The organism is Sphingomonas nostoxanthinifaciens (genome assembly GCF_019930585.1).
GTDB lineage: Bacteria > Pseudomonadota > Alphaproteobacteria > Sphingomonadales > Sphingomonadaceae > Sphingomonas_I > Sphingomonas_I nostoxanthinifaciens.
This window is the reverse complement of sequence record NZ_CP082839.1, coordinates 2,093,025-2,149,000: the sequence shown is the minus strand read 5'-3', so window position 1 is coordinate 2,149,000 and position 55,976 is coordinate 2,093,025. Positions and strand designations below refer to the sequence as shown.

Below are 55,976 nucleotides of genomic sequence, written 5' to 3'. Positions count from 1 at the left end.
TGAACTGGCCGAGCATATGCAGGCCGAGCCCGGCTTCACCGTGCCCGCGATCGACTGGAGCCGCACCACGCGCCGCGTGCTGACGCTCGAATGGGTCGACGGCATCAAGCTCAACAACCGCGCGGCGCTGATCGCGGCGGGACACGACATGCACGCTTTGGCGTCGACGCTCGTCCGCGCTTTCCTGCGCCAGGCGATCGCCGACGGCTTCTTCCATGCCGACCTCCACCAGGGCAATCTGTTCGCGCTGGCCGACGGGCGCATCGCCGCGATCGACTTCGGCATCATGGGCCGGATCGATCGGCAGGCACGGCTGTGGCTGGCGGAGATCCTCCACGGCCTCATCACCGGGAATTATGAGCGCGTCGCGCAGATCCATTTCGACGCGCAATATGTTCCCGCACACCACAATGTCGCCGAGTTCGCGACCGCGTTGCGCGCCGTCGGCGAGCCGATCCGTGGCCTGCCGGTGAAGGATATCTCGATCGGCCAGATGCTCGACGGCCTGTTCGCGATCACGCGCGACTTCGACATGGCGACCCAGCCGCACCTTTTGCTGCTCCAGAAGACGATGGTGATGGTCGAGGGCGTCGCGACCGGGCTCGATCCCGACATCAACATGTGGGAGGTTTCGGGCCCGTTCGTGCGCGAATGGCTGCGCGCCGAGCTCGGCCCCGAGGCGTGGCTGGCGGATCGGTTCCGCGCCGACCTGCGCACGCTCGCGCGCCTGCCCGACCTGATCCGTCGGGTGGAGCGCCATTATCCCGAGCCGGGCGCCGCCCCGCCCGCCCCGCCGCTGCGGACGGTGGAAGTCGTGCGGATCGGCGGCGGCTGGCGCTATCTTGCGGTGGCTTTGGTGGCGGCGCTCGCCGGCTTCGTGGTGGCCTGGCTGCTGCGTTAGAGGCCTGCCGGCGGCGTCAGCTGCTGCGCTTGTTCAGTAGGAACCCCGCCCAGATACCGAAGCCGATGCCCGCCAGTGCGAGCGCAAGCGTCGCGGCCAAGGCGATCTTCAGCAATTCGAGATCGTGCGTCGTGCCGGCCCACAGGTTCATGGCGAAGACCAGCGCGGACCCGATCCAGAGGAAGATCGAGCGACGGGTAACGATCCTGGCGGCGTCCTTCATGGGTCCGACTCCGATATCGCGGGATGATTGTCTCATGCCCGCACGAACCCGGCAATGCGGTCGCTATCGTGCCGGATCGGTCAGGCGCTGGCCGCCCGCTTCGAGGTCACGGCGCGCGCCGGGCGTGTCGGGCAGGTCGGCCAGCAGCGCATCGCCGCCGAGCGTCTGGTAGAGCGCGACGAGGTTCTGCGCCCGCGTCAGCCGCGCGCTCGCCAGCGTGCGGCGCGCATCGTAGAGCGTCCGCTGCGCCACCAGCGCGTTCAGATAGGGATCGATGCCGTTGCGGTAGCGCGCCGTATCGAGCGTGTAAGTGTCCTGCGCCGCCGTCAGGTTGAGCTGGTCGGCCTGGATCTGCGCATCGATCGTGCCGCGCCGCGCCAGCGCATCGGCCACCTCGCGGAACGCGGTCTGGATCGCCTTCTGATAGGTCGCGAGATACAGATCGCGCTGCGCCTTGGCGTAAGCGAGGTTGCCGCTGTTCACGCCGCCGTCGAAGATCGGCAGCGTCGCCGACGGCGCCACCGTCCACGTGAACGCGCCGCCGGTGAAGAGGCTCGACAGGGCGGTACTCGACAGGCCGGCCAGCCCGGTCAGCGAGATGCGCGGCAGGAAAGCGGCGCGCGCCGCGCCGATGCGAGCATTGGCGGCGCGCAGCTCATATTCGGTCTGAACGACATCGGGGCGGCGCAACAGGATGGTCGAATCCAGCCCGGCGGGCAGTTCGCCGAGCATTCCGTCGACCGCCTCGATCGACGGCGGCAGCAGCGCGTCGGCCACGCGCGCGCCGACCAGCAGTTCAAGCGCGTTGCGATCCTGCGCGACCAAGGTGGTGACGTTGGCGGTATCGGCCTGCGCCGTGGCGAGTACCGTCTGGGCCTGACGCAGGTCGGTGCGCGGCGCCACGCCCCCGTCGAGCCGAGCCTGCGTCAACCGGACGCTGTCGAGCGCGCTTTTCTGCGTGTCGAGCGCGATGGCGAGCAGGCTGCGATCGGACGCGAGCTGCAGATAGGCGTTGGCGATCTCCGCCACCAACGTCAGCCGCGCACCACGCGCCGTCGCCTCCTGGCTGAGGTACAGATCGAGCGCCGAGCGCGTCAGGCTGCGCACCCGGCCGAACAGGTCGAGCTCCCACGAGGTCGCCCCGGCTTGCAGCTGATAGGTGGTGTAGGTGCGCGAACCGCTGCTGCTGACCGACGTGCCCGTTCCCGTGCTGCCGGTGCCGGTCGTGCCCGTGCCCGTAGATCCGGTGCCCGTCGAGCCCGTCCCCGAGCCGGCGCCGCTCAGCGTGTCGCCCGATTGCGGCGTGTGGCGGTCGGTGGCGCCGGCGGTGCCGTTGACCTGCGGGAACAGGTCCGCGCGCTGCACGCGATAGGTCGCGCGTGCCGCCGCGACGTTGGCCAGCGCCTCGCGCAGATCCTGATTGTTGGCGAGCGCCTGGTCGATGATCGCCTGGAGGTTCGGATCCTTGAAGATGTCGCGATAGCTGACGCTCGGCAGGCTCGCCTCGTTCTGGCGCAGATAGGCGTCGCCCGCCGGCCAGCTCGGTGGCACCAACGGCTGCGGCCGATCGAGATGCGGTTCGAGGTTGCACGCCGACAGCGCCAGCAGCGCGAGCAAGGCTGCGCGCCGTTTCATGCCGGTTCCGTTCCGCTGCCGTCGCCACCCTGCTCGCGTTCGAGTTCGATACGCGCATGACGCTCGCGATCGGCACGGGCGCGCTCCTGCGGGGTCGGCGTGTGGCTGTGAAAGACGCGGCGTACCAGCACGAAGAAGAGCGGAATGTAGAAGATGGCAAGCAACGTCGCCGTCAGCATGCCGCCGATCACCGCCGTCCCGATCTCGATCCGGCTTTGCGCGCCCGCGCCGGTGGCGATCACCAGCGGCAGCACGCCGAAGATGAAGGCGAGGCTCGTCATGATGATCGGCCGCAGCCGGATCCGCGCTGCTTCCAGCGCGGCGTCGAGCGGTTTCATGCCCCGTTGCTCGGCGAGCTCGGCGAATTCGACGATCAGGATCGCATTCTTCGCCGACAGGCCCATCGTCGTGAGCAGGCCGACCTGGAAGTAGACGTCGTTGGTGAGGCCGCGTAGCGTCACCGCCAGCGTCGCGCCGAGCAGGCCGAGCGGGATCACCAGCATCACCGCGAACGGGATCGACCAGCTTTCGTACAAGGCCGCGAGGCACAGGAACACGACCAGCAGCGACAGGCCGTAGAGGATCGGTGCCTGGCCGCCCGACAGCCGCTCCTGATAGGAGATGCCCGACCATGCGACCGAGGTGCCGGGCAGCTTTGCCGCCAGCGCCGCGATCTTGGTCATCGCGTCGCCCGAGCTCTTGCCGGCAGCCGCCTGCCCCTGGAATTCGAACGAGGAGTTGCCGTTGAAGCGGGTGAGCGTGTTCGGCGCGATGCTCCAATGCTGCGCCGAGAAGGCCGAGAAGGGCGTCATCGTCCCGCTGGAATTGCGGACGTTCCAGTCGGCAAGGCTTTCCGGCCGAGCGCGGAACGGCGCGTCGCCCTGCATGTAGACGCGCTTCACGCGACCGCGATCGACCCAGTCGTTGACGTAGCTGCCGCCCCAGGCGGTGGAGAGCGTGGCGTCGATGTCGCTCTGGCTCAGGCCCAGAGCGCCGGCTTTCTCGGCGTCGATGTCGACGCCGAGCGTGGGCGTGTTCGGCACGTTGTTGATGCGCACCGCCGCCAGATCGCTGTCGGCACGCGCGGCATCGAGCAACTGGTTCTTGCGCTGTTCGAATTCCTGCTGGCTCAGGCCGCCAGTGTTCATCAGCTCCAGCGTGAAGCCGCTCGACTGGCCGAGACCGCGCACCGGCGGCGGATTGAGCGCGTAGAATTCGACGTCGCGCAGCTCGTGGCCGAGCTGTCGCGTGACGCGCTGGGCGATCACCGGGGCGCTATGCTCGGTCCCGGAACGCTGGTCCCACGGTTTGAAGGCGAGGAAGCCGCGTGCCGTGTTCTGGCCGCTGCCGGCCTGGCTGGTGCCGACGATCGTCAGGACGACGTCGGTATCGTCCTTCTCCTTCGTCATGAAATAATTGGCGATGGTGTTCGCCGCCGCCATCGACCGCCCCTGCGTCGCCCCGGCGGGCAGCGTGAACTGGAGCGAGGCATAGCCTTGGTCCTCGACCGGCAGAAAGCTGGTCGGCATCCGCACGAACAGGAAGGCGAACGCCGCGACGACGAGCGCGAAGGCGAGCATCGCCCACCACATGCGCTCGATCATCCATGCGACACCGTTGCGATAGCGCTCGGCGGTGCGCGCGAACCAGGCGTTGAAGCGCTCGCCGAGGTCGTGGGCCTTACGGACGATGATATTGCCCTGCGCACGCGCCTCTTCGTCGTGACGCTTGAGCAGGGTCGCAGCCAGCGCCGGCGAGAGGATCAGCGCCACCATCACCGACAGCGCCATCGACGACACGATCGTGATCGAGAACTGGCGGTAGATCACGCCGGTCGAGCCACCGAAGAACGCCATCGGCAGGAACACCGCCGAAAGCACCAGCGCGATCGCGATCAGCGCGACGTTGATCTCGCTCATCGACTTGATCGTCGCCTCGCGTGGGCTGAGGTCGGGCTCCTCCTGCATCACGCGCTCGACATTCTCGACCACCACGATCGCGTCGTCGACGAGCAGGCCGATCGCCAGCACCATGCCGAACAGCGTCAGCACGTTGATCGAGAAGCCGAAGGCGGCGAGGATCCCGAATGTGCCGAGCAACACCACCGGCACCGCGATCGCCGGGATCAACGTCGCCCGCCAGCTCTGCAGGAAGACGAACATGACGATGACGACGAGGATGATCGCCTCGATCAGCGTCTTGACCACGTCCTCGACCGACAGCTTGATGAAGGCGGTCGAATCCTGCGCGAAAGCATATTGGAAGCCGGCCGGGAATGCCGCCGCCCGCTCTTTCACGAAGTTGCGCACCAGCTCCGACGTGCGCAGGGCATCCGCGCCCGGCGCGAGCTGGATCGCGATGCCGCTGCCGGGATGGCCGTTCAGCGCGGCGACGGTCGAGTAATTCTCGCTGCCCAGCTCGACGCGCGCCACGTCCTGCAGCAGCACCTTCGATCCGTCGGGCTGCGACTTGACGACGACGTGGCGGAACTGATCGACCGACGTGAGGCGGGTGCGCGAGGTGACGATCGCGTTCAGCATCTGCGTGTCGGGCATCGGCTGCTGACCGATCTGGCCGGCCGAAATCTGCGTGTTCTGCGCCTGCAGCGCGGTCGAGATGTCGCCGGGCTGGAGCGCGTAGGTGCGCAGCTTGTACGGATCGAGCCAGATCCGCATCGCATATTGCGTGCCGAAGACGTTGAAGTCGCCGACGCCTTCCAGCCGGCCGAGGCCGTCCTGCAGGTTCGAGACGAGATAATCGGCGACGTCGATGCTGCTATGCTTGTTGGACGCGTCGTAGACCGCGACCACCATCAGGAAGTCGGGATTGGACTTGGTGACGGTCAGCCCCTGCTGCTGCACCTGGCTCGGCAGGCGGGGCAGCGCCTGCTGCACCTTGTTCTGCACCTGCACCTGGGCGATGTCGGGATTGGTGCCCTTCTGGAAGGTCACCGTGACGACGACCTGGCCCGACGAGTTCGAGGTGGCGTTGAAGTAGATCAGCCCGTCGATGCCGGTCAGCTGCTGCTCGATCACCTGCGTGACCGACGATTCGAGGATCTCGGCCGACGCGCCGGGATAGGTCGCGCGGATGTTGACCTGCGGCGGCGCGATGTCGGGATATTGCTCGACCGGCAGCGACGCGATGCCGCCGATGCCGAGCAACATGATGATGATCGCGATCACCCAGGCGAAGATCGGGCGATCGATGAAGATGCGGCTGAGCATTTCCGGTTCTGCCCTAGCCGCCGCGGGCGCTGTGCTTGTCGGCCTTTTCGGCGCGCTTCTCGGCGTCCTTGGACGGCGCTGCCGGTGGCGAGCCGGCGGGAACGGCGTGGATCGGCTGGCCGGGCTTCACCTTGCCGAGCCCCTCGGAGATCACCTTGTCGCCCGGCTTGAGCCCGCTCGTCACGAGCCAGTTGCCCCCGACCGTCTGCGCGGTGACGACGTTGCGCGACACCGCCTTGTTGTCCGGCCCGACCAGCATGACCGAAGCCTGGCCCTGCGGGTCACGCGTGACCGCCGCCTGCGGGACGAGGATGCCGTCGTTGGTGGTCGCCTGGCTGAGCTTGGCCCGCACATACATGCCCGGCAGCAACAGCCCCTGCGGATTGGGGAAACGCGCGCGCAGCGTCACCGCACCGGTCGCGGGATCGACCACCGCCTCGGCGAATTGCAGCGTGCCGCTGAGCGGAAAGATGGTGCCATCCTCCAGCGCCAGCCGCACCGTCGCCGCCGACGGCACCACCCCGCCCTTGCCAAGCTCCTGCCGCAGCGCGAGCAGATCGGCGCTTGACTGCTGGATATCGACGTAGATCGGATCGAGCCGCTGGATCTGCGCCAGCGGCTCGGTCTGGTTGCTGGTAACCAGCGCGCCGGTGGTGAACAGCGAGCGACCGATGCGCCCGGTGATCGGCGCCGGGACGGTGGTATAGCCGAGGTTGATCTTGGCCGTATCCAGCGCGGCGCGGTTCTGCGCGACCGATGCTACCGCCTGCTTGGCCAGCGCGGCAGCGTCGACATAATCCTGCTGCGCCACCGCCTGCATCGCTGCCAGCGGCTTGTAGCGCTGCGCCTTGGCGACCGCACTCTCGCTGTTCGCCTGCGCCGACTGGAGATTCGCCTGCGCCTGATTGACCGCCGCACGGTAAAGGCTGGGGTCGATCTGGTAGAGCGTCTGCCCCCTCCGAACGATCGTCCCTTCGGTGAATTGCCGCGCCTTGATGAGGCCGGACACCTGCGGGCGAACGTCGGACGTCTCGAATGCCGAGGTACGGCCGGGCAGGCTGACCATCAGCGCCACCGTCTCCGCCTTGACGACGACATAGCCCGCCTCCGGCGGAGGCGGCGCGGGCGGCGTTTTCTTGGTGCAAGCGGCAAGTGCGATCGCAGCCGGCACGAGCACGGCAGCGACCCGACAAATGCGGCCGGATCGGGCGAGAGGCGTCATCTATGCGCTTCAAGCCGTAAAACGCCGGGAAATACCAGCGCTAATATATTACTGAACGGCAAAAATCGGGGAGACCAAAGTCTTAGCCTGCCCACGTCAAGCGCCGCGCGTCATCGCAAAGATACCGGTCGCGTTGCCGCTGTCGAAGCCCAGGTCGAGCCGTCCGGTCGCCGGATCGACCGCGCGGGTGATGAACTCGTAGAACGAGCCGGGCACCGCGCATTCGGTCGGACCGACGCCGCCGCCCAGCGTGCGGACCACGGTGTCGGCGCGAAACGCCGTCTGGCGGACGCGGCCGCTCGCCGACACCTCGACCCGCTCCTTCATCGGCTGGCCGAGTGCGCGCAGCTCGGCCGCCACCGCGTCCACGTCCGCCACGCGATCGGTGGCATGATTGAAGGCATTGCCCTCGGTCGCGATCCACGCCGCCTCGGCCGACTGCGCGCGCAGTGCCTCGTAATCGGCCACCGTCGGCAGCGGATGCTGGCGACCGAAGGCGGCGACGAGCGCGGGGAGCGCCGCGGCGGCCATGTCGAACGGAGCCGGCCCCTGCTCGATCGCACGCAGGAAGGCGTGCGCCGCCTCGTCCAGCGGATCGCGCGAGGCGCCGAAAATGCGCTGGGCGACGTCGGCGAAGTCGTCGTCGAATTGATCGACGTGCAACTCGCTCACGAAGAATTGCGGGATCGTCTCGGGATGATCGCGGTGGCGCCAGGCGCGGCCGGTCATGCGCAGCGCCGGCAGCGGATAGACCGCGGCCATCTCATAGCCGAGCGGCGCCAGCAGCCGCGTGAACGCCGCCTCCCCCGCCGGCAATGCCCCGGTCGGCCCCGCGGCAAAGCGGATCGTGCGGATCGCGCCATGATCGAAGCAGATGCGCTCGCCCGCCGCCTGCCGGCCGGCGACATAGGTGGCGGCGGTCGGCACCCGCGCCAGCAGATCGTCGAACAGGCAGAGCGTGAGCGCCATCGCCACGGCGCTGCGCGTGGCCATCGCTTCGCCGGGCGTGTCCGCGGCCGGATCGACCGAGACCTGCGCCAGAACGCCGTCCGCGCGATCGCCGAGATGCGCGCGCACGAGCCGTGCGACCATATTCTCCATGCCCTGCTCCCGATCCTTGTTCCGCAATCCCTACGCCGATCATGCGCGGGCGTCATCCGATGGTGCCGATATGACGGCCGCGCGTTGGGGCTCAATTCCCGCTTGGAGGCGCTCATGGATATCTGCCAGCTCATTCTCGATGACCATGCCGAGCAGCGACGCCTGTTCGCGATGATCGAGGAGATCGGCGCCGGCGATCCCGACGCGCTGCGCCCGATCTGGCAACGGCTGCAGGCTTTGCTCGACGCCCATGCCGAGGCCGAGGAGCGCTTCTTCTACCCCGACGTGCTGATGGTCGGCCATGGCGCGAACGACGCCGACAGCGCCGAGGACGAGACCAAGGACGCGATCGAGGATCATAACGATATCCGCGATACCGGCGCCGCGGTCGATCGGCACGAGGTCGGCAGCGACGCCTGGTTCGAGGCGGTCGGCAAGTGCAACCTCGCCAACAGCAAGCATATGGCGGAGGAGGAACGGCAGGGGATGACCGACATGCGCCAGCATGCCAGTCGCGAGCGACGGCATCAGCTGGCCGTCAAGTTCGCGGCGTTCGGCGCGGCACATCTCACCGGCGTCAAGCCGGTCGACAAGGATCCCAAGGCCTATGTCGAGGCGCACAGCCCCGATTGAGCAGGCGATGTGGCGGCCCTTCCGTCGGGAAGGGCCGCCGATCGATCAGGCGAAGCGCACCCCGGCGACGCGGCGCCGGCGCATCGCAGCACCCACCAGCCCGAAGCCGCCGACCATCAACGACCATGAGATCGGCTCGGGAACCGCGGTCGATGCTGTGATCGCCGTGCCGGGGGCGGTTTCGAACGCATAGGCATTCAGCACGCTATCGGTGGTGAAGGCATAGCCGTAATAATCGGCCCCGTTCTGCGTCGCCCGCAGCCCGATGAAATTGTTGCCGTTCGAATAGGGGACGGCCGCGCCGCTGCCGAACGAGGCGAAGGGGTCGCCGGGTCCGAAGCTGACCGTTCCGCGATCCACGAAATAGCTGGTCGGCTCGACCGGAATACCGAGGAAGCCGCCGAACGAATTCACCGCCGCGCCGCCGCTCGTCTGAATGGCGGTCGGCCCGAAGATGTCGCCGGTGCCGCTGAAGGTGAAGGTGCTGCCGTCGACCGTGAAGCTGAACGGCGAGGACGCGAAGTCGGTCGCAACACCGACCAGTACGGGCGCTGCCGTGGCCGGTGCGGTGGCGGCTGCCACGCCGAGCAGGACAAAGGTCGCAGACACGCAAAGCCGATAACGAAGCAGCATCAATCATCTCCCGTCGGCCCACCCCGCAGAAAGCAGGTGGCCGACGGGTTAACGATCATTAATCTTAAAAAGACCGAGCTACTTCAAATATTTAGCATGACAGTCGCGTGACATTCGTGCCGGCGGGGCGGCTCCGCCCCGCACGAACGAAGGCCTCAATCGTTCCGCCACCCGAGCACCGGCTTGCGCGCGGCGGCGGTTTCGTCCAGCCGGCGGCGCGGTGCGAAGACCGGGGCCGCCTTGAGGCTCGCATCGCCGGCCTTCGCCCGCTCGGCCAGCCCGCGCAGCGCGGCGATGAACTGGTCGAGCGTCGCCTTGCTCTCGGTTTCGGTCGGCTCGATCAGCATCGCGCCGTGCACCACCAGCGGGAAGTACATCGTCATCGGGTGGAAGCCCTCGTCGATCAGCCCCTTGGCGATATCCAACGTCGAGAGCCCCCCGCCAAAGCCGGCATCCGAGAACAATGCCTCATGCATGCACGGCCCGCTCGCCTCGAACGGCGCCTCCAGCACGTCGCTCAGCGAGCGCAGGATGTAGTTGGCGTTGAGCACGGCGTCGCCCGACACCTGGCGCAGGCCGTCGGCGCCATGGCTCAGCATGTAGGCGGCGGCACGCGTGAACATGCCCATCTGCCCCTGGAAGGCACACATGCGGCCGAATGCCTGGCCGTGATGCTCCTCGACGGTCTCTTCCTCGACAAGGCGATAGGTGTCGCCGTCCTTCTCGACGAACGGCAACGGCGCGAACGGCGCCAGCGCCTCGGAAAAGACCACCGGGCCCGAGCCCGGTCCGCCGCCGCCATGCGGGGTCGAGAAGGTCTTGTGCAGGTTGATGTGCATCGCATCGACGCCGAGATCGCCGGGACGCACGCGGCCGACGATCGCGTTGAAGTTCGCGCCGTCACAATAGAGGAAGGCGCCTACCGCATGCACCGCCTCGCCGATCGCGATCATGTCGCGCTCGAACAGGCCGCAGGTGTTGGGGTTGGTGATCATCACCGCCGCCACGTCCGGCCCCAACCGGCCCTGCAGCGCGGCGAGATCGACGCGCCCCTCGGCAGTCGCGGGGATATTCTCGACCGCATAGCCGCAGAAGGCGGCGGTGGCGGGGTTGGTACCGTGCGCGCTCTCCGGCACCAGCACGACCGAACGCGCGTCGCCGCGCGCCTCCAGCGCCGCGCGGATCGCGAGCAGGCCGCACAATTCGCCATGCGCGCCGGCTTTGGGGGTCATCGCGATGCCGGGCATGCCGGTCAGCGTCTTGAGCCATTCGCCGACGAGATGGATCACCGCGAGCGCGCCCTGCACACTGTCGACCGGCGCGAGCGGATGGATGTCGGCGAAGCCGGGCAGCCGCGCCACCTTCTCGTTCAGGCGCGGATTGTGCTTCATCGTGCACGATCCGAGCGGGAACAGGCCAAGATCGATCGCATAATTCTGGCGGCTGAGACGCGTGTAATGCCGCACCGCCTCGGGCTCGGACAGGCCGGGCAGGCCGATCGACGTGCGCGCGAGACCGCCGAGGCGGTTCGGCGCCGCCACCGGCTCGTCGAAGTCGACGCCGGTGCGGTCGAGCCCGCCAATCTCGAACAGTAACGGCTCCTCGAGCATCAGCGCGCGATTGCCGGTGACGGTGGCCGCTTCGTTCGCGCCGCCCGCCTCTCCCTGATCGGGACGCCAGCCGCTGGGATTGATCGTCATGCCAGCACCTCTTCCAGCGCCGTCGCCAGCGCCTCAACATCATCCGTGGTCGTGGTCTCGGTCACGCAGACCAGCAGCCCGTTCTCCAGCGCGGCTTCGCCCGGATAGAGCCGGCCGAGCGACACGCCCGCCAGCACGCCATTCTCGGCGAGCGTGCGCACGATCGGCCGCGACGGGCGGTTCAGCCGCAGCGTGAACTCGTTGAAGAAGGTGTCGGTCATCAGCTCGACGCCCGCCACCTTCGCCAGCCGCTCGGCTGCCGCGACCGCATTGGCATGGTTGAGCGCAGCCAGCCGAGTCAGCCCCGCCTCGCCCAGCAAGGTCATGTGGATCGAGAAAGCGAGCGCGCAAAGCCCTGAATTGGTACAGATATTCGACGTCGCTTTCTCGCGCCGGATATGTTGCTCGCGGGTCGAAAGCGTCAGCACGAAGCCGCGCTTTCCCTCGGCATCGGTCGTCTGGCCGCACAGGCGCCCCGGCATCTGGCGGACATATTTGTCGCGCGTGGCGAACAGTCCGACATGCGGACCGCCGAACTGGAGCCCGACGCCGAGCCCCTGCCCTTCGCCCACCACGATATCCGCGCCCATTTCGCCGGGCGACTTGATCGCGCCCAGCGACACCACCTCGGTCACGACCGCGACCAGCAGCGCGCCCTTGGCGTGGCATGCTTCGGCCAGCTCGGACAGATCGGCGATGCGGCCGAGGATGCCGGGATTCTGGACGACGACGCAGCTCGTCTCGTCATCGATCGCCGCGATCAGGCGCGCCATCTCGCCCTCGGCGGTGCCGTCGAGGCGCGGCACGCTCGTCTCCAGCACGTCGCCGGTGAACTTCGCCATCGTGCGCGCGGTGCTGACGTAGTGCGGATGCAGCCCGCCCGACAGGATCGCCTTGCCGCGCCGGGTGATGCGCCGCGCCATCACGATCGCCTCCCAGCAGGCGGTCGAGCCGTCATACATCGAGGCGTTGGCGACATCACAGCCGAGCAGGCGCGCGACCTGCGTCTGGAACTCGAACAACACCTGCAGCGTGCCCTGCGCGATCTCGGGCTGATAGGGCGTGTAGCTCGTCAGGAACTCGCCGCGCTGGATCAGGTGGTCGACGCTCGCCGGCACATGATGCCGATAGGCGCCCGCCCCCAGGAAGAAAGGCGCGTCGGCAGCGGAAAGGTTGCGCCGTGCCAGCGCAGCGAGCTGGCGCTCGACCGCGAGTTCGGAGGCATGCAGCGGCAGCCCCTCGACCGGGCCGGACAGGCGCGCCGCCTCGGGCACGTCGGCGAACAGCGCGTCCACGCTGGATACGCCGATCACATCGAGCATCGCCGCGCGATCGGCGTCGGAGAGGGGCAGATAGCGCATCAGAGGCCGTCCACGAACGCCTTGTAGGCCGCCTCGTCCATCAGGCCGTCGAGCTCGGACGGATCGGACAACGTCAGCTTGAAGAACCAGCCGTCGGTTTCGGGCGCGGTGTTGGCGAGCGCGGGCTCGTCCACCAGCGCGTCGTTGCTCCCGGTCACCGCGCCGGAGACGGGCGAGTAGACGTCGGAGGCGGCCTTCACCGATTCGACCACCGCGGCCTCCTTGCCCTTGGCGACGGTCGCGCCGGCGGCGGGCAGCTCGACGAACACGATGTCGCCCAGCTGGCCCTGCGCATAATCGGTGATGCCGACGGTGGCGACGTTGCCGTCCACCGCGATCCATTCATGTTCGGACGTGAAAAAGCGGGTCATGGTCAGAGCGCTCCCTTGCGGACGTAGCGGTGGGGGACGAACGGCATCGGCGTGACGGTGGCGGCGAGGCGCTTGCCGCGGACCTCCACCTCAAGCTGGGTGCCGGGTACGGCATGCGCGGCGGCGACATAGCCCATCGCGATCGGCGCATTCACGGTCGGGGCAAAGCCGCCCGAGGTGACGGTGCCGATCGTGGCCCCGTCGAACAGGATCGGTGCACCCTCGCGCGCGGGCAGGCGCCCCTCGACGGCGAGGCCGACGCGCTTGGTCGGCGCGCCATCGGCCAGATGCGGCAGGATGGTCGCGGCGCCGGGAAAGCCACCCTCGGCCCGACGACGCTTGGAGACGGCGAAGCCGAGATCGGCCGTCGCCGGATCGATATTGGTATCGAGATCGTGACCGTAGAGCGGCAGGCCCGCCTCCAGCCGCAGCGAATCGCGCGCGCCGAGGCCGATCGGCTTCACCTCCGGCTGGTCGAGCAGCAGCCCGGCGAACATCTCGACGCTGCTCGCGGGCAGCGAGATCTCGAACCCGTCCTCACCGGTATAGCCCGAGCGGCTGATCCACAGCTTATGCTCGCCATGGCCGAATGCACCGGCCTGCATGAAGACGAGCGCTTCCACGCCGGGCACGATGCGCGCGAGCGCGGTCACCGCCTCTGGGCCCTGCAGCGCGAGCAGCGCCTGATCGTCCATCGTCACCAGCGCGACGCCGGCCGGCAGATGCGCGCGCATGTGCGCGATGTCGCCCACCTTGGTCGCGCCGTTCACCACCATGTAGAAATCGTCGGCGCGGCGCGTGACCATCAGATCGTCGATGATCCCGCCGCTCGCGTCGAGCAGCAGCGAGTAACGCTGGCGGTTCTCGCTCAGCCCCTTGATGTCGCCCGGCAGCAAGGTTTCCAGCGCCTCCGCGACGTTCGCGCCCGACAGCGTCAGCTGGCCCATATGGCTCACGTCGAACAGGCCGGCATGCGTGCGCGTCCACTGATGCTCGGCGATGATGCCCTCATACTGGATCGGCATCGCATAGCCCGCGAAGGGCACCATCCGCGCGCCCAGCGCGCGGTGCCAGCCATCGAGCGGCAGGGAGGCTGCGGGTTCTTCGGTCGCGCTCATCATCATTCTCCGGGCAGCAGCACGCGGACACGACCGGACGCCGCGCCCGATCGATTCCACGCCCCCTCTGTCACGGAACCTGAGAGCTTTCGCGGCCCTTTGCGACCGCTTACCCCTTCGGTGGGGCGGGCGGCGTCACGCCCCCTGCCCGCTTTCCAGAGTGTCTTGGCCCGCGCGGTCCCGTTGCCTGAGAGATTCCGGGGCGGTTGCTCCTTCGGCGGCCGGTAGCCCGGCGCTCTCCCGCGCGGCCCCGCCGGTTGCCCGACGACGACGCTCTCGATGTGCCGGGCGCCCCCGCCCAAGTCAATCATGCAATGGCGCTTTGGCGCTCAATCGAGGTTCGGGCGCAGCCATCGCTCCGCAGTATCGCGGTCGACGCCGCGCCGCCCGGCATAATCCGCAAGCTGGTCCTGCCCTATCCGCGCGACGCCGAAATACTGGCTGTCGGGGTGGCCGAAGTAGAAGCCCGAGACCGCCGCCGTCGGCAGCATCGCGAAGCTCTCCGTCAGGATCAGGCCGGCACTCTCGCCCGCATCCAGCAGGTCGAACAGGATCGGCTTGAGGCTGTGCTCGGGGCAGGCCGGATAGCCCGGCGCGGGGCGGATGCCGCGATATTGCTCGCGGACCAGCGCCTCGTTGGTCAGCTGCTCGCCGGCGGCATAGCCCCACAGATCGGTGCGGACATGCAGGTGAAGCCGTTCGGCGAACGCCTCGGCCAGACGGTCGGCGAGCGCCTTGAGCAATATGTCCTGATAATCGTCATGCGCTTCCTTGAAGCGCGCGATGTGCGGATCGATGCCGTGGATGCCGACCGCAAAGCCGCCCAGCCAGTCGTCGGCGGTGTCGACGAAGTCGGCGAGGCACATGTTCGCCCGCCCCTCGCGCTTCTTCACCTGCTGGCGGAGCATAGGCAAGCGCACCTCATGCTCGGGCAGCACGTGCGCGGCCGCCAGCGCCTCGGACGGGCCGTGCGCCACAGGCGCCTCGGGATCGTGATTGGGGTGGACGACGATATCGTCGCCCTCGCGCCGCGCCGGCCACAATGCCGCGACACCACGCGCGGTCAGCCACTTCTCGGCGATCACCCGGTCGAGCATCTCCTGCGCGTCGGCCCACAGGCTGCGCGCGCTCTCGCCCACCACCGCATCGTCGAGGATGGCGGGATAATTGCCGGCCAGTTCCCACGCGCGGAAGAAGGGCGTCCAGTCGATATATTGGCGGAGATCCTCGAGGCTCCAGTCGTCGAACACATGACGGCCGGGCTGCAACGGCGCCGGCGGCTTCTGGCCGAAATCGCACACGAAGGCATTGGCACGCGCCTCGGCGAGCGGCGTGAGGTCGTTTTGCCCCTTGCCCTCGCGCGCACGCCTGACCGCCTCGTAATCGGCCGCCGTCTTCTCGACGAAGGCGTCGCGCTGCGTGTCGGACATCAGCGTCGAGGCGACGCCGACCGCGCGGCTGGCATCCAGCACATGCACGACCGGCCCCTCATAGGCCGGCGCGATCCGCAGCGCGGTGTGGACCTTCGAGGTGGTGGCGCCGCCGATCAGCAGCGGCATCGTCATCTTGGCGCGCCCCATCTCGACCGCGACCGTCACCATCTCGTCCAGCGAGGGGGTGATGAGCCCCGAGAGGCCGATCATGTCGGCGTCATTCTCGTTGGCGGCTCTCAGGATGTCGGGCCATGCCACCATCACGCCGAGATCGACCACCTCGTAGCCGTTGCACTGCAGGACCACGCCGACGATGTTCTTGCCGATATCGTGGACGTCGCCCTTGACCGTCGCCATGATGATCCGGCCCTTGGCGCGTGCGCCCGGCTGCTTCTCCGCCTCGATGAACGGCAGGAGATGCGCGACCGCCTTCTTCATCACGCGCGCGGATTTCACCACCTGCGGCAGGAACATCTTGCCCGATCCGAACAGGTCGCCGACGACGTTCATGCCGTCCATCAGCGGCCCTTCGATCACCTCGATCGGGCGGCCACCGCGCTCCTTGATCGCGACGCGCGCCAGTTCGGTGTCGTCGACGATGTGCGCGTCGATGCCCTTGACCAGCGCATGCTCCAGGCGGCGCACCACGTCCCAGCCGCGCCATTCCTCGGCCGCCTTCTCGGCGACCGCATCGGTGCCCTTGAAGCGCTCGGCGATCGCGATCAGCCGCTCGGTCGGGCTCTCGAAACCTTTCTCCGGGCGGTTGGGCCGATTGAGGATGACGTCCTCCGCCGCCTCGCGCAGTTCGGGATCGATCGTGTCGTAGACGTCGAGCTGGCCGGCATTGACGATGCCCATGTCCATGCCCGCGGGCACGGCATAATAAAGAAAGATCGAGTGCATCGCGCGGCGCACCGGCTCGTTGCCGCGAAAGCTGAAGGAGAGGTTCGAGAGGCCGCCGGAGATGTGCGCGTGCGGGCAGCGCGCACGGATCCGCTTCGTCCCCTCGATGAAGTCGACGCCGTAATTGTTATGCTCCTCGATCCCCGTCGCGACCGCGAAGATGTTGGGATCGAAGATGATGTCCTCGGGCGGGAAGCCGATGCCCATCAGCAGATCATAGGCGCGCGCACAGATCTCGACCTTGCGCTCCTGCGTGTCGGCCTGCCCGACCTCGTCGAACGCCATCACGACCACGGCGGCGCCATAGGCCATCACCTTGCGGGCATATTTGAGGAACTCGGTCTCGCCTTCCTTCATGCTGATCGAGTTGACGATCGGCTTGCCCGAGACGCACTTGATGCCGGCCTCGATCACGCTCCACTTCGAGCTGTCGATCATCACCGGCACGCGCGCGATGTCGGGCTCGGCGGCGATCAGCTTGAGGAAGGTGGTCATCGCCACCTCGGCGTCGAGCAGCCCCTCGTCCATGTTGACGTCGATCACCTGCGCGCCATTCTCGACCTGCGCGCGGGCAACCTCGACGGCCTTGGTATAGTCGCCTGCCATGATGAGCTTCTTGAACGCCGCCGAGCCGGTGACGTTGGTACGCTCGCCGATATTGACGAAGTTCGCGGTGGAGGTGGTCATGCGATCCATTCCGTCATCCCAGCAAAAGCTGGGATCTCATGAGGCAAAGTGGGCGGCAGATAGCGGGAGATCCCGGCTTTCGCCGGGAAGACGGTGTCGATCAAGCCGCGATCACAAACGGATCGAGGCCGGCGAGCCGCATCGACGGTGTCGGCGTCGCGATCGTGCGCGGCGCCTTGCCCTTCACCGCCGCGCCCATCGCCGCGATGTGCGACGGCGTGGTGCCGCAGCAGCCGCCGACGATGTTGATGAGCCCGGCATCGGCCCAGTCGGCGATCTGCGCGCCGGTGTCGGCCGGCAGCTCGTCATAGGCGCCCAGTTCGTTGGGCAGGCCGGCATTGGGATAGGCCATCACCAGGCAATCCGCGACCTGCTCCATCGCCTGCAGGTAAGGCCGCATCAGATCGGCCCCGAACGCGCAATTCAGCCCGATCGTCAGCGGCCGGGCGTGGCGCACCGTATAGGTGAACGCCTCGACCGAATGGCCGGAGAGGTTTCGGCCGGACATGTCGGTGATCGTCATCGACAGCATCAGCGGGATCTCCCGGCCGAGCTTCACCTCCAGCTCCTTGATCGCGACGATGCCCGCCTTGGCGTTGAGCGTGTCGAAGATCGTCTCGATCAGGATGAAATCGCAGCCACCGTCGAGCAATGCCTCGGCCTGATCGGCATAGACGTCCTTCAGCGTGTCGAAATCGATCGCGCGAAAGCCCGGATCGTTGACGTCGGGCGAGAGCGACAGCGTCTTGTTGGTCGGCCCGATCGCGCCGGCGACGAAGCGCGGACGACCGTCGCGCGCCTGATAATCGTCCGCCGCGGCCCGCGCGATCCGGCTCGCCTGGACGTTCATTTCGCGGACGAGATGCCCCGCGTCATAATCCTCCTCGCTGATCGTGTTCGCGTTGAAGGTGTTGGTGGCGACGATGTCCGACCCGGCATCCAGATAAGCGCGCGTAATCGCGTCGATGATGTCGGGCCGCGTCAGCACCAGCAGGTCGTTATTGCCCTTCTGGTCGCGGCTGAGATCGTAGGAGCCGCGATAATCCGCCTCCTCCAGCCGATAGGACTGGATCATCGTGCCGAATGCGCCGTCGTTGAGCAGGATGCGCTTGGCGGCTTCCGCACGCAGCGTCTGCGCGGCGATCGAGGGGGTCAGGCTCATGCCGCCGCCCTTTCCGCCTTGGGCGCGGCACGCAGGCCGAGCAGGTGGCAGATGGCGAAGGACAATTCCGCCCGGTTGAGTGTGTAGAAATGGAAGTGGCGCACGCCGCCGGCATACAGCTTGCGGCAAAGCTCGGCGGTCAGCGTCGCCGCGACGAGCTGGCGCGCGGCGGGCAGATCGTCCAGCCCCTCGAACAGCCGCGCCATCCACGCCGGCACGTCGGTGCCGCACATTGCCGCCATCCGCCGGGTCGCGGCGAAGTTGGTGACGGGCATGATGCCGGGCACCAGCTCGGCATCGATCCCCGCCGCAGCGGCCGCATCGCGGAAGCGGAAGAAGGTTTCGGGCGAGAAGAAGAATTGGGTGATCGCGCGGTGCGCGCCGGCGTCGATCTTGGCCTTCAGATTGTCGAGGTCGGCCTGCACGTGCGCCGAATCGGGGTGGCATTCGGGATAGGCCGCAACCGAAATCTCGAACGGCGCGACCTTGCGCAGCCCCGCCACGAGATCGGCCGCATTGGCATAGCCGCCCGGCGTGCTCTGGAAGGCGCGCCCCTCGCCGGGTGGATCGCCGCGCAGTGCGACGATGTGCCGCACGCCCGCCGCCCAATAATCGCGCGCGACCGCGTCGATCTCCTCGCGCGTCGCATCGACGCAGGTGAGGTGCGCGGCGGCAGGGATCGAGGTCTCGCGCGCGATCCGCGCCACGGTCGCGTGGGTGCGCTCGCGGGTCGAGCCGCCGGCGCCATAGGTGACCGAGACGAAGCGTGGCTGGAGCGGCGCGAGCATCTCGACCGACGCCCACAATGTCTCCTCCATCTTCTCCGTCTTGGGCGGGAAGAATTCGAAGCTCACGGCGGCATCGCCGGCCAGATCGGCGAACAGCGGCGCCTCCAGCGCGCTGCGCGCCTCCGCCAACTGAGCGAGCGACAATGCGGTCATCCGATGCTCCCGATCGCAACCTGGGTCGTGCTGGCGCGATTGAGCGACCCATATAAGGAATTCTTTATATGACGGTCAAGGTTCGCCGCGTTAGGCTCCGCATATGATCGCATCCACTCGCCGCAGCTTTCTTGCCGCCGCCACGCTCTCCGCAGCGCCCCTACCCGCACTCGCCGCCGATCGGACCGACTGGCATGCACTGGGCGAGGATGTGAAGAGCGAGATGGCCTGGGCATGGGACCATTATCGCACGAAAGCGTGGGGCCGCGACGAGATTAAGCCGATCAGCGGCACCTTCTCCAGCTTCGTGCTGCCCGATCGCCATCTCGGGCTCAGCCTGATCGAGGCGATGGATACATTGTGGGTGATGGGGCTCGACGATCGCTTCAACGACGCGCTCCATTGGGTCATGTCGGAGCTGAGCTTCGACATCGACGGCGAGGTGCAGGTCTTCGAGATCGCGATCCGTATCGTCGGCGGCTTGCTCTCCGCACATCATGCCGGCGGCGAGCCCAAGCTGCTGGCATTGGCGCGCGACCTGACCGATCGGCTGATGCCGGCCTTCGCCACCAAGACCGGCCTGCCCTATCGCTACGTCAACCTCCGCTCCGGCAAGGTGCGCGATCCGCAGACCAATCCGGCGGAGATCGGCACATATCTGCCCGAATTCGGCACTTTGTCGAAGCTGACCGGCGACCGCCGCTATTACGACGCCGCCAAGCGCGCGCAGGTGGCCTTGTTCGAGCGCCGCTCGAAGATCGGCCTGCTCGCCGACACGATCGATGCCGAGACCGGGCAATGGCTCAGTCGCCGCGCCACCGTCGGGCCGCCGAGCGACAGCTATTACGAATATCTGTGGGACGGCTGGCAATTGTTCGGCGACCGCGACTGCAAGCGGATGTACGACGTCTGCACCGCCGCCATCCTGCGCCACCAGCAGGATCGGCGCGACGGGCGCCTGTGGTTCGCCGATGTCGATTTCAAGACCGGCGCGATCCTCAACCGCAACCAGATCGAGCTCGCCTCCTTCTACGGCGGCCTGCTCGCCCAAGGGGGTGCACATGCGACCGGTGTCGCCTGCACGATGGCGTGGAGCTGGCTGCAGGATCGCTACGGCGTGCTGCCCGAGGGTTTCGATTACGGCACCGATCAGGTGACGCATGCCAGCAACAAGCTGCGGCCCGAGCTGGCCGATGGCGCGTTCAATCTGTGGCTGCTCGATCACGATCCGCGCTGGCGAGCGATCGGGCGCACGCATTATCTGGCGATGAAGCGCTGGAACCGCGCTGCCTATGGCTATGCCGATCTCGCCGACGTGACGAGCGATCCCAAGCGCCAGTCGGATCACTGCCCGGGCTATTGGTGGTCGGAACAGATGAAATATTATTATCTGCTGTTCGCGGACACGCCGCGCTTCGACTATCGCCGCAACTATCTCTCGACCGAGGGCAACGTGCTGCTGGGCTTCCGCCGCCCCTGATCAGCCGCGGTCGCGCTTGTCGAGGACTTCGGCCACCGTCTCCGACAATGCCAGCAGCGAGCGGCGCGATTTGACCAGAGCCGCGTCGACCTGTCGCGCGACCGCCGGCAGCGGCTCCGACGCGGAGTAGATGATCGTGGGCACCGCCGCCCCGTCGGCGGTGAACAATTCTGGCAGCAGCTCGACGCCCGACCCGTCGGGCAGGTTGAGATCGAGGATGACGATGTCGGGCGTGGTCTCGGCCAGCAAAGCGCGCGCGCCGGCCAGACTGGTCGCCCGCAGCACCCGGCCGCGATCGGCGAGCGCGAATGCCGCGACCTCCAGCATGTCGGGATCGTCATCGACGTGGAGCAGGGTCGGCTTGCCGTCGTCGTGCCTGCGCATCGCGACGTCGAGCGCACGCGTCAGTCGTTGCGGATCGACCGGCTTCTCGATCCAGTCGATCACGTCGAGCGCGCGCGACGCCGGATCGGCATCGCCCTTCGCGGCGAACGCCGACGCGACGATCACCGGCACCGAGCGCGTGCGCGACAGAGCGCGCAGCGCACGCACGGCGCTCAGGCCCGATGCGTCGGGCAGCGCCAGATCGAGCACCACGCCGGCGAAGCGTCCGCTTTGCGCGAGCGCCTGCACCTCGCGCGCGGTGCCGCACAGCGTGACGGCATAGCCGCGCGCCTCGATCATCGCGCGCAGCACCTCGCCGGCATCGGGATCGTCCTCGCAGACCAGCACCTGGGGCTTGCTCGTTTCGGTCGTCAGGATCGGTTCGATCTCGGGCTGGAGCGGCAGCGCGATCGCGAAGCGCGCACCTCCGTCGGGTGCATCGTCGAACCAGATGTCGCCATCGTGCGCCTTCACGATCTCCCGCGAAATGGCGAGCCCGAGGCCGGTTCCGCCGGGGATCGCCGCGCCCGCGCTCGATTGGGCGAAGCGCCCGAAGATGCGATCGCGAAATTCGGGCGCGACGCCGGGGCCGCTGTCATCGACGAACAGCAACGCGCGATCCCCCTCCGCCCGCACGCGAACCACGACCGTGCCGTCGTCGGGCGAAAAGCGGATGGCATTCGAGACGAGGTTCCCGACGACCTGCAGCAAGCGCTCGAAATCGCACATGATCGAGACCGGCTCGTCGGGAAGATCGGTCGAGACGGTGATCCCGCGCGTCGCAGCCAGCCCTTCGGCATCATGCGCGCCGCGCTCGGCGAGATGGCAAAGATCGCAGACGTTGGTATCGAGCCGGCTCTTGCCCGATCCGATCCGATCGATGTCGAGAATGTCGTTGATCAGGCGGATCAGCCGGCGCGCATTATTCTCGGCGATCTCGACCAGCCGGCGTGCCTGATCGGGCAGCGCGGCGATCTGTCCGCCACGAAGCAAGCCGAGCGAGCCCACCACCGAGGTGAGCGGCGTGCGCAGTTCGTGGCTGACGGTCGAGATGAACTCGTCCTTCAGCCGTTCGGCAGCCTTGCGCTCGGAAATGTCGCGCAGCGAGACGACGATGTGCGTGCCGTCTGGCAGCGGCATCAGGCCCAGCGCGAGATCCACCGGCACTAATCGCCCATTCTTGCCGCGCGCGACCTCATCGGCGCGGCTCGGGCGAGTCAGCCGGCCATCCTTGATGCCGATCCGCTCCGCGAACGTGCCCCGATCCGTGGACGACAGATCGAGAACCACCGAAATTTCACGCGAGGTGAGCTCGTCCTTGGAATAACCGAGCATCCGCGCCGCCGCCGCGTTGACGTCTTCGATCGTGCCGCTCGGATTAAGCGTGACGAGCCCTTCCGCCGTACTGGCGAAGACGGCGCGAAGCCGCGCCAGCCCTTCACGGGCGCTCAGCTCCAGCCGGGATTGGGCGACGCGCGCGCGCCAGAGCAATGTCAGTGCGAACAGGGTCGCCAACGCCGATACACTCAGCAGCGCCGCCACGGCGCGCGCGGCATCGCGGCGCCTGGCACTTGCATTGGCCAGGTTGCGGACGAGCGCCGCCTCTTCGTCATTCACCAGCGCACGGACGAGGTTGGTCGCCCCTTCCATCAACTCGCGGCCGTGATTGCTCCGCACCTCGCCCACCGCAGCGACGAGCCCTTCCGTCTCGCGACGTCGGATCGTCGTGTCCATCTCGGCAAACTTGGCCTGAAGCAGGGTCTGCAGCGACTGGATCCGCGCGAACTGGGTCGGTTCGGTCCGATATAACGCACTCAGTCGCGCGAATTGCTGCATCGAACGGACGCGCGCCGGCTCGTAGGGTGCCAGAAACGGCATGCTTCCCGTGAGCAGATAGCCGCGCTGTGCGCTCTCGGCGGTTGCGGCCTCGCTCAGAAGATCGGCGGCGGCGATCCGCTTCTGATATGATGCGCGCACCACGAGCCGCAACTCGTTGACGCCGCTGTCCACCCGCTCGACCCGGATCGCCAGGGCCACCAGAACAAGCAGAAGCGCGCCCAGCAACACGACGAAGCCGATATTCGATGGCGGCTTGAAGGGGGTCGGGGCATCGCGATCGAGATCAAATGCGCTCAAGGCGTCTCCTCGCGCTCTTCGCTCAAGACGGAGCGCATCGCGAGCAACGCCTGGGTACGGTTATTGACCCCCAATTTTCGGAAAATAACGGTGAGATGCGCTTTCACCGTCGCTTCGGTCACGCGAAGGTCGCCGGCGATCTGCTTGTTCAGGCGGCCGTCGGCAAGTGCCAGCAACACCCGCATCTGCGCGCCGGAGAGGCTGGCGAGGCGCCCCCGCGCCTCCGTGACGCTGCGGTCGCTCCCCGTTCCCATGGGGAAGACGGTGCCCCCTGCCAGCACCGCGGCGATACCCTCCGCCAATTCGTCGAGCGGCTGGGCCTTGGACAGGAACCCCGCCGCGCCGAGCGCCCGCGCCGCCTCGATCAGATCGGATCGCCGATGCGCGGTGACGATCACGATCGGGATCGAGCCGAGCACGTGCTGCAGGCGAAGGAGGCCGGAAAATCCGCGCGCGTCGGGCAGCAGCAGATCGAGGAGAACGAGGCGATAGTCGCCACGTTGCGACGCGAGCGCCTCGGCCTCCGCGACCGTGCTCGCTTTATCGATTTCCGCGCCGGGCACACTCTTTCGAACGGCGAGCGAAAGCGCCTCCAGCACGAGCGGATGGTCATCCGCGATCAGCAGACGAACACTCATCACCCTTTTCTCCGAACCATGGCTTGAAGCGACCATGCGTTCTACAGTGTTATAATATGGGCTGAGCTTTGTTGACGCATTCGCCGGCCGCAATCAACCGCGTTTCTCGAATCAGGCGAGGTGAGGGGTGTTCGACGGCAAATCGATCCTCATCGTCGATCACGATTCCGCGCGACGACACTTCCTTGCCGCAAGGCTGGGCAACGCCGGCCATCGGGTGGTGGAAGCGATCGGCAATAGCGCGGCACTCGCTGCCCTCGACAGCGGCGCATATGCGCTGGTGCTGGTCGGGTTGGCGAGCGAGGATAGCATCGCGCTGGCGCATGCGATCCGCGACGACGGCGGCGAAGACGCGATCGTGCCCATCCTCGCGTTCAACGGACCGGCGTCAGACGCGATCGCCGAGCGAATGTTCGCCGCCGGGATCGATGGGCATATATCCGGGACGGCCACGCCGGAGGCGTTGCTCTCGGCCCTGCAGCCGTGGCTCACGGATGACGATCCCGAGGCCGAGCGGCGCGGTCGCATGGCGGCGATGTTCGGCCGAGCGGCGTTCGATGGCCTGCTCGCCGGCCTCGCCCAGCAATTGGCGGAAGCGCTGGCGATGCTCGGCGGCGATGGCGAGCAAGCGTGCGCGCACCGGATCGCCGGGCTGGCGGGCACGCTCGGCTTCGCCGACGTCGCGGCGAGCTGGCTCCGCCTGTCGCTCGGAGACGGAACGGCGCGGCGGCGCGCCCGGCTGATGGCCGTTCGGGCGCTCCGCGCGATCGGGCGCGAACGCGCGATCGGGCGCGAACGCGCGGCTGCCTTCGATCAGCCCTCGGTCAGGTCGCGATAGGCGACGACGTCGTCGCGCGTCTGGATGAACAGGCCATCCTGCCGCTCGTCGGGCTCGGCCGCCGCGATCGCGAGCGCCTCCGCGAGCGATCCGTAGATCAACGTCTCCGCCGCGCCATCCTCGTCAAGGTGATAGAGACGGACGGCCGCGTCGATGGAGATGGTACGCATCGCCCTCTCCTACGCGCCCTCATCGCGTGGAGAAAGCGGCTGCGTCAGGCGACCAGCGCGGCGGTGCCGCAGCGCACGCCGTTGATCTGCACGTCGGCCTGGCCGAGATGAATACCAAGGAGGTCGAGCAGCGGCGAAAGCAACTGGTCGACCAGCGGTGCGGCCAGATCCAGGATCGGCTTGATGAGCGGTCCGATCGTCAGGTCCGGCAGGCTGAGCGGCCCAACCGCCACGCCGATGGCGAGCTTGCTGTCCAGCCCGGTCGCGATCGCCGAGACGGTGCCGCTGGACGAAACCGTCTTGACCGCGCGCGCGGCGATCTCGGTCGAGTTGAACGGGACGCTCTGCCAGGTCGCGTCGCTCAGCGGGATGGTGGCCGATGCGGTCGCCTTGATGCCGAGGATATTGACGATCGTGGCCGGCGTTTCGGCCGGGATCACGCTCATGTTGGACAAGGCCGTCGTGTTGACGTCGGCGATGGAGGCATGCCCGAGCGAGGGCAGCACCGACAGGATGGCGCTCTGGCCGGCGGCGGCGCTGCAGCTGATGCTCGACAGGCGCGCCTGTGCCGCCGCCAGCTCGACATAGACGGGCAGCCGGATCCCGGAGATGCCGAGGAGCTGCAGCGCGGGCGAGGACAGCAATTGGACCTCCAGATAAAGCCGCGATTGCGCCGTGCTCACGATCGTATCGCCGGTGCTGGTCACGGACAGCCACGGCGAGCTTGCGGTGCGATTGCCGACGGCAAGCGTCGTGTTCACGCTGGCGAGGCCCGGGATCAGGCCATTGAGCGAGAGCGACATCTGTCGCGCGCCGCCGGCCGTCTGCAATGTCGCCTGCAGGAACTGGTTGAGGCCCAGCAGAATGGCCTGGCCGCCGCTCGTGCGATCCTGCGCACCGAGCGAGCCCAGGTTGACGAGCAATGCCGGCGAGATCGTCGTCGACACGACGCTGCCGGCGAGCTTCGCCACCGCCGATGCGGCCGCCGCATTGCCGCCGGTGGTGAGCGTCGCGGCCAGCGCGTTGAGGAGGTGCGGCAGCGTCGTCGTGGTCTGCAGCACCTGTGTGTACGACAGGCCGGTCAGCTTGAGCTCGGTGCGCAGCGCGTCGACGAAGGAGAACAGGTCGAAATTGGCGGTGGCGAGCGCGTTATAGTCGGCGACGCTCAGCGAAATCGTCGAGCCGGTCAGCGCCGACAGCAATTGGTTGCCGATCCCGCCATTCAGCGAGGCCGCGCGCGAGCCGAGCGAGAAGGCGGCGAGATCGGTACGCACGGCCGTGGCGTTGCGGCCGATATGCACCGATGTCAGGCCGAAGATGCGGCCGAAATAGAGCGGTGCGTTCTCCTTCAACGTCACGCGCGCCGCGTTGGCCGTGCCGCCGGCGGTGAAGCGCGCTGCCGCCGCCACCGTCGGATCGGGGCTGTATACGCCGGTGACGATCGTCAATGTAACCGGCTGGCGCGGGTTGTTGGCATCGATCGCCGCCTGCGCGGAGGTGGTCGCCGTGGAAAGGTTTCCCGCCGCCGACAAGGCCGCCGCGTCGGCGATCCCCTGCAGCTTGCGGCTCTCCGCGTAGAGCGAGCCGAGATCGACCGCGAGCGCCATCGCCGCGGTCGCGATCGCCAACGCCGCCGCCGTCAGCAGCGTGACGCTGCCCCGCCGATCGCAGGCAAGCCCCGACCGGAGCCGCTTCACAGGCCGCCGAGGCGGACGGCGGCCAACCGCTTGATAAGCTTCGACGGAAGCGGGACGAGGCTGAGGTTCAGGAAGCCGTCACGGCTGCCGTCATAGCTGACGTTGACCGTCACGATGCCGTTCGCCTCGGCCACGGTGGCGGTCGCACGGGTCGGGTCGAGACCGACCGCGGGCAGATCGATGCTGAAGGCGGCGAGTGCGAGCGACTGCCGCTCGGCCGCGGTCAGCCCCGGCAACGCCGCGCGCGCAGTATCGTTTGCGACCTGCTGCACGGCGTGCGCGCGCCAGAAATAGCCGCCATAGCCAGCGATGCCGAACAGGATCGTAAGCAGCAACGGCGCGACCAGCGCGAACTCGAGCACGGCGAGGCCACGCGTATCGCTCGCCAGCTTCTTCGCCGATATCCGCCCGATCGCCATGACGTTCGATTACGCCGCCATCGGCTAAGCGCCCGATCATGCGGCGACAGCGTCGATTGCAGACAATGCGCAGCGTCGTCGCGAGGCGCCCAGGCGTTCCAGCGCCGATCTTAACGGATACTCACCGCCCGGGATGCAGACTTTCGGAAGTTGCCGGCCGTTGCCAGACCACCCACTGGCGCTGTTCGTCGCGCCGCATCGGGATTCCGCACCGTCGGCACACGCTGACGACGCCGTCGTCGGTCAGCTTCGCGCGGCCCCGCGATCGGCGGTGCTTGAGCAGCTTGCAGACAAATTTGCCGACGATCGCTTCCACGCTTTTGCACCGACTCGGAGGAAAGCACGAAACACTACCAGCCGTTTCGGATTATGCTGCAACGCAACATCCGTCAACGTGAGAGCGGCAAGTCGCTGTAACCTTTAGCGCACCATGGCCGCGCTCGCCACACCGCGTTGCTCGTTGACGCAGGCAAGCGCGCTGGATTGGCGAAGCGGCGGCGCCTTCGCTAAAGCGACGGACATGACCGAACTCGCTCCGCGCCTTGCCATCCAGATCAAACGCCTGCCCCACGGCGACGGCCTGCCGCTGCCGGCCTATGCCAGCGCGCATGCCGCGGGAATGGACGTCGTGGCGGCGGAGACGCTCGATCTCGCCCCCGGCGCACGGCGTGCGGTGGCCACCGGCTTCGCCATCGCCATTCCTGCCGGCTATGAAGTGCAGGTCCGTCCACGATCGGGCCTCGCGCTCCGCCACGGCATCACCTGTCTCAACACGCCCGGCACGATCGACGCCGATTATCGCGGCGAGGTGAAGGTGCTGCTGGTCAACTTCGGCGACGCGCCCTTCCCCATTCGGCGCGGCGAGCGCATCGCCCAGTTGGTGGCGGCGCCCGTGACGATGGCAGCGTTCGTGGAGGTAGAGATGCTCGACGCAACGGTGCGCGGCGAAGGCGGCTTCGGCTCGACCGGGCGTTGACCACGCTCGGCGATGCGCAGCTCGAACGCTATGCGCGCCACATCATCCTGCGGGAGATTGGCGGCGCGGGGCAGATGCGGCTGCTCGGCGCGCATGTCGCGCTGGTGGGAGCCGGCGGCATCGGCGCGCCGGCCATCCAGTATCTTGCCGCCGCGGGCGTCGGTCGGCTGACCCTGATCGACGACGATGCGGTCGCGCTCTCCAACCTGCAGCGGCAGGTGCTGTTCACCACCGCCGATGTCGACACGGCGAAGGTGGACGCGGCGGCGGCGGCGGTGGCGCGCCTCAACCCCGACGTCCGGGTCGAGGGGCATTGCGTCCGCCTCGACGCCGATAATGCCAGCACGCTGCTGGCCGGCGCAGACGCGGTGATCGACGGATCGGACAATTTCGAGACGCGGCTGATCGTCGCCGACACCGCACATGAACTTCGCGTGCCTCTGATCTCGGCCGCCGTCGGCCAGTTCGACGGCCAGCTGGCGGTCTTTCGCGGGTGGGAAGCCGGCAAGCCCTGCTATCGCTGCCTGGTGGGCAGCGATCCGGGCCGGCCGGACATTTCCTGCGCCGATCAGGGCGTGCTGGGCGCGCTGACCGGAGTGCTGGGCAGCCTCGCCGCGATCGAGGCGGTCCGCGCGATCGTGCCGTTCGGTGCCGATCCCGCCGGCACCCTGCTGCTGGTCGATGCACTCGCCTTCCGCTTCCGCACCATCGCCCTGCCCAAGGATCCCGGCTGCCGATGCGCGGGCTGACGATCATCGTCGCCGGCGACGACCCGCAACGCTTCGGCACCGCGCTCGCGATGGCGGCCGCGCACGCCGCGCTGGGTGGCTCGACCAACCTGTTCGCCGATGGAGCGGCGGTGGTGCTGCTGGCAGGCCTGACCGAGGATCGCAGGGCGCTGATCGATACCGCACTGGAACTGGGTGTAAGGATATTGGCCTGCCAGACCGGGTTGGCCGATACTGGCCTGGCCTTTGCTGCGCTCGATCCGCGGATCGAGGCGGGCGGTCTGGTCGGTGTGCTGGCAGCGATCGGGGATGATCGGCTGGTCGTCGTTTAAGCCGGGGTTAATCATGTGCTGTTGCGTGGGAAGCACAGGGCATGCGCATTCGCTTCAAGCCTGACATATTGCCCATGACAACCCTCCGGACCATCGTCTAGCACAGCATCACGAGCAGCGGCTAAGGCCATGGTTCGGGGAGGCCGAGGCCCCGCACGTCGTACCGAAAGGGGTTCGACGTAAGCGTGCGGGCCCGGCGACATCAAAGGGGGCTGACGAGTGATCGTCATGCAGGCGCCCGGGCCGCATCGTCGGCCCGGGCGTTTGTTTTTGAGGCGGCCCGCTCGTTCGCGCGTTTCTTCCTCGCAATGCAGGAGAATGCGCATGGCCAGCCAGCCTCTGACACCCGAAATCCCGACCGAGGCACCGATGGACGATCCCATCCCGACCCCGACCGACCCGATCCCGCCCGAGCCCAGCGACCCGGTGAGCGTACCCGGCACGGCGCCCTCGGACTGGTAACGCGATCCTAATGAAACCGGCGGAAGATGCCGGCGTGATTCCGCTCCGCCTCATCTTCCGCAGTCGCTGGGCCGCCTTGTTCTGGGCCGGTGGCATCTGCTGGACCGCAGTGAGCTTCGCAGGCGGCGGCGACCGCGGCACGCTCGATGCCGCGACCAGCGCGACATCGAACCAGGCGCAGGCAAGCGCGCTGCTCGCCGAGGACGAGGACTAAAAGGCGTATGTCGGGTGAGCGGTCGAGCGGCGACGACGCAGCATCCCACCGAGCAATCCGAACCCCGCCATCATCGCCACCCAGCTGGCAGGCTCGGCGACGTCCGACGTGACCGTCAGCCGCGTCGCCAGCAGGCCAGCCGACTGATAGTCCAGGCTGACCCCACCCGAATGATCCTCCGCGAAATAGCCGGTCAGGAAGTAGCCGGTGCTATCCGGCGCCAGATCGAACGTTCCCAGCTCGCGATAATCGGCAGAGGTGAAGCCGAGCGAGTGCAGGCTGATGTCGAAATTATTGAAATAGTCGGTCGAGTCGCCGAAGAATAAGCCGCAGCACACCTGATAACTATCGTATTCGGCGCGAAACGAGAGCGTTTTCGCTGCCGAGTCCTTCGTTGCCAAGCCGTAATTGCTCCTGGATATTTCGGTTCCGAAGCTGTCGCCTGTGGTCGGGTCGTAGGAATAAGGCTGGAAAAACTCGTCGACGCGCAGCGCGTAGCTATAGCTTCCGACCGTGATCGAGGCCGTGACGGGCGTCGAGGTATCAGCCTGATACAGCCCACCGCCGCCGGCCAACGAGCCGGCTGCGCCGGACGTATAGACGCCGGTCGGTGCCGCATCGTCGACGACATAGGTCAGCGTGAACGCGGCATCCAGCGGCAACGTGGCGCCATAATAAGCGTAGGGGTCGTAGACATCGTCGGTGACGACCCCCGTGACACTATAGGTATATTTTGTGGCGGAAGCCGCCGTGGCCCCCAGCACCATCGCGCAGGCAAGAGCCGCGCCGAACGATGGACGAAGGCGCATGGCAACCTCTCCCGACTGGTCCGCAGGCCTTATCGTCCTGAAAATCCTCAGAGTCGAGTCCGGATCGGCCCTTTTCTCAAGCCGCGCTCAGACCAGCCGGCTCTGCTTCACCGCCGCCGCGATGAAGCTCTTGAACAAGGGATGCGGATCGAACGGCTTCGACTTCAGCTCGGGATGGAACTGGACACCGATGAACCATGGATGGTCCGGCCGCTCGACGATTTCGGGCAGGGCACCGTCGGGCGACATGCCGGAGAAGACCATCCCTGCCTCCTCGAGCGCGGGCCGATAGTGGACATTGACCTCGTAACGGTGACGATGCCGCTCGGAAATCTCGGTCGAGCCGTAGATGCCCGCGACATGGCTGTTGCCTGCCAATGTACCCGGATAGGCGCCGAGCCGCATCGTGCCGCCAAGGTCGCCGCCCGCCGCTCGCTTTTCCAGGCCCTCGGCCGTCATCCATTCGGTGATGAGCCCGACGACGGGTTCGTCGGTCGGCCCGAATTCTGTGGTGGACGCGCTGGCGATGCCGGCGGTGTTCCGCGCGCCTTCGATGCACGCCATCTGCATGCCGAGGCAGATGCCGAAATAGGGGACGCGCCGCTCGCGCGCGAAGCGGACGCTGGCGATCTTGCCCTCGCTGCCGCGCTCGCCGAACCCGCCGGGAACGAGGATGGCGTGAAGCGGCTCCAGCTTCGAAGCGATCTCGCTCTCATCCTCAGCGAACAGTTCGGCGTCGAGCCAGCGGATGTTGACCTTGACCCGGTTGGCGATGCCGCCGTGGACCAGTGCCTCGTTGAGCGACTTGTACGCGTCCGCCAGGCCGACATATTTGCCGACGACGCCGATCGTCACCTCGCCCTCGGGGTTCTCCAGCCGCTCCATGATGTCGCCCCAGCGGCGCAGATCGGGCGCCGGCTCGAACGGCAACCCGAACGAGCGCAGCACCGCGCCGTCGAGGCCGGCGGCATGATATTGCGACGGCACCGCATAGATGCTCGATGCGTCGAGCGCGGGGATCACCGCCTCCTTGGGCACGTTGCAGAACAAGGCGATCTTGGCGCGCTCATTCTCCGGCAGCGGATGCTCGCAGCGGCACACCAGCACGTCGGGCTGGATGCCGAGGCTGGTCAGGTCGCGCACGCTGTGTTGGGTCGGCTTGGTCTTCAATTCGCCCGCGGCGGCGATGTACGGCACCAGCGTCAGGTGGACGAAGCAGGTCTGGTCGCGGCCGAGATCGTTCCGGAGCTGGCGGATCGCCTCCATGAACGGCAGGGATTCGATGTCGCCGACCGTGCCGCCGATCTCGCACAACACGAAATCGAGATCGTCCACCTCGGCGCGTGCGAACTCCTTGATCGCGTCGGTCACGTGCGGGATCACCTGGACGGTCGCGCCCAGATAATCGCCGCGCCGTTCGCGCTGGATGATCGACTGATAGATCCGGCCCGACGTCACATTGTCGCTCTGCCGCGCCGAGACGCCGGTGAAGCGCTCGTAATGGCCGAGGTCGAGATCGGTCTCGGCCCCGTCGTCGGTGACGTACACCTCGCCGTGCTGATACGGGCTCATCGTGCCCGGATCGACGTTGAGATAGGGATCGAACTTGCGGAGGCGGACCCTGTAGCCACGCGCCTGGAGCAGCGCCGCGAGCGACGCCGCCATCAGGCCCTTGCCAAGCGAGGAGACCACGCCGCCGGTTATGAAAATGAACCGCGCCATGGGAATTGGGGCCTAGCGTGCCGAATCCGGCGGAAGCAAGGGGCTGTCCAGAGAAAGTTGCTCCATCGCCCTGCCCCGACCGAAGCCGGGCTTAGTGAGCGAGCGGAATACCGTTCGTGGGCTTCGGCGCGGGCGCCGGAGCGGCGCTGCGGCTCTTGACCAGCGACGTGTCGATCGTTGCCGGCGAATGCTGCATCGTGGCGAGCGCGGCGAGGCCGATCGAGAGCACGACGAACACCGACGCCAGGATCGAGGTGGTGCGCGTCAGGAAATCGGCGGCGCCGCGCGCGCTCATCAGCCCGGCCGGATTGCCGCCGGACGCGAGGCCCCCGCCCTCCGAGCGCTGCATGAGGATCACCGCAACGAGCGCGGCCGCGACGAGCGCGTGGATGACGAGAAGGAAGGTCAGCATGGGTCGCGCCGCTACAGGAAACGGGCCTGCCGGGCAACCTCAGGCGGCAAGCGCCAGCACCGCGAACGTCGCGAGCCAATGCTCGCCCGCATAATTGTCGGCGATGTGCGGCAGCGCGGCCGCGAGGTGCTTGTCCGCCGTGGCCAGCGCGCGGGCGTGGGCCGGGTGTTCCTGCCCCAGCGCGCCGGCGATCCGACGCCACGCCCAGGCCCTACTCAGGTTGAGGCCGTCGAGATGCGCGATCTTGCCATCGGCGCGGTCGGACACGATTGCGGGGCCGAACAGCGTCGCGGGCTCACCGGCGCCGGCGCGCGGCAGGAAGGCGTCGAACCACGTCGCGAACGCTGCCGGCGCCAGCGTGTCCGCCATCAGCAGCGCCTCGCTGAGCGCCGACGACAGGAACTCGTCGCCGCCTGGCTCCCACGCCTGGCAATCGTGGTCCTGGCCGAACCAGTCGCGCGCCCGCGCCTCGATCAGCGCGGCCAACGGCGCGTCGTGGGTCATCGCCCAGTCGCGTGCCAGCGTGAGCGCGAAGGCGGTGTTGAAATGGGTGCCGACGCGGATCGGATAGGTCAGCTTCGGCAGATGCGCGGCGAAGCGCGCCGCAATGACCCGCGCCAGCGGTTCGAGCGTGGCGCCCCAGCCTGCCGCGTGCCGCACCGCCTCGCCGTGCAATGCCAGCGCCCACGCCCAGCCATAAGGCCGTTCGAAACCGAGCGCCGAGGGACGCTCCAGATAAGCGAGTTCGCCCGCCATTTTCTCGGGCACCAGCATCTCGTCGGCCGCGGCGCGGACGGCGGCAGCCGCCGGCATGTCGGGGAACAGCCGGACGAGCGTCAGCATCTGCCACCAGCCGTGGACGCAGCTATGCCAGTCGAAGCTGCCGTAGAAGACAGGGTGCAGCACGCTCGGCCGCGCGACGTCGGCTGCGCCATCGATCACATGTTCGAGCTTGTTCGGAAATTCGCGCCGGACATGCCCAAGCGTGAGCGTGGCGAAGCGGTCGGCAATCTCGGCGGTCAGGATCATCGGGGAAAGGCCAGAAAATAGAGAAGGAGGAGGTTGGCGACGAACATCAGCAAAGCGGTCGGCGCCTGCGCGCGGATCACGCCGTAGCGATTGGGCAGCTCCAGCAGCGCGGCCGGCACGAGATTGTAGTTCGCCGCCATGGGGGTCAGCAGCGTACCGCAGAAGCCGCACAGCATGCCAAGCGAGGCGACCGCCGCCGCCGTGCCGCCATGTCCCTGGATCAGCAGCGGCACGCCCACGGCAGCCGCCATCACCGGGAAAGCGGCGAAGGCGTTGCCCATCAGGACCGTGAACACCGCCATGCCGATCGCATAGGCCAATACGGCGGCAACGAGGCTGCCATGCGGCAGCGCGCGGCCGAGCAGACCGCCCACGACCTCGCCGACGCCGGCCATCGCGAACACCACGCCCAGCGCCGAAAGCATCTGCGGCAGAACGAGCGCCCAGCTGATCGCGTCGGCCAGCCGACGCCCCTCTTCCAGCGCGGCAATCGGTGCAGGGCGGAGCCACGCCATGCAGACGATCAACGCGATCAGCGTGCCGAAGCCAAGTGCCACCAAGGTCGTCTGCTTGGGGTCGATCAGCGCCGGCATGTGACGGAAAGCGAGCGCGCCGATCAGGGCGACCGCTGGCACGATCAATGCGGCGGCGAACAGCCGGTTGCCATGCCGCACGGCCAGGGCCTGGCGCTCGCCGGGCGTGGTCGTCGCCGGCACGCCGCGGCCGAGCCCAGGTGCTGCGACCGCCACCAGCGCCAGCACGAGCACGCCGTTGCCGACGTCGCCCAGCCGGTCGCCGGCGAGGAAGCTCAGCGCCAGCAAGCCCCAGAACAGCCCGTTGGCATAACGGCGCGGATTGGCACGGTCGCGCCAGCCGGCGATCGCATAGGCGCCGAACATCAGGCCGCCGAGCGTGTAGACGAACGGCAGGCCGATCATCGCCGCCGCCCGCGCGCCAGCCGCCGGTCGAGCAGCATCAGCCGCGCCCCGTGCAGGAGGAAGGCGCACACCGCGCTCGGGATTGCCCACGACAAGGTGAGCGGATCGATCAGGATGCCATAATGTTCGAGAAAGCCCTTCATCAGCAGGATCGAGCCAATGGCGAGGAAGATGTCCTCGCCGAAGAACACGCCGACATTGTCGGTCGCCGCCGCCAGCGCGCGGATGCGGGCGCGCGGCTCGGGCTCGATCACACCCTGCTTCTCGGCGGCGCCTTCCGCCATCGGCGCGAGCAGCGGACGCACCGTCTGCGCATGTCCAGCGATCGAGATCAGGCCGACCGCCGCGGTGAGCTGGCGGAACAGCAGATAGGCCATCAGCAGCCGGCCGACCGTCGCCCCGTGCAGCGAAGCGATCAGCGCACGGGCGCGTTGCTGCAGGCCATAACGTTCCAGCAGCCCGATCACCGGCAGCACGACGTAGATCACCGAGACATAGCGATTTTCGTTAAAGGCGTGTCCGAAGGAACCGAGGATCGCCAGCGGCGTCATACCAGCCGCAAGCCCGGTCGCGGCGGCGGCGATTGCGATGACGGGCAGCGGATTGAGCCGCAGGGCGAATCCGGCGACGAGGAACAGAATGCCGATCAGGACGATCATGGTGCGAACGACGAATGCATCGCACCGATTTGCCGCGTCGCAGCGCAAGGGGCAACCCTTGCCGACGCATCGGCGCTCACCTAGCTATCGCGCATGATACCGGCCGCGTCTGTTCCGCTGATCGACGCCTTCGGGCGGCGCATCACCTATGTTCGAATGTCGGTGACCGACCGCTGCGATCTGCGCTGCCGCTACTGCATGGCCGAGGCGATGACCTTCCTGCCGCGCAGCGCGGTGCTGAGCCTCGAAGAAATCGCGGCGATCGCGGATGCGTTCATCGCGCGCGGGGTGCGCCGCATCCGCCTGACCGGCGGCGAGCCGCTGGTGCGGCGTGGCCTGCCCGATCTCGCCCGGATGATCGGCCGCCATTTGTCGAGCGGGGCGCTCGACGAGCTGACGCTCACCACCAACGGCGTCCGCCTTGCGGAGCTGGCGCAGCCGCTCGCCGATGCCGGCATCCGTCGCATAAACGTCAGCCTCGACAGCCGCGATGCGGAGCGCTTCCGCCATGTCACGCGCTGGGGCGATGTGGCGAAAGTGCTGGACGGGATCGCCGTCGCGAAAGCGGCCGGGCTTCAAATCAAGATCAACATGGTCGCGCTCAAGGGCATCAACGACGACGAGATTGAGCCGATGCTGCGCTGGTGCGCCGCGGAGGGGCACGATCTCACGCTGATCGAGACGATGCCGCTGGGCGCGATCGACGAGGATCGCACCGATCGTTACCTGCCGCTGGATGGCGTGCGGCGTCGGCTGGAGGATCGTTACACTCTGGTCCCGCTCCTGGAGCGCACCGGCGGTCCGGCACGCTATGCACGCGTCGTCGAACTCGACGCGCGAATTGGCTTCATCACGCCGCTCACTGGAAATTTCTGCGCGGGCTGCAACCGCGTGCGCCTCACGGCCGAGGGGAAATTGTACATGTGCCTGGGCCAGGAGGATCATGTCGATCTGCGCGCCGTACTGCGTGAGGGCGGCCCGGATGCACTGGACGCGGCGCTCGATCGCGCGATGGCCGCCAAGCCGTTCGGCCACGATTTCGCGATCGAACGGCGCGCACCCGCCGTCGCACGCCATATGAGCGTCACCGGCGGATGAGCGAACGTTTGATGGCGCTCGCCGCCTCTCCGACCGACGCGGCGCAAGCCGCCGCCGTCGAGCTGCGCCGCCGATACGAATGGGTCGATCCGCGCAAGGCCGACCTGATCGTCGCGCTGGGCGGCGACGGCTTCCTGCTGCAGACGTTGCACGCGATGCTCGACCGGCACCGCCCGGTGCCGGTATTCGGCATGAACCTCGGCACGGTCGGCTTCCTGATGAATTCGTGGAGCCCCGATCTGCTCGAGGCGCGGCTGCTCGCCGCCAAGACGATCAAGGTGCCGCCGTTGCGCATGGAGGCGGTGACCGTGGAGGGCGAGCGGCACACCGTGCCGGCGATCAACGAGGTGTCGCTGCTGCGCGAGACGCGTCAGGCCGCCTCGATCGAAGTCTGCGTCGACGGGCGCGTGGTGCTGCCCGAGCTCGTCTGCGACGGCGTGCTGGTGGCGACGCCGGCCGGCTCGACCGCCTATAATTTCTCGGCCCACGGGCCGATCCTGCCGCTCGAAAGCGCGCTGGTGGCGCTGACGCCGATCAGCCCGTTCCGCCCGCGGCGCTGGCGCGGCGCGATCCTGTCAGACCGCACGCGCATTCGATTTCGCGCGCTCGATCCGGTCAAACGCCCGGTCAGCGCGGTGGCGGATCAGCGCGAGGTGCGCGATATCGACACGATCGAAGTGACGATCGATCGCTCGAATCCGCTCACCCTGCTGTTCGATCCCGAGCATGCGCTCGACGATCGGATCGCGATGGAGCAGTTCGCAATCTGAACGGCTTGATTTCGTTTGCGGCTGCGGTATAGGCGCCGCCTCCGCCGGGGCGCCAGCGCGCCCCTGTTCCCCGGTAGCTCAGTGGTAGAGCGTTCGACTGTTAATCGAATGGTCGCTGGTTCGAATCCGGCCCGGGGAGCCACTACCGCCTGATTATCGGCGGTAATCGGCAGAGTTCTTGACCATCAATGACTGACCTTGCCGAGGGCCAGCTATCGCCTAGCGGGCCGCCGCCGTTCGCGTCGCAACGCCGCCGGTCTGCAGGATGTGATGCGCGCGCGCGAACAGCTCGTTCTTCTTGAACGCAAGCACCCGACGCATCTGCACGATCAGTTGCAGCGATCCCGCGCGATAGCTGTGCCACTCCTCCTCGATGCACGCGGTCGGCCAGTCCACCACGTGCTGCGAATAGGCCGAACGCAGCCGATGCGATTCCTGGAAGAACAGGCCGACCAGTTCCTTCGCGTCCGCCGTGCCGAGTTCGGTCAGCGGGCCGAGAATGTCGCGCTGTTCGGCGGTCAGATACGCCCTGACAGCCGAGGAAAGCGCCATGCGCTTCATGCTGAGATCGTAGCTGCTGGGCGGCCCGCCAAGATCGAGCAACGCGGCCAATTCCTCGCCGCGACCGGCCAGGATCTCCAATGCTTCCAGTGCTTCACGCATATCGGCCTCCTGCCATAGGGGCCGGCTTAGCAATGCCGGGATAAAGCTTTCGTAAGCGGCGCCCGGCTTTCTGCGTAAAATGCGTGAAGCCTGGCCCAGGGCGCGGCGTCCTACCCAGGCGTGGCTCGCCGTAAAATACACGCCGGCGGAACGAATCGGCGCGCCGGGCTTTCCGGCGAGCGATGTTGGCTCCCTCCCCAGCGCGCTCGTGCGCCCGCATGATCGCCGCCTGATCGATGGCCGAGCGCAAGAGCGACGATCAGGATCATCCCGCCAAGGCCGAGGATCGCACCGGCGACAATGGCCGCAAGCTCGACCGCGAGGGTGGTTCGGGCGAAGCCGCGAAGGATGACGGCGAAGACAAGGGCGACGACAAGCCCGAGAACGACAAGCCGCCGCTCTACAAGCGCCCGCTCTTCTGGATCGTCGGCGGCATCGTGCTGGCGCTGCTCATCGTGGGCGGCATCCTCTATTGGCTGCACGCGCGCCGCTACGTCTCGACCGACGATGCTTTCGTCGACGCGCATATCGTCCGGCTCTCCGCGCAGACCTCGGGCAAGCTCGTGCGCGTTCCCGATTACGACAATCGCCACGTGCCGCAGGGGCAGTTGCTGGCGGTGATCGAGCCGGGCACGCCGGCGGCGCAGCTCGAGGAGGCGCAGGCGAGCGTCGCGCAGGCGGATGCGCAGATCCAGCAATCGCAGGCGCGCGTGATCTCGGCGCAGGCGACGTTGCGCCAGCAGGCCGCCAACGCCATCGCCCCCGCCGCACAGGCGCTTCACGCCTCCCACGATTATCAGCGTTACGCGGCGCTGCAGCGGCTCGATCCGGCGGCGGCGGCGGCGACGCAGGTCGAGCAGGCGCGCACGCAGGCCGAGAGCAACAACGCGCAGGCGCTCGCCGCGCAACGCCAGGTCGATACCGCGCGCGCCGACGTCGCCGCCGCGCGCAAGGAGGTGAAGGCCGGCTATGCCCAGCGCGCCGCCGCGCTCGCCCGCGTACGCGAGGCGGAGGTCGTCACGTCGTATCTGCGCGTCGTCGCGCCGGTCGCGGGCCAGGTGGTCAACCGGCAGGTCAATGTCGGCAGCTATGTTGCGCCCGGCCAGCAGCTGATGGCGCTGGTACCCGAGACGATGTGGGTCACCGCCAATTTCAAGGAAACCCAGCTCAAGAACATGCGGCCGGGCCAGCATGTCGATCTCCGCATAGACGCTTATCCCGGCGTGGTGTTCGCAGGGCATATCGACTCGATCCAGAACGGCGCCGGCCAGGCGTTCGCCTTGCTGCCGGCGCAGAACGCCACCGGCAATTACGTGAAGGTCGTCCAGCGCGTGCCGGTGCGCATCCTGTTCGACGGGGCCGAGTGGCGCCGCTATGCGATCGGCCCCGGCATGTCGGTCGTGCCGCGCGTCACGGTGCGGTAGGATGGCCGCCGCCAAGGGCTGGACGAACGCGCGCTCGGCGGCCGGGCGGCACAATCCGTGGCTGATCGTCGGCATCATCTCGATGGCGACTTTCATGGAGGTGCTCGACACCTCGATCGCCAACGTCTCGCTCGATCATATCGCCGGCGGGCTGGCGGCGAGCCAGGACGAGGCGGCGTGGGTGCTGACCTCTTACCTCGTCTCGAACGCGATCATCATCCCGATCTCGGGCTGGCTGAGCGACGTGATCGGCCGCAAGCGCTATTACATGATCTCGGTGGCGCTGTTCACGCTGTCGTCGCTGATGTGCGGCCTGTCGCCGAACCTCGGCACCTTGATCTTCGCGCGCATCCTGCAGGGCATTGGCGGCGGCGGGCTCGCGCCGTCGGAACAGTCGATCCTCGCCGACACCTTCCCGCCCGAGCAGCGCGGCAAGGCGTTCGCGGCCTATGGCGTGGTGGTGGTGTGCGGGCCGATCCTCGGGCCGACGCTGGGCGGCTGGATCACCGACAATATCAGCTGGCACTGGATCTTCCTCATCAACGTGCCGGTCGGCATCCTCAGCCTCGCGCTGGTGCAGGCGTTCCTGCAGGAGCCCAAGGCGCTGCAGGACGAGCGCAAGGCGCTGCTGAAGAAGGGCCTCAACGTCGACTATATCGGCTTCGTGCTGGTGGCGCTCGGGCTCGGCTGCCTCGACATCACGCTCGATCGCGGCGAGCGCGACGACTGGTTCGGCAGCGGCTTCATCACAACCACCGCGATCGTCTCGGCGGTGTCGCTGGTGCTGCTGGTGGTGTGGGAGCTCAACCGCAAGGATCCGATCGTCAACCTGCGGCTGCTCGGCAATCGCAATTTCGGGATCACCACGCTCTTCATGTTCGCCGCCGGCATGGTCATCTTCGGAACGACCCAGCTCATCCCGCAATTCGCGCAGCAGGTGCTGGGCTATACCGCCACCAATGCGGGGCTCGCGCTCACCACCGGCGGCATCGCGACGTTGCTGATGATGCCGCTCACCGGGGTGCTGTCGGGCCGGGTCGATACGCGCTTGCTGCTGGTGCCCGCGCTGGCGCTGCAGGCCGCCGCCTTCTTCGTCATGACCGGCTGGAACTCCAGCATCGCCTATGGCGACATCTCCACCGCGCGCCTCATCTCGGCCGCGGGGCTGCCGTTCGTGTTCATCCCGATCAACGCCGCCGCCTATGTTGGGCTCAAGCCCGACCAGACCAACCAGGCCTCGGCTTTGCTCAACGTCGCGCGCAATCTCGGCGGCTCGATCTGCATCTCGCTCGCGCAGGCGGGGCTGATCGAACGCGGACAGGTCAATCAGAGCTACATTGTCGAGGGGCTGAGCCCGCTCAATCCCAACTACAATCAGGGTCTCGACCAGCTCGGCCAGACGATCGGGAACGTATCATCAAGCGGCAACGAGAATCTCGGCGCGCTCTATCAGCAGGTCCAGACGCAGGCATCGACCTTGGCCTATATCGACGTCTTCCACGTCCTGATGATCTTCGTCCTGCTCATCATTCCGCTCGCTTTGTTCCTGCGCCAGGGCAAGGCCGGCGCCGGGGCGCACGGCGGATGAGGCGTGCCCTCTCCCTGCTCGCGCTCGCTCTCGCCGGCTGCGCCGTCGGGCCGAACTATCGCGCGCCAAAGCCGGCCGCGCCCGCCCAATATGGCGAGGCGGAGGCGCCCTCGTCAGCGCCGGCCGCCGACCTGAATGGCTGGTGGCACGCTTATAACGATCCCAAGCTCGACCGGCTGGTCGCGATCGCGCTGGCGGACGGGCTCAACGTCAAGCTCGCCGCCACGCGCATCGGCGAGGCGCGCGCGCAGGAACGCGTCGCCCGGTCGCAATTCTTCCCGCAGATCAACGCCAGCGGCGGGGTCACGAGCGAGCGGTTCAGCAAGAATGCCGGCTTCAGCTCGATCGCGCAGGCGCTGGGCGACGGCGGCGCGAGCGGCGGCAGCACCGGCGGATCGGGCGGCGGCAGCAGCGGCGGCATCGCCTTGCCCGGCGGGTTCATCACCACCTACGCGGCCGGGTTCGACGCCAGCTGGGAGCTCGACGTCTTCGGTGGCGTCCGCCGCCAGGTGGAGGGTGCGCGCGCACGGATCGAAGCGGCGGTGTGGAACGCCCGCGACGCGCAGGTCAGCCTCGTCGCAGAAGTGGTCGACGATTACATGGCGATGCGCCTGGCGCAGGAGCGCGAGACGATCGCCCGGCAGGAGGTCGACCGCCAGACGCGCAATCTGCAGATCATGGGCGAGAATGCCAAGGTCGGGCTGACGCCGCAGGGCGACATCATCCGTCAGCGCGCACAGCTTGCCCAGGCCCAGGCGTCGGTCGGGCCGATCGTCGCCGAGGGCAAGGCGGAGATGCACGCCATCGCCGTCCTGCTCGGCAAGACGCCCGATGCGATGATCGTCGAGCTGTCGGTGCCGCGTCCGCAGCTTCCGGCGCCGCCGGCGGTGCCGCCCGGTTTGCCGTCCGATCTGCTGCGCCGCCGCCCCGACATCCGCGCGGCCGAGCGCAATCTGGCTGCATCCACCGCCGATATCGGCGTCGCGGTGGCGGACCTTTATCCGCGCTTCAACCTGACGAGCATGGCGCAGCTCATCTCGACCGCGCTCGGCAATCTGTTCACCGCCGACAGCGCGCAGGTGATGGGCGCCGCGCAGGCGACCTTCCCCATCCTCGATTTCGGGCGCCGCACCGGCACGGTCACGCTACGCAAGGCGCAGGCGGACGAGAGCTATGTCCAATATCAGCAGACCGTCCTCGGCGCCTTCCGCGATGTCGAGGATGCGCTGATCCGCATCCGCACCGAGCAGCAGCGCAACGTCGCGCTGAAGGCCGGCGTCGTCGATGCCCAGCGCGCGCTGCAGGCGGTCGACGCGCGCTATCGCACCGGGCTGGTCGATCTGACTTCGGTGCTCGACGCGCAGCAATCGGTGCTGAGCGACCGCGACCAGCTCGCGCAGAGCGACGCCCAGCTCCGCCGCGACCTGATCTCGCTCTACAAGGCGCTGGGCGGCGGCTGGGACGGGATGCCGGCGGTCGACGGTCCGTCGGCCAAGCCGATGACGCCGGACTATAGCGCGCCGAAGCACAAGTGAGGCGCGAGGCCGCCCGCACCGTGCTGCGCTGGCTGCTCGCGGCGGCATTCCTCTACGTTGGCTACAAGCATGTCAGCCGGCCCGATTTCTTCCTGCCGATCGTGCCCGATTGGGTGCCGTCACCTCGCCTGACCGTGATCGCGACCGGCTGGTGCGAGGTCGCCGGCGCGATCGGCCTGCTCGTGCCGCGGCTGCGCTGGATCGCAGGGGTGATGCTGGCGCTCTATGCCGTCTGCGTGTTCCCGGCGAACATCAAGCATGCCGTCGATCATGTCCGCGTCGGCGGCGGCACGCTCGGCTGGTGGTATCATGGCCCTCGCCTCGCCTTTCAGCCGGTGATCGTCTGGTGGTGCCTGTTCGCGGGGCGCGTGATCGATTGGCCGTTCGGTCAGAGTACCAGATCGAGCTGACCGACCTCGTCCTGCTCGGCGTCGCTGCACAGGCTGGACAGCGCGAGGCCCAATAGTCGCACCCCCTTCGGCACCGGCAGCAAAGCCGCCAGCAGCGCCTGCCCCGCCCCGCCGATGCCCGCGCGATCGCCGACTGGTGATACGAAGCTGCGCGCGCGCGTGATCTGGTGGAAATCGGCATATTTCACCTTGAGCGTCACCGTCCGACCCTTCGCCTCGGATCGGTCGATCCGCTCCATCAGCGCGTCGAGCACGCGCTCCAGCGCCTCCGCCAGCGCGGCTGGATCGGCAATGTCCTCGAAGAAGGTCCGCTCGGCCCCCACCGACTTGCGGATGCGGTTGGCGCGCACCGGCCGCCCGTCGATCCCGCGCGCGGCGCCGTAGAGATAGTCCGCGAAGCTGCCGAAGTGGCGTTCGAGGAACGGCAGGCTCTGCGCCTTCAGGTCGGCGCCGGTCGCGATGCCCAGCCGCGCCATCCGCTCGGCGGTCTTGGGCCCGACACCGTGGAAACGCGCCACCGCGAGCTGCTCGACGAACCCCGGTCCGCGGTCGGGCGGGATGACGCACAGTCCGTCGGGCTTGTTCTGGTCCGACGCGAGCTTGGCGATGAACTTGTTGTACGAAACGCCGGCCGAGGCGGTGAGCCCGGTCTCCGCTTTGATCCGTGCTCGGATTTCGCGGGCGACGGCGGTGGCGTTGCCGGTGCCCGATACGTCGAGATAGGCCTCGTCAAGCGAGAGCGGCTCGATCAGCTCGGTATAATCGGCGAAGATCTCGCGGATCTGGTGGCTGATCGCGCTGTAGACCTCGAAGCGCGGCTTGACGAAGATCAGGTCGGGGCAGCGCCGCCGCGCGGTGGACGAGGCCATCGCCGAGCGAACACCGAAGACGCGCGCCTCATAGCTCGCCGCCGCCACAACACCGCGCTCGCGCGATCCGCCGACCGCCACCGGCCGGCCGCGCAACGCGGGATCGTCGCGCTGCTCGACCGACGCATAGAAGGCATCCATGTCGACATGGATGATCTTGCGCAGTTCCCCGCCGCCATCCCGTTCCCGCGCGTGCGCGTCGTCCATGGCCCGAGGCTATAGCACGAGGCGCATGGCGTGAACAGGAGGGGAACGACCGATCAGCTATGCGGTGTCTGGGTCGTCGTGGTCGCGTTGGTGCCGGTCGTGGTCGAGGGGCTGGTCGACGAGCCTTGCGCGCGGCTGCCCGAGCGGCTGCCGCTGGTGGTGGTGCCGCTGGTCCCCATGCTGGTGCCCATGTTCGATCCCATCGAACCCATACCTGTCGATCCGGTCATGCCGGCCGACGTGCCCGTTGTTCCGGTCATCGAGCCGGCGCCGGCGGTGCCCGACGACCCCATGCCGCCCATGCTGCCCATGCCGGCCGATCCGGTCGTGCCCGTGCTGCCGGCGCGTGCACCGGCGGCGCCCGACGCCTGGCCGGTCGTGCCCGAGGTGCCGGCGGTCGCCCCGCCGGTGCCGGCCGCGCCCGCGGCACTTCCCGCACCGCCACCGGCCGCAGCGCCTCCGCCGGCCGTCTGGGCGAGCGCAGGGGCGGCAATCGTCAACGCGGCCGCGATCATGAGGTGACGCATTCGTCTCTCCTATCAATGTCTTGCACGATGTTGTGTGCCGGGGAGAACGCGCGTCGCGGCGCTTCGTGCCGTCAGGCGAGCCGTTCGGGCATTGCACCGGCATCCTCGATCACGGTCGAACGGTCGGCCATCTGCTCCCACGGGAAGATGAACCAGCTCTTGTCGACGGCGCGATCGATCGTGCGGGCGCGATAGTCGGCCTTGGCGCGCGAACGGACATTGTCGATCAGCACCGCGACGCGGACATGATCGGCGGGGCCGCCTGCCTCCGCCAGCCCGGCGCGCAGCGCGACGATGGTCGAGCCGCTGTCGTTGATGTCGTCGATCAGCAGGATGCGGCGGCCGGCGCGCGTCTCGGCGGCGAGCTTGGCCATCAGCTCGGCCGCGAAGCCCGGCACGCCCGAGCTGTAGTCGACTGACAGCAACGGAATGCCGGTGCGATGCGACAGATAGGCGCCGGGCACCAGTCCGCCCCGGCCGATGCCGACGATATAATCGGGCCGCCACGTCTCGGCTGCAAGCGCATCGGCCAGCGCATGCACCCCGGCGACGAACTCCTCATAGGGTATTGGCGCAAGCTGCGGATCGGTCATGGATCAGCATGCCCCCGCAAAGGCATCGACCGCCGCGAGATGGCGCGTCACCGCCGCATCGTCGAGGAAGGATCCGAGGAAGCTGTTACGCGCCAGTGTCACCATCTGATCGCGGCTGACCAACGGCGCGATCGCGCGGTAATTGTCGGCGACATAGCCGCCGAAATAGGCCGGATCGTCCGAATTGATCGTCGCGCGCAGCCCCTTGGCGAGCATCGCCGCGATCGGGTGGCGCGCCACGTCGTCCACCACGCACAGCTTCAGGTTGGAGAGCGGGCAGACGGTGAGCGTCATGCCCGAGCGCGCCAGCCGCGTCACCAGATCCGGATCCTCCAGCGCACGATTGCCATGGTCGAGCCGGTCGACGTGTAACAGATCGAGCGCCTGCCACACATAATCGGGCGGCCCCTCCTCGCCCGCATGCGCCACGCGCCGGAGCCCGGCGTCGGCCGCCGCACCGAACACGCGCGCGAACTTTGACGGCGGATGGCCGAGCTCCGAACTGTCGAGGCCGACCGCCGCGATCCGGTCGAACCACGGCTCGGCCGCGTCCAGCGTGGCGAAGGCGTCGGCTTCGTCGAGGTGGCGCAGGAAGCACAGGATCAGGCGCGACGTGATGCCGAACCGCGCCTCGGCCGCCTTCATGCCGGCAAGCAGACCGTCGGCGACGGTGCCGAACGGCACGCCGCGCGAGGTGTGCGTCTGCGGATCGAAGAAAATCTCGGCATGAACCACGCCGTCGGCATGCGCGCGGGCAAAATAAGCCATTGCCAGGTCGTGGAAATCCTCTTCCTCTCGCAACACGCTGGCGCCCTGATAGTAGATGTCGAGAAAGTCCTGGAGCCGGCTGAACCGATATGCGGCGCGCAGCTCCTCGACCGAAGGAAAAGGGATGTCGATGCGGTTGCGCCGGGCGAAACTGAACATCTGCTCGGGCTCGAGGCTGCCTTCGATGTGGAGGTGGAGCTCCGCCTTGGGCAGGCCGACGATGAAGGCGGGATCGGTCATGGCGAATGTCTAGCGGCAAGCCACGTCGCTCGTACAGTCGCGCGCTGATGCTCGCCGCGGTGCCGCTGCTGGCGGCGGCGCACGCCCCTCGGCCCGAACAGCAGCTCATGCTCGACGCCGCCCAGCCCTTCGTGCAGGTGACGATCGCCGGCGTGCCGCTACGCCTTCGCGTCGATCCGGCGGAGCATGGCCTCGTGCTGCTCGACCGCGCCGCCGCCGACCGACTGCCGCTGACATGGACCGAGGATGCCGAGACCGACGTCGGCCGCATCCGCCTCGCCGGCCATGTCGCGCGCGCGACCCTGCTGGTCGACGGGCATTCCCGACAGGTGAGCGTCGCCGCCTATGAGCGCGACTGCTGCCGCGATGCCGATGGCGCGGTCGGGCCGGACACGTTGCCCTATGCGGTGATACGCTGGAGCCGCGCCGATGCGCCCGACCCCACGGGCGAACGCACGATGGCGCTGGCGATGGACATGCGCTCGGGGCTCCACGCCGATGCCGGGCCCCAGCTCGACGGCCTGCAGATCGCCTTCACCCTCTATCGTTCGGATACCGTCGCCACGGCAGCCGGCGGGGCGATCCTGGCGCGGGCGTGGGGCGGCGCGTGGACCGGGCCGGCGACGCTCGGCCGGGCGGCGTTCGGGCTGCTCCGTCCGATCCGGCCGATGGCGTTCGCGTTGCCCCAAAAGCTCGCCGGGTTTCCGATCCGGATGATCGACGTGCGCACCGCCGATTTCGGGGGCCGGTCGCTCCTGCCGCAGGACAAGGTCGGCCCCGACGACATCATCGTCTCGCGCCGGCTGCCGCTGCAGGATGCATGGCCGGCGGTGATCCTCGGCCCCGATGTGCTGCGGCGTTGTGCCGAGATCGTCTATGTCGCCGCACCGCGCTCGCTGACGTTGCGCTGCGCGTTCGAGGCCAGATGAGCCGCGGCGGCCAGCGCCACCGTCCCGCCGAGCAGCCAGCCGCCGATCACGTCGCTCGCCCAATGCACGCCCAGAACGATGCGCGTGAGGCCGATCAACAGCGCCAGCACCACCCCCAGCGTCGCTCCGCGCCGGCCGTCGAACACGAGGCCGATCAACGGATACAGCGCCATCGCGCCCGTGGCATGGCCGCTCGGAAAGCTCCACTGGTTGACGGCGATCAGGTGGAACGCCGCCGGAGGACGCGGGCGCGCGACCAGATGCTTGACCAGTTCCACCGCGACCGCGCCGATCGCCCACGCGACCGGCAGCATCAGCGCGGTGCGTCGACGCCCGCGTAGCGCCAGCAGCCCCGCAGCGACCAGCGCCAGCAGCGCGCGAACCCAGCCGATCCCGAGCCACGTGAACGCCTTCGCCGCGTCGACCATCCAGATCGGAAGATTCGCCGCCGACGGTTGCCCCGGGCGCCGCAGCGCCCACAAAATCGCCCGGTCCGCGCCTTGCGTCATGCCTGCCAGCACGAGGGCCAGCATGAGCGCAAACCCCGCGAGCGCCACCCACGGCGCGGCGCGGCTCACGGGGTCGGCGTCGTGGCCGCCGGCCAGCTGCCGCCGATCGCCTGGATCAGCGTGACCGCTGCCACCTGACGGTCGACGATCGCCTGCGCCTCGCTCTGCCGCGCCGACAAGGCGGTCGCCTGCGCGGTGATGACGTCGGTGTAGACGATCTGGCCGGCGAGATACTGGTTCTGCGTCAGCTGCTGGACGCGGGTCGCCGCCTGCGCCGCCGCCACGCGCTGATCGCCGACATAGGCCAGCACGCCCGAGGCGGCGAGTTCGTCCTCGACCTGCTGGAACCCGGCGAGCACGGTCTGGCGGTAGGTCGCGACCGCCTGGTTATAGGAGGCGCGCGCTTCCGCCACGCGCGCCGAGCGTGCGCCGAAATCGAGCACGGTGAGCGCACCCTGCGCACCGAGCGACCAGATGCTGGCCCCGGCCGTGAACAGGTTGGACAACACGCTCGACTGCCCGCCGACGCTGCCGGTGAGGCTGAGCGTCGGGAAGAAGGCCGCGCGCTGGATGCCGATCGCCGCATTGGCCGAGGCGACGCGCCGCTCCGCCGCCGCGATATCCGGCCGCCGCTCGAGCAGCGACGCCGGCAAGGCCGCCGGCACCGCGGGCACGGTGCGGTTCCATGCCTGCGCCGCCAGCACGAAGCTCGACGGATTTTCGCCGACCAGCACCGCGATCGCATGCTCGAAGATGGCGCGCTGGCGCACCAGATCGGCGGCATTGGCCTTGGCGGTGGTCAGCTGGGTCTGCGCCTGCAGCACATCGACCTGCGCCACCACGCCCTGATTGTAGCGGTTGGTGGTGATCGTCAGCGCCTTCGCATAAGCGGCGACGGTGTCGTCGAGGATCGCTTTCTGCGCCTCCAGCCCGCGCAACTGGACATAATCGAGCGCCAGCTCGCCCTGCGCGGCGAGGGTGGCGTTGTTGAGATCGGCCTCGCTCGCCTGCGCCAGATTCTTCTGCTCGGTCAGCGTGTTGCGCAGCCGTCCCCATAGATCGGGCTCCCAGCTCGCGCCGGCCGAGACGGTGTAGCGGCGGCTGCCGTTGCTCGACGACGTGACGGTGCTGGTGCCGGTCGAGCCCGTGGTGGTGCCCGTTCCGGTGCCGGTGCCGGTGCCGGTCGAGCCCGTGCCGGTCGTGCTGCCGCTGCTCGTGCTGGTGCCGCCGATGATCGTGGTGCTGCCCGAACCGAACGTGCCCGCGCGCGTCGCCCCGCTGCTCAGGGTAACGTCAGGGAACAAGGCCGCGCGCGCCTCGCGCACCGTCGCGCGCGCCAGATCATAGGCTGCGACTGCCGCCAGCACGTTCTGGTTGTTGACGCGCACGCGCTGTTCCAGCGCGGTCAGCACCGGATCGTTGAACAGCAGCCACCATTCGCCCTTGGCGACCGCGTCGGCGGGCGCGGCGCTGCGCCAGCCGGGTGCTTCCTTGAAACTGGCCGGCACCGACGTGGCGGGCACGTGGTAATGCGGCGCGAAGCTGCACCCGGCGAGCGCCAGCAGGCCCGCATATCCGAAGAAACGTGCGATCTTGGTCGAGGTCATGCAGTCATTCCGAGATTGGCCTCGCCGCGCCCCAGCGCCATTTCGTGGGGCGAGCGGCGGCGGAACTTGTCGAGCGCCAGATAGACGACCGGGGTGGTGAGCAGGGTGATGAACTGGCTGACGATCAGGCCGCCCATGATCGCGATGCCGAGCGGCCGGCGCAGCTCCGCACCGTCGCCGAAGCCGATCGCCAGCGGCAGCGCACCGAACGCCGCCGCCATCGTCGTCATCAGGATCGGGCGGAAGCGCAGCAGCGATGCCTCGCGGATCGCGGCGAGCGGCGACAGCCCGCGCGAGCGTTCGGCATCCAGCGCGAAATCGATGATGAGGATCGCATTCTTCTTCACAATGCCGATCAGCAGGATGATGCCGATCAGGCCGATCAGGTCGAACTGCGATCCGGTCGCCATCAGCGCCAGCACCGCGCCCACGCCCGCCGACGGCAGGGTCGACAGCACCGTCAGCGGATGGATCGCGCTTTCGTAGAGGATGCCGAGCACGATGTAGATCACCACCAGCGCCGACACGATCAGGATCGGGGTCGAGTTGGTCGATTGCGCGAACACCTTGGCGGTGCCGGCAAAGCCGCCGCGCACCTGCGCCGGCAGGCTGAGGCTCGCCTGCACCTGCGCGATGCGCTGCGCCGCCTGCCCCAGCGAATAGCCGTTGCCGGTGGCGAAGCTGATCGTGGCGGCGGGTGCGGCATCCTGGTGGTTGACCTGCGCCGCGGTCGCGCCGGTCGCCCACGTCGCGAGCGTCGAGAGCGGCGCCATGCTGTCGGCCACGGTGTTGACCGCGCTGCCGGTCGCGGCGTCGCGCGCCTGCCCGGTGGTGGAGACGGGCGTCGAGCCGGTTACGCCCGTGGCCGTGCCGATCACGCCGGCGGTGCCGGTCGAGGTCGAGGACGTCGAGGATGTCACGGTCGTCGTCGTGGCGACGCCCGTCGCGGCGGCGCTCTGGCTGGTCGGCAGGTAGATGTTGTTCAGCGCCTCGGGCGCGCCGGTATATTCCGGCGCGACCCCCAGCACGACATGATATTGGTTGAGGCCGCTGTAGATGGTCGAGACCTGGCGCTGGCCGAAGGCGTCGTACAGCGTGTTGTCGATCGTCTGCGGCGTCACGCCCAGCCGGGTCGCGGTGTCGCGGTCGATCGTGACGAACGCCTCGGCGCCGCCCTGCGCCACGTCGACGTCGATGTCGGTCAGTTCGGGGTAGCGCTTCAGCGCCTGCGCCAATTGCGGTGCGGCCTTGTACAGCAGCTCGGGATCGTCGGCCTGCAGCGTATATTGGTACGAGCTGTTGCCGCCGCGGCCGCCGATCTGCATGTCCTGCACCGGCATCAGGAAGGTGGCGACGCCGGTGATCCGCGCGAGCTTCGGCCGCAGCCGCGTGATCACCACCCGCGCCGCGTCGCGCTGTGATCGCGGCTTCAGCTCGACGAACATGAAGCCGCCGCCCGCGCGCGACCCGCCGGTAAAGGCGACGACGGTGCGCACCGCCGGATCCTTCTTGATGATCTTCACCAGGCGGGTCAGTTTGGTCTGCATATCGGCGAACGAGATGCTCTGGTCGGCGCGCAGGCCGCCCATCAGCGATCCGGTATCCTGTTCGGGGAAGAAGCCCTTCTGGATCGCGCCGAGCAGGAAGATGTTGAGCGCGACCGCGCCCGCCAGCAGCAGCAGGGTCGCGCCGCGATTGGCGAGCGCCCAGTCGAGGCTGCGCGCATAACGCGCCTGCAGCCGCTCGAACACATGCTCCGAGGCGCGCTGGAAGCGGTTCTCGCGCACCGTACCGCGCTCGCGCAGGATGAACGAGGCGAGCATCGGCGTGGCGGTGAGCGAGATCACCAGGCTGATCAGCACCGCAACCGTCATCGTCACCGCGAATTCGCGGAACAGGCGGCCGATGATGCCGCCCATCAGCAGCAGCGGGATGAACACCGCGACCAGGCTGATCGAGATCGACAGCACGGTGAAGCCGACCTCGCGTGCGCCGCGCAAGGCGGCGGCGAACGGCTTCATCCCGTCCTCGACGTGGCGGCTGATATTCTCCAGCACCACGATCGCATCGTCGACGACGAAGCCGGTCGCGACGGTCAGCGCCATCAGCGACAAATTGTTGAGGCTGAACCCCAGCAGGTACATCACGCCCAGTGTGCCGAGCAGCGAGGCGACCACCGCCACCGCCGGCACCAATGTCGCGCGCAACGAGCGCAGGAAGATCGACACCACGATCACCACCAGCAGGGTGGCGATCAGCAGCGTCACCTCGACCTCGCGCAGCGACGCGCGGATGGTGGTGGTGCGATCCGACGCGATCGACACCTTGATGTCCGACGGGATCGCCGCCTCGATCCCCGGCAATTGCGCCTTCACCGAATCGACCGTGGCGATGATGTTCGCCCCGGGCTGACGGCTGACGATGATCGTCACCGCGCGCACGCCGTTGAACAGGCCCATCGTGCGGATGTCTTCGGGCCCGTCATAGACATGCGCGATGTCCGACAGGCGCACCGCGACGCCGTTGCGCCACGCGACGATGATCGGGGCATAATCGGCGGCAGTCAGCCCGGGCACCGCGCCGTAAATCTGCCACGCGGTGGTATCGCTCTCCACCACGCCGCGCGGCCGGTTGGCGTCGGCCGACGAGATGGCGGTGCGCACGTCCTCCAGCGGAATGCCGTAGCGCGACAGCGCCAGCGGGTTGAGATCGACCCGCACCGCCGGCAGCGCCGCGCCGCCCAGCTCGACGTCGCCCACGCCCTGCACCTGCAGCAGCCGCTGCTGCACGATGTTCGACACCGCATTGTAGATGTCGGCGGGGCTGCGCGTCTTGCTGGTGAGCGCGATGATCATGATCGGCGCGTCGGCCGGATTGATCTTGCGATAGCTGGGGTTGGTCTTCAGCGTGGCGGGCAGATCGGCGCGCGCGGCGTTGATCGCCGCCTGCACGTCGCGCGCGGCGCCGTCGATGTTGCGCGACAGGTCGAATTGCGCGGTGACGCGGGTCGAGCCGATGCCCGATTGCGAGGTGAGCTCGGTGATGCCGGCGATCGTCGCCATGCGCCGTTCCAGCGGGCTGGCGACGCTGGTCGCCATCGTCGTCGGGCTGGCGCCGGCAAGGCTGGTCTGCACGCTGATCGTCGGGAAATCGACCTGCGGCAGCGGCGACACCGGCATGACGAAGAAAGCGGCGATGCCCGCCAGCATCACGCCGATCGTGAGCAGGATCGTGCCGATCGGCCGACGGATGAACGGCGCGGAGAGGTTCACCCGCCCCGCTCCGCCCGCGCCCGGCCCGGCAGGATGCGCGCCGTCACTCGCGCGCTTCCAGCGGCAGCAGCGGCTCGTCCTCGCGCCGGCGGCTCCAGCGCATGCTCAGCCGCTCGAACGCGAGGAAGATCACCGGGGTCGTGAACAGGGTCAGCGCCTGGCTGACGATCAGGCCGCCGGCGATCGACAGGCCCAAAGGCTGGCGCAATTCGGCGCCCATGCCGCCGCCGAAGATCATCGGCAGCGCGGCGAACAGAGCGGCGAAGGTCGTCATCATGATCGGGCGGAAGCGCAGGTGCGCCGCCTGCCGGATAGCGGTGTCGGCGTCCTTGCCCTCGATCCGCTGCGCCTCCAGCGCGAAGTCGATCATCATGATCGCGTTCTTCTTGACGATGCCGATCAGCAGCACGATGCCGATGATGCCGATCACGCCGAGATCGTTGTCGGTCAGCATCAGCGCCAGCAGCGCGCCGACGCCCGCCGAGGGCAAAGTCGACAGGATCGTCAGCGGGTGGATGAAGCTCTCGTAGAGCACGCCCAGCACGATATAGACCACGACGATCGCCGCGAGGATCAGCCACACCTCGTTCTGCAGGCTGGCGCGGAAGGCGTTGGCGGCGCCGAGGAAGTTGGTGGTGATCGCCGCCGGCACGCCGATCGCCTTCTCCCGCGCGGTGATCGCGTCGACCGCGGCGCCCAGCGCATAGCCCGGCGCGAGATCGAAGCCGATCGTCGAGGCCGGGAATTGCGCCACGCGCGTCACCTGCAACGGCGCCTGCCCCTCGACGAAGCGCGCGACCGTCGACAGCGGCACCGCCGTGCCCGAACTGGTATTGATGTAGAGCCGCCCCAGCGCCTCGGGCGAGGTCAGCATCCCCGGCTGGCTTTCGAGGATCACGCGATACTGCGTCGTCTGGGTGAAGATGGTCGAGATGATGCGCTGGCCGAACGCATTATAGAGCGCGCTGTCGATCGTCGCCGCGCTGATGCCGAGCCGCGATGCGGTGTCGCGGTTGATCGCGACCGTCACCGCGCGGCCCTTGTTCTGCATGTCGGATACGATGTTGCGCACCGCCGGCACGTCCTTCAACGACGCCAGCAGCTTGACCGTCCACTCGTCGATCTGCGCCTGGTCCGCGCCCTGCAGCGCGAAGCGATATTGCGTCGGGCCGCCCTCGGCGTCGATCGTCAGATCCTGCACCGGCCGCACGTAAAGCGTCAGCCCGGCGATATCGCGCGCGCGCTGCTGCAGGCGGCGGATCAGCGCCGCCTGGCTCGACGAGCGATGCTCCTTGTCCTTCAGGTTGATGAGCATCCGGCCCTGGTTCATCGCCGGATTGCTGCCGTCGACGCCGACGTTCGAGCTGAGGCTCGCCACGTCGGGATCGTCGAGGATCGCGTCGGCGAGCTGCCCCTGGATCATTCCCATGCGCGGGAAGGAGACGCCCTGCCCCGTCACCACCACCGCCTGCAGCTGGCCGGTATCCTGTTCGGGGAACAGGCCCTTGGGAATGGCGACGAACAGCATGGCGGTCAGCACCAGCGAGCCCGCGAACACCAGCAAGGTCAGCCCCTGGCGCAGCAGTACCCAGTCGAGCGCGCGCGAATAAGCGTGCGACAGATCGTCGAACCGGTCCATCGTCCACTGGACGAAGCGCGGCTTGCGGATTTCGTGCTCGGGCTTCAGCCAGCGCGCCGACAGCATCGGCACGAGCGTCAGCGCGACCACCGCCGAGATCAGGATCGTCACCGCCAGCGTGATCGCGAATTCGCGGAACAGCCGGCCGACGACGTCGCCCATGAACAGCAAGGGGATCAGAACCGCGATCAGGCTGACCGTCAGGCTGATGATGGTGAAGCCGATCTCGCGGCTGCCCAGCAGAGCGGCGGCGAGCGGACGCTTCCCCTCTTCCAGATGGCGCGCGATATTCTCGGTCACCACGATCGCGTCGTCGACGACGAAGCCCGACGCGATCGTCAGCGCCATCAGCGTCAGATTGTTGAGGCTGAAGCCGAGCAGGTGCATCGCCGCGAACGTGCCGACGATCGACAGCGGCACCGACAGGCTGGCGATCAGGGTCGCCTGCGGACTGCCGAGAAACAGGAAGATCGCGAGCGTGACGAGCAGCACCGCGAACACCAGCTCGAGCTGCACGTCGCGCACCGACGATCGGATGCCGATCGTGCGATCGGTCAGCAACGTCACGTGCACGTCGGCGGGCAAGGCCGCTTCCAGCGTGGGCAGCGCCGCCTTGATCGCGTCGACCGTGCCGATCACGTTCGCGCCCGGCTGGCGCCGCACGTCGACCACGATCGCCGGCGTGCGGTTCATCCACGCGCCGATGCGGCTGTTCTCCGATGCGTCGATCACGTCGGCGAGGTCGGACAGGCGCACCGGCGCGGCACCACGATAGGCGATGATGAGGCCGCGATAGTCGGCCGCGGTCGCGAGCTGATCGTTGGCGTTGATCGACCAGCTCCGCGTCGGCCCGTCGAAGCTGCCCTTGGCGCCGTTGACGTTAGCCGCCGCGATCGCCGAGCGCAGATTGTCCATCGACAGGCCATGCGCGGCGAGCGCCTGGACGTTGGCCTGGATGCGCACCGCCGGCCGCTGCCCGCCCGACAGCGACACCTGACCGACGCCCGAAATCTGCGCGATCTTGTTGGCGACGCGCTGGTCGACCATGTTCTGGATCTCGGCCAAGGTACGTGTGGCCGAGGTGACGCCGAGGCTGAGCACCGGCGCGTCGGCGGGATTGACCTTGGCGTAGATCGGCGGCGCCGGCAGGTCCGACGGCAGCAGGGTGTTCGCCGCGTTGATCGCCGCCTGGACCTCCTGCTCGGCCACGTCGAGGCTGAGGTTGAGGTTGAACTGCAGCGTGATGACCGAGGCGCCCGCCGACGACACGGACGACATGCGCGACAGGCCGGCCATCTGCCCGAACTGGCGCTCCAGCGGCGAGGTGACGGTGAGGCCCATCACGTCGGGGCTCGCGCCGGGATACAGCGTCGAGACTTGGATCGTCGGATAATCGACCTCGGGCAGCGCCGAGAGCGGCAGGAAGCGGTAGGAGACGATGCCCGCCAGCAGGATCGCCAGCATGAACAGGGTCGTCGCCACCGGCCGCAGGATGAACGGCCGGGAGGGGTTGACCCCGGCGGGGCCGAGCAGTTCCTGCCCGTCCGCCGCGGCCCCCTCGATCGGGCCTGACATCTCGTTCACTGGCCGCCGCCGTTCCCGTCCGCGCTGCGGCGCCGGTGGTGCTGGCCGCTCTGGGCATTGCCTTGCGCATTGCCCTGGGCATCGGCCGAGCCGCCCCCGTCCGCACTGGCGCCGCCGCCGAACAGCCGCGCGAAGAAGCCCGGTTGCGCGCGCTTCGGCCCCTTGGGCTTCTCGCCCGGCAGCGTCACCTTCGAGCCGTCGTCGAGATTGTCGGCGCCCTCGGTGATGACCGTCTGGCCGGCGGCGACGCCCGAGGCGATCGCGACGCGCGTGCCGTCCGCCGGCCCCAGCTTCACCTGCTGCAGCTTCACGGTATGGTCGCCCTGCAGGACGAACACGAAGTCGCCCTGCGCGCCGTGACGGACGGCGGTGACCGGGACGATCGCGACATTGTGCAGCGTATCGACCAGCAGGCTCGCATTGACGAACTGATTGGGGAACAGCTTGCTG

At 68.1% G+C, this 55,976-nt stretch carries 51 protein-coding genes, 1 tRNA gene and 1 riboswitch (2 of these 53 cut by a window edge); of the genes, 17 read left to right on the top strand and 35 right to left on the bottom strand.

Features of this window, described 5'->3' with window-relative positions; genetic code table 11:
* Nucleotides 1-901, top strand: partial view of a 2-polyprenylphenol 6-hydroxylase gene (gene ubiB, locus K8P63_RS10250; protein WP_223799694.1) — the 3' portion only. It extends 632 nt beyond the left edge of the window; the window shows 901 of its 1,533 coding nt (coding positions 633-1,533); the start codon falls outside the window, past its left edge; its stop codon occupies nucleotides 899-901.
* Between the two features lie 16 nt (nucleotides 902-917).
* Here ubiB and K8P63_RS10245 read toward each other — a convergent pair whose 3' ends face one another.
* From K8P63_RS10245 to K8P63_RS10225, 5 genes are all read right to left on the bottom strand, one after another.
* Nucleotides 918-1,124 (bottom strand): hypothetical protein, encoded by a 207-nt coding sequence (locus K8P63_RS10245; RefSeq protein WP_223799693.1) that lies wholly within the window; start codon nucleotides 1,122-1,124, stop codon nucleotides 918-920.
* Nucleotides 1,125-1,187: 63 nt separating this feature from the next.
* On the bottom strand, nucleotides 1,188-2,759 hold the full coding sequence (locus tag K8P63_RS10240) for an efflux transporter outer membrane subunit (protein WP_223799692.1): 1,572 nt from the start codon (nucleotides 2,757-2,759) through the stop codon (nucleotides 1,188-1,190).
* Nucleotides 2,756-5,986, bottom strand: a complete 3,231-nt coding sequence (locus K8P63_RS10235; protein WP_223799691.1) for an efflux RND transporter permease subunit — start codon at nucleotides 5,984-5,986, stop codon at nucleotides 2,756-2,758. The genes K8P63_RS10240 and K8P63_RS10235 overlap by 4 nt, the downstream gene beginning before the upstream one ends.
* A 13-nt stretch (nucleotides 5,987-5,999) precedes the next feature.
* Nucleotides 6,000-7,208 (bottom strand): efflux RND transporter periplasmic adaptor subunit, encoded by a 1,209-nt coding sequence (locus K8P63_RS10230; protein ID WP_223799690.1) that lies wholly within the window; start codon nucleotides 7,206-7,208, stop codon nucleotides 6,000-6,002.
* A gap of 96 nt (nucleotides 7,209-7,304) precedes the next feature.
* The gene (locus K8P63_RS10225; RefSeq protein ID WP_223799689.1) at nucleotides 7,305-8,309 is read right to left on the bottom strand and encodes a 2-oxoadipate dioxygenase/decarboxylase family protein; all 1,005 of its coding nucleotides are present in this window, start codon (nucleotides 8,307-8,309) and stop codon (nucleotides 7,305-7,307) included.
* Between the two features lie 114 nt (nucleotides 8,310-8,423).
* Here K8P63_RS10225 and K8P63_RS10220 point away from each other — a divergent pair, with 114 nt between their 5' ends.
* The gene (locus tag K8P63_RS10220; protein WP_223799688.1) at nucleotides 8,424-8,942 is read left to right on the top strand and encodes a hemerythrin domain-containing protein; all 519 of its coding nucleotides are present in this window, start codon (nucleotides 8,424-8,426) and stop codon (nucleotides 8,940-8,942) included.
* A gap of 45 nt (nucleotides 8,943-8,987) precedes the next feature.
* Here the strand turns inward: K8P63_RS10220 and K8P63_RS10215 are convergent, their stop codons facing one another.
* The 8 genes from K8P63_RS10215 to metF form a co-directional block, all read right to left on the bottom strand.
* A complete protein-coding gene (locus K8P63_RS10215) occupies nucleotides 8,988-9,575 on the bottom strand; it encodes a PEPxxWA-CTERM sorting domain-containing protein (protein ID WP_223799687.1) in 588 nt (195 codons plus the stop codon).
* Nucleotides 9,576-9,730: 155 nt separating this feature from the next.
* A complete protein-coding gene (gene gcvPB / locus K8P63_RS10210; protein WP_223799686.1) occupies nucleotides 9,731-11,275 on the bottom strand; it encodes an aminomethyl-transferring glycine dehydrogenase subunit GcvPB in 1,545 nt (514 codons plus the stop codon).
* Nucleotides 11,272-12,636, bottom strand: coding sequence for an aminomethyl-transferring glycine dehydrogenase subunit GcvPA (gcvPA, locus tag K8P63_RS10205; protein WP_223799685.1), 1,365 nt, complete (start codon nucleotides 12,634-12,636; stop codon nucleotides 11,272-11,274). Before gcvPA ends, gcvPB begins: the two co-directional genes overlap by 4 nt.
* Nucleotides 12,636-13,007, bottom strand: a complete 372-nt coding sequence (gene gcvH, locus K8P63_RS10200) for a glycine cleavage system protein GcvH (RefSeq protein ID WP_223799684.1) — start codon at nucleotides 13,005-13,007, stop codon at nucleotides 12,636-12,638. Before gcvH ends, gcvPA begins: the two co-directional genes overlap by 1 nt.
* A 2-nt stretch (nucleotides 13,008-13,009) precedes the next feature.
* The gene (gene gcvT, locus K8P63_RS10195) at nucleotides 13,010-14,131 is read right to left on the bottom strand and encodes a glycine cleavage system aminomethyltransferase GcvT (RefSeq protein ID WP_398288819.1); all 1,122 of its coding nucleotides are present in this window, start codon (nucleotides 14,129-14,131) and stop codon (nucleotides 13,010-13,012) included.
* 159 nt (nucleotides 14,132-14,290) lie between these two features.
* A riboswitch (glycine riboswitch) is annotated at nucleotides 14,291-14,378 on the bottom strand.
* A gap of 76 nt (nucleotides 14,379-14,454) precedes the next feature.
* A complete protein-coding gene (gene metH / locus K8P63_RS10190; protein WP_223799682.1) occupies nucleotides 14,455-17,148 on the bottom strand; it encodes a methionine synthase in 2,694 nt (897 codons plus the stop codon).
* A 100-nt stretch (nucleotides 17,149-17,248) separates the two neighbouring features.
* Nucleotides 17,249-18,310 (bottom strand): homocysteine S-methyltransferase family protein, encoded by a 1,062-nt coding sequence (locus K8P63_RS10185; RefSeq protein WP_223799681.1) that lies wholly within the window; start codon nucleotides 18,308-18,310, stop codon nucleotides 17,249-17,251.
* Entirely contained in the window at nucleotides 18,307-19,251 is a 945-nt protein-coding gene (metF, locus tag K8P63_RS10180; RefSeq protein WP_223799680.1) for a methylenetetrahydrofolate reductase, read from the bottom strand. Before metF ends, K8P63_RS10185 begins: the two co-directional genes overlap by 4 nt.
* 103 nt (nucleotides 19,252-19,354) lie before the next feature.
* Between metF and K8P63_RS10175 the strand changes: the two genes are divergently transcribed.
* Complete coding sequence (locus K8P63_RS10175; protein WP_223799679.1) at nucleotides 19,355-20,731, top strand: glycoside hydrolase family 47 protein; 1,377 nt, start codon at nucleotides 19,355-19,357, stop codon at nucleotides 20,729-20,731.
* On the opposite strand, the gene K8P63_RS10170 is transcribed toward K8P63_RS10175, so the two are convergent.
* Nucleotides 20,732-23,251, bottom strand: a complete 2,520-nt coding sequence (locus K8P63_RS10170) for a CHASE3 domain-containing protein (RefSeq protein WP_223799678.1) — start codon at nucleotides 23,249-23,251, stop codon at nucleotides 20,732-20,734.
* On the bottom strand, nucleotides 23,248-23,925 hold the full coding sequence (locus K8P63_RS10165) for a response regulator transcription factor (RefSeq protein WP_223799677.1): 678 nt from the start codon (nucleotides 23,923-23,925) through the stop codon (nucleotides 23,248-23,250). The genes K8P63_RS10170 and K8P63_RS10165 overlap by 4 nt, the downstream gene beginning before the upstream one ends.
* Nucleotides 23,926-24,016: 91 nt before the next feature.
* On the opposite strand from K8P63_RS10165, the gene K8P63_RS10160 reads away from it, so the two are divergent.
* A complete protein-coding gene (locus tag K8P63_RS10160; protein ID WP_223799676.1) occupies nucleotides 24,017-24,727 on the top strand; it encodes a response regulator in 711 nt (236 codons plus the stop codon).
* Here K8P63_RS10160 and K8P63_RS10155 read toward each other — a convergent pair.
* The 4 genes from K8P63_RS10155 to K8P63_RS10140 all read right to left on the bottom strand — a co-directional run bounded on the left by K8P63_RS10155 (nucleotide 24,703) and on the right by K8P63_RS10140 (nucleotide 27,329).
* The gene (locus K8P63_RS10155) at nucleotides 24,703-24,897 is read right to left on the bottom strand and encodes a hypothetical protein (protein ID WP_223799675.1); all 195 of its coding nucleotides are present in this window, start codon (nucleotides 24,895-24,897) and stop codon (nucleotides 24,703-24,705) included. The two genes, K8P63_RS10160 and K8P63_RS10155, sit on opposite strands and share 25 nt — an antisense overlap.
* A gap of 44 nt (nucleotides 24,898-24,941) precedes the next feature.
* Entirely contained in the window at nucleotides 24,942-26,594 is a 1,653-nt protein-coding gene (locus tag K8P63_RS10150; protein ID WP_223799674.1) for a TadG family pilus assembly protein, read from the bottom strand.
* Nucleotides 26,591-27,013, bottom strand: coding sequence for a TadE/TadG family type IV pilus assembly protein (locus K8P63_RS10145; protein WP_223799673.1), 423 nt, complete (start codon nucleotides 27,011-27,013; stop codon nucleotides 26,591-26,593). The genes K8P63_RS10150 and K8P63_RS10145 overlap by 4 nt, the downstream gene beginning before the upstream one ends.
* Before the next feature lie 121 nt (nucleotides 27,014-27,134).
* Nucleotides 27,135-27,329 carry a hypothetical protein gene (locus K8P63_RS10140; protein WP_223799672.1) on the bottom strand — a complete coding sequence of 65 codons (195 nt, stop codon included), beginning with the start codon at nucleotides 27,327-27,329 and terminating at the stop codon, nucleotides 27,135-27,137.
* A 204-nt stretch (nucleotides 27,330-27,533) separates the two neighbouring features.
* On the opposite strand from K8P63_RS10140, the gene dut reads away from it, so the two are divergent.
* The 5 genes from dut (at nucleotide 27,534) to K8P63_RS10115 (ending at nucleotide 29,725) form a co-directional block, all read left to right on the top strand.
* The gene (gene dut / locus K8P63_RS10135; RefSeq protein WP_223799671.1) at nucleotides 27,534-27,989 is read left to right on the top strand and encodes a dUTP diphosphatase; all 456 of its coding nucleotides are present in this window, start codon (nucleotides 27,534-27,536) and stop codon (nucleotides 27,987-27,989) included.
* Nucleotides 27,986-28,738: a HesA/MoeB/ThiF family protein gene (locus K8P63_RS10130; protein WP_223799670.1), complete on the top strand. Its 753-nt coding sequence runs from the start codon at nucleotides 27,986-27,988 to the stop codon at nucleotides 28,736-28,738. The genes dut and K8P63_RS10130 overlap by 4 nt, the downstream gene beginning before the upstream one ends.
* Nucleotides 28,726-29,049 carry a peroxiredoxin gene (locus K8P63_RS10125; RefSeq protein ID WP_223799669.1) on the top strand — a complete coding sequence of 108 codons (324 nt, stop codon included), beginning with the start codon at nucleotides 28,726-28,728 and terminating at the stop codon, nucleotides 29,047-29,049. The genes K8P63_RS10130 and K8P63_RS10125 overlap by 13 nt, the downstream gene beginning before the upstream one ends.
* A gap of 324 nt (nucleotides 29,050-29,373) precedes the next feature.
* A complete protein-coding gene (locus K8P63_RS10120) occupies nucleotides 29,374-29,511 on the top strand; it encodes a hypothetical protein (protein WP_223799668.1) in 138 nt (45 codons plus the stop codon).
* Between the two features lie 10 nt (nucleotides 29,512-29,521).
* The gene (locus tag K8P63_RS10115; RefSeq protein ID WP_223799667.1) at nucleotides 29,522-29,725 is read left to right on the top strand and encodes a hypothetical protein; all 204 of its coding nucleotides are present in this window, start codon (nucleotides 29,522-29,524) and stop codon (nucleotides 29,723-29,725) included.
* Here the strand turns inward: K8P63_RS10115 and K8P63_RS10110 are convergent.
* From K8P63_RS10110 to K8P63_RS10085, 6 genes are all read right to left on the bottom strand, one after another.
* Nucleotides 29,722-30,534 (bottom strand): PEP-CTERM sorting domain-containing protein, encoded by an 813-nt coding sequence (locus tag K8P63_RS10110; protein ID WP_223799666.1) that lies wholly within the window; start codon nucleotides 30,532-30,534, stop codon nucleotides 29,722-29,724. The genes K8P63_RS10115 and K8P63_RS10110 overlap by 4 nt on opposite strands.
* Before the next feature lie 87 nt (nucleotides 30,535-30,621).
* Nucleotides 30,622-32,256, bottom strand: coding sequence for a CTP synthase (locus tag K8P63_RS10105; RefSeq protein ID WP_223799665.1), 1,635 nt, complete (start codon nucleotides 32,254-32,256; stop codon nucleotides 30,622-30,624).
* Nucleotides 32,257-32,347: 91 nt separating this feature from the next.
* Nucleotides 32,348-32,668, bottom strand: a complete 321-nt coding sequence (secG, locus tag K8P63_RS10100) for a preprotein translocase subunit SecG (RefSeq protein ID WP_223799664.1) — start codon at nucleotides 32,666-32,668, stop codon at nucleotides 32,348-32,350.
* Nucleotides 32,669-32,707: 39 nt separating this feature from the next.
* Nucleotides 32,708-33,697 (bottom strand): DUF2891 domain-containing protein, encoded by a 990-nt coding sequence (locus K8P63_RS10095; protein ID WP_223799663.1) that lies wholly within the window; start codon nucleotides 33,695-33,697, stop codon nucleotides 32,708-32,710.
* Complete coding sequence (locus K8P63_RS10090; protein ID WP_223799662.1) at nucleotides 33,694-34,635, bottom strand: DUF979 domain-containing protein; 942 nt, start codon at nucleotides 34,633-34,635, stop codon at nucleotides 33,694-33,696. The genes K8P63_RS10095 and K8P63_RS10090 overlap by 4 nt, the downstream gene beginning before the upstream one ends.
* Nucleotides 34,632-35,294, bottom strand: a complete 663-nt coding sequence (locus tag K8P63_RS10085) for a DUF969 domain-containing protein (protein WP_223799661.1) — start codon at nucleotides 35,292-35,294, stop codon at nucleotides 34,632-34,634. Before K8P63_RS10085 ends, K8P63_RS10090 begins: the two co-directional genes overlap by 4 nt.
* Nucleotides 35,295-35,387: 93 nt before the next feature.
* On the opposite strand from K8P63_RS10085, the gene moaA reads away from it, so the two are divergent.
* The 3 genes from moaA (at nucleotide 35,388) to K8P63_RS10070 (ending at nucleotide 37,304) form a co-directional block, all read left to right on the top strand.
* Nucleotides 35,388-36,392, top strand: a complete 1,005-nt coding sequence (gene moaA, locus K8P63_RS10080) for a GTP 3',8-cyclase MoaA (RefSeq protein ID WP_223799660.1) — start codon at nucleotides 35,388-35,390, stop codon at nucleotides 36,390-36,392.
* On the top strand, nucleotides 36,389-37,162 hold the full coding sequence (locus K8P63_RS10075) for an NAD kinase (protein WP_223799659.1): 774 nt from the start codon (nucleotides 36,389-36,391) through the stop codon (nucleotides 37,160-37,162). Before moaA ends, K8P63_RS10075 begins: the two co-directional genes overlap by 4 nt.
* A gap of 67 nt (nucleotides 37,163-37,229) precedes the next feature.
* Nucleotides 37,230-37,304 (top strand) — tRNA-Asn (locus K8P63_RS10070).
* Between the two features lie 77 nt (nucleotides 37,305-37,381).
* On the opposite strand, the gene K8P63_RS10065 is transcribed toward K8P63_RS10070, so the two are convergent.
* The gene (locus tag K8P63_RS10065; protein ID WP_223799658.1) at nucleotides 37,382-37,966 is read right to left on the bottom strand and encodes a hypothetical protein; all 585 of its coding nucleotides are present in this window, start codon (nucleotides 37,964-37,966) and stop codon (nucleotides 37,382-37,384) included.
* A gap of 95 nt (nucleotides 37,967-38,061) precedes the next feature.
* Between K8P63_RS10065 and K8P63_RS10060 the strand changes: the two genes are divergently transcribed.
* Genes K8P63_RS10060 through K8P63_RS10045 form a run of 4 tightly spaced genes read left to right on the top strand, consistent with a single transcriptional unit; the run spans nucleotide 38,062 to nucleotide 42,782 of the window.
* A complete protein-coding gene (locus tag K8P63_RS10060) occupies nucleotides 38,062-39,249 on the top strand; it encodes an HlyD family secretion protein (protein ID WP_223799657.1) in 1,188 nt (395 codons plus the stop codon).
* Nucleotide 39,250: 1 nt separating this feature from the next.
* Nucleotides 39,251-40,837 (top strand): DHA2 family efflux MFS transporter permease subunit, encoded by a 1,587-nt coding sequence (locus K8P63_RS10055; RefSeq protein ID WP_223799656.1) that lies wholly within the window; start codon nucleotides 39,251-39,253, stop codon nucleotides 40,835-40,837.
* The gene (locus K8P63_RS10050) at nucleotides 40,834-42,372 is read left to right on the top strand and encodes an efflux transporter outer membrane subunit (protein WP_223799655.1); all 1,539 of its coding nucleotides are present in this window, start codon (nucleotides 40,834-40,836) and stop codon (nucleotides 42,370-42,372) included. Before K8P63_RS10055 ends, K8P63_RS10050 begins: the two co-directional genes overlap by 4 nt.
* Nucleotides 42,369-42,782, top strand: coding sequence for a DoxX family protein (locus K8P63_RS10045; RefSeq protein WP_223799654.1), 414 nt, complete (start codon nucleotides 42,369-42,371; stop codon nucleotides 42,780-42,782). Before K8P63_RS10050 ends, K8P63_RS10045 begins: the two co-directional genes overlap by 4 nt.
* Here the strand turns inward: K8P63_RS10045 and dinB are convergent.
* The 4 genes from dinB to K8P63_RS10025 all read right to left on the bottom strand — a co-directional run bounded on the left by dinB (nucleotide 42,761) and on the right by K8P63_RS10025 (nucleotide 45,986).
* A complete protein-coding gene (gene dinB / locus K8P63_RS10040) occupies nucleotides 42,761-43,858 on the bottom strand; it encodes a DNA polymerase IV (protein WP_223799653.1) in 1,098 nt (365 codons plus the stop codon). The two genes, K8P63_RS10045 and dinB, sit on opposite strands and share 22 nt — an antisense overlap.
* Before the next feature lie 53 nt (nucleotides 43,859-43,911).
* Nucleotides 43,912-44,385: a hypothetical protein gene (locus K8P63_RS10035; RefSeq protein WP_223799652.1), complete on the bottom strand. Its 474-nt coding sequence runs from the start codon at nucleotides 44,383-44,385 to the stop codon at nucleotides 43,912-43,914.
* 71 nt (nucleotides 44,386-44,456) lie between these two features.
* The gene (locus tag K8P63_RS10030) at nucleotides 44,457-44,978 is read right to left on the bottom strand and encodes a phosphoribosyltransferase (protein WP_223799651.1); all 522 of its coding nucleotides are present in this window, start codon (nucleotides 44,976-44,978) and stop codon (nucleotides 44,457-44,459) included.
* 3 nt (nucleotides 44,979-44,981) lie between these two features.
* The gene (locus K8P63_RS10025; RefSeq protein ID WP_223799650.1) at nucleotides 44,982-45,986 is read right to left on the bottom strand and encodes an adenosine deaminase; all 1,005 of its coding nucleotides are present in this window, start codon (nucleotides 45,984-45,986) and stop codon (nucleotides 44,982-44,984) included.
* Between the two features lie 5 nt (nucleotides 45,987-45,991).
* On the opposite strand from K8P63_RS10025, the gene K8P63_RS10020 reads away from it, so the two are divergent.
* Nucleotides 45,992-46,915: a hypothetical protein gene (locus tag K8P63_RS10020; protein ID WP_223799649.1), complete on the top strand. Its 924-nt coding sequence runs from the start codon at nucleotides 45,992-45,994 to the stop codon at nucleotides 46,913-46,915.
* Here K8P63_RS10020 and K8P63_RS10015 read toward each other — a convergent pair.
* The 5 genes in view from K8P63_RS10015 to K8P63_RS09995 are tightly spaced (at most 43 nt apart) and all read right to left on the bottom strand, a layout consistent with a single transcriptional unit that may run on beyond the window.
* Nucleotides 46,861-47,493: a phosphatase PAP2 family protein gene (locus tag K8P63_RS10015; protein WP_223799648.1), complete on the bottom strand. Its 633-nt coding sequence runs from the start codon at nucleotides 47,491-47,493 to the stop codon at nucleotides 46,861-46,863. The two genes, K8P63_RS10020 and K8P63_RS10015, sit on opposite strands and share 55 nt — an antisense overlap.
* Nucleotides 47,490-49,031, bottom strand: coding sequence for an efflux transporter outer membrane subunit (locus K8P63_RS10010; protein ID WP_223799647.1), 1,542 nt, complete (start codon nucleotides 49,029-49,031; stop codon nucleotides 47,490-47,492). Before K8P63_RS10010 ends, K8P63_RS10015 begins: the two co-directional genes overlap by 4 nt.
* Complete coding sequence (locus K8P63_RS10005) at nucleotides 49,028-52,303, bottom strand: efflux RND transporter permease subunit (RefSeq protein ID WP_223799646.1); 3,276 nt, start codon at nucleotides 52,301-52,303, stop codon at nucleotides 49,028-49,030. Before K8P63_RS10005 ends, K8P63_RS10010 begins: the two co-directional genes overlap by 4 nt.
* Before the next feature lie 43 nt (nucleotides 52,304-52,346).
* Nucleotides 52,347-55,517 (bottom strand): efflux RND transporter permease subunit, encoded by a 3,171-nt coding sequence (locus K8P63_RS10000; protein WP_223799798.1) that lies wholly within the window; start codon nucleotides 55,515-55,517, stop codon nucleotides 52,347-52,349.
* Nucleotides 55,518-55,522: 5 nt separating this feature from the next.
* Nucleotides 55,523-55,976 carry the 3' portion of an MdtA/MuxA family multidrug efflux RND transporter periplasmic adaptor subunit gene (locus K8P63_RS09995; protein WP_223799645.1) on the bottom strand. The gene runs 917 nt beyond the window's last position, so only the last 454 of its 1,371 coding nucleotides appear in the window; its start codon lies beyond the right edge, outside the window; the stop codon is at nucleotides 55,523-55,525.

What these genes read in the sequence shown, in the direction of transcription:
- metF (WP_223799680.1), bottom strand. Translation starts at nt 19,251, where the DNA reads ATGACCGCATTGTCGCTCGCTCAGTTGGCGGAGGCGCGCAGCGCGCTG.
- K8P63_RS10245 (WP_223799693.1), bottom strand. Translation starts at nt 1,124, where the DNA reads ATGAAGGACGCCGCCAGGATCGTTACCCGTCGCTCGATCTTCCTCTGG.
- gcvT (WP_398288819.1), bottom strand. Translation starts at nt 14,131, where the DNA reads ATGATGATGAGCGCGACCGAAGAACCCGCAGCCTCCCTGCCGCTCGAT.
- K8P63_RS10050 (WP_223799655.1), top strand. Translation starts at nt 40,834, where the DNA reads ATGAGGCGTGCCCTCTCCCTGCTCGCGCTCGCTCTCGCCGGCTGCGCC.
- K8P63_RS10125 (WP_223799669.1), top strand. Translation starts at nt 28,726, where the DNA reads ATGCGCGGGCTGACGATCATCGTCGCCGGCGACGACCCGCAACGCTTC.
- gcvPA (WP_223799685.1), bottom strand. Translation starts at nt 12,636, where the DNA reads ATGCGCTATCTGCCCCTCTCCGACGCCGATCGCGCGGCGATGCTCGAT.
- dinB (WP_223799653.1), bottom strand. Translation starts at nt 43,858, where the DNA reads ATGGACGACGCGCACGCGCGGGAACGGGATGGCGGCGGGGAACTGCGC.
- K8P63_RS10075 (WP_223799659.1), top strand. Translation starts at nt 36,389, where the DNA reads ATGAGCGAACGTTTGATGGCGCTCGCCGCCTCTCCGACCGACGCGGCG.
- metH (WP_223799682.1), bottom strand. Translation starts at nt 17,148, where the DNA reads ATGACCACCTCCACCGCGAACTTCGTCAATATCGGCGAGCGTACCAAC.
- K8P63_RS10095 (WP_223799663.1), bottom strand. Translation starts at nt 33,697, where the DNA reads ATGATCCTGACCGCCGAGATTGCCGACCGCTTCGCCACGCTCACGCTT.
- gcvH (WP_223799684.1), bottom strand. Translation starts at nt 13,007, where the DNA reads ATGACCCGCTTTTTCACGTCCGAACATGAATGGATCGCGGTGGACGGC.
- K8P63_RS10085 (WP_223799661.1), bottom strand. Translation starts at nt 35,294, where the DNA reads ATGATCGTCCTGATCGGCATTCTGTTCCTCGTCGCCGGATTCGCCCTG.
- K8P63_RS10110 (WP_223799666.1), bottom strand. Translation starts at nt 30,534, where the DNA reads ATGCGCCTTCGTCCATCGTTCGGCGCGGCTCTTGCCTGCGCGATGGTG.
- K8P63_RS10225 (WP_223799689.1), bottom strand. Translation starts at nt 8,309, where the DNA reads ATGGAGAATATGGTCGCACGGCTCGTGCGCGCGCATCTCGGCGATCGC.
- K8P63_RS10220 (WP_223799688.1), top strand. Translation starts at nt 8,424, where the DNA reads ATGGATATCTGCCAGCTCATTCTCGATGACCATGCCGAGCAGCGACGC.
- K8P63_RS10235 (WP_223799691.1), bottom strand. Translation starts at nt 5,986, where the DNA reads ATGCTCAGCCGCATCTTCATCGATCGCCCGATCTTCGCCTGGGTGATC.
- K8P63_RS10010 (WP_223799647.1), bottom strand. Translation starts at nt 49,031, where the DNA reads ATGACCTCGACCAAGATCGCACGTTTCTTCGGATATGCGGGCCTGCTG.
- K8P63_RS10215 (WP_223799687.1), bottom strand. Translation starts at nt 9,575, where the DNA reads ATGCTGCTTCGTTATCGGCTTTGCGTGTCTGCGACCTTTGTCCTGCTC.
- secG (WP_223799664.1), bottom strand. Translation starts at nt 32,668, where the DNA reads ATGCTGACCTTCCTTCTCGTCATCCACGCGCTCGTCGCGGCCGCGCTC.
- moaA (WP_223799660.1), top strand. Translation starts at nt 35,388, where the DNA reads ATGATACCGGCCGCGTCTGTTCCGCTGATCGACGCCTTCGGGCGGCGC.
- K8P63_RS10090 (WP_223799662.1), bottom strand. Translation starts at nt 34,635, where the DNA reads ATGATCGGCCTGCCGTTCGTCTACACGCTCGGCGGCCTGATGTTCGGC.
- K8P63_RS10240 (WP_223799692.1), bottom strand. Translation starts at nt 2,759, where the DNA reads ATGAAACGGCGCGCAGCCTTGCTCGCGCTGCTGGCGCTGTCGGCGTGC.
- K8P63_RS10120 (WP_223799668.1), top strand. Translation starts at nt 29,374, where the DNA reads ATGGCCAGCCAGCCTCTGACACCCGAAATCCCGACCGAGGCACCGATG.
- K8P63_RS10155 (WP_223799675.1), bottom strand. Translation starts at nt 24,897, where the DNA reads ATGCGTACCATCTCCATCGACGCGGCCGTCCGTCTCTATCACCTTGAC.
- dut (WP_223799671.1), top strand. Translation starts at nt 27,534, where the DNA reads ATGACCGAACTCGCTCCGCGCCTTGCCATCCAGATCAAACGCCTGCCC.
- gcvPB (WP_223799686.1), bottom strand. Translation starts at nt 11,275, where the DNA reads ATGACGATCAATCCCAGCGGCTGGCGTCCCGATCAGGGAGAGGCGGGC.
- K8P63_RS10185 (WP_223799681.1), bottom strand. Translation starts at nt 18,310, where the DNA reads ATGAGCCTGACCCCCTCGATCGCCGCGCAGACGCTGCGTGCGGAAGCC.
- K8P63_RS10060 (WP_223799657.1), top strand. Translation starts at nt 38,062, where the DNA reads ATGGCCGAGCGCAAGAGCGACGATCAGGATCATCCCGCCAAGGCCGAG.
- K8P63_RS10020 (WP_223799649.1), top strand. Translation starts at nt 45,992, where the DNA reads ATGTCTAGCGGCAAGCCACGTCGCTCGTACAGTCGCGCGCTGATGCTC.
- K8P63_RS10000 (WP_223799798.1), bottom strand. Translation starts at nt 55,517, where the DNA reads ATGTCAGGCCCGATCGAGGGGGCCGCGGCGGACGGGCAGGAACTGCTC.
- K8P63_RS10165 (WP_223799677.1), bottom strand. Translation starts at nt 23,925, where the DNA reads ATGGTCGCTTCAAGCCATGGTTCGGAGAAAAGGGTGATGAGTGTTCGT.
- K8P63_RS10145 (WP_223799673.1), bottom strand. Translation starts at nt 27,013, where the DNA reads ATGGCGATCGGGCGGATATCGGCGAAGAAGCTGGCGAGCGATACGCGT.
- K8P63_RS10025 (WP_223799650.1), bottom strand. Translation starts at nt 45,986, where the DNA reads ATGACCGATCCCGCCTTCATCGTCGGCCTGCCCAAGGCGGAGCTCCAC.
- K8P63_RS10115 (WP_223799667.1), top strand. Translation starts at nt 29,522, where the DNA reads ATGAAACCGGCGGAAGATGCCGGCGTGATTCCGCTCCGCCTCATCTTC.
- K8P63_RS10030 (WP_223799651.1), bottom strand. Translation starts at nt 44,978, where the DNA reads ATGACCGATCCGCAGCTTGCGCCAATACCCTATGAGGAGTTCGTCGCC.
- K8P63_RS10055 (WP_223799656.1), top strand. Translation starts at nt 39,251, where the DNA reads ATGGCCGCCGCCAAGGGCTGGACGAACGCGCGCTCGGCGGCCGGGCGG.
- K8P63_RS10105 (WP_223799665.1), bottom strand. Translation starts at nt 32,256, where the DNA reads ATGGCGCGGTTCATTTTCATAACCGGCGGCGTGGTCTCCTCGCTTGGC.
- K8P63_RS10230 (WP_223799690.1), bottom strand. Translation starts at nt 7,208, where the DNA reads ATGACGCCTCTCGCCCGATCCGGCCGCATTTGTCGGGTCGCTGCCGTG.
- K8P63_RS10175 (WP_223799679.1), top strand. Translation starts at nt 19,355, where the DNA reads ATGATCGCATCCACTCGCCGCAGCTTTCTTGCCGCCGCCACGCTCTCC.
- K8P63_RS10035 (WP_223799652.1), bottom strand. Translation starts at nt 44,385, where the DNA reads ATGCGTCACCTCATGATCGCGGCCGCGTTGACGATTGCCGCCCCTGCG.